Here is a 57,671-nt window from a genome sequence, read left to right as displayed (position 1 = left end):
CGATGTCAATGCTGACAACACGCAATATACCTTTCACCTACGCAAAGACGCTAAATGGTCTAACGGCGACCCCGTCACGGCCGAAGATTTTGTGTATGCTTTTACCCGTGCCGTTGATCCGGCATTCGCTTCTCCATACGCTTGGTTCATGGAGATTCCGTCCATTGTTAACGCTTCTAAAATCATCACTGGCGAAGCGGAACCTTCCACGCTTGGTGTCAAAGCCATTGATGACCACACCTTCCAAGTGACCCTTGAGCGCCCTGTCCCTTATTTTGTCAAAATGACCTCTCACCAAACCATGTTCCCAGTACCGAAAAAAGTGGTCGAAAAATGGGGCGACGATTGGACAAAAGCAGAACACATAGTGTCTAACGGTGCCTACAAAATGGACGAGTGGGTCGTTAACGAAAAAATGGTTTTTTCCCGTAACAGCCATTATTGGAATGACGCAAAAACCATCATCAACAAGGTGACTTATTTACCGATTGAATCCCCTAACGCTGAGCTAAAACGCTTCCAAGCAGGCCAAATGGATTTGAGCTATGAGCTACCCAATGACCACTACAAACAGCTTCTGCGCGACATTCCTGACGAAGTTGTGGTGACACCAAAACTGGGGACGTATTATTACCAATACAATACAACCAAGGCCCCATACAACGACGTACGAGTGCGCAAAGCTTTGTCTTACGCTATCGATCGTGACGTGATCACCAAATTTGTGACTGGCACAGGCGAACTTCCAGCTTATTCATTTACCCCAGAAGTGGTAAACGACTTCTCACCAGCCACGCCAGAATACGCTACTTGGACACAAAAAGAGCGTAACGAAAAAGCGAAGGCCCTGTTAGAAGAAGCGGGATACACGCAAAGTAACCCACTATCCTTTAGCTTGCTTTACAACACCAACGAGAACCACAAAAAAATCGCCATTGCGATTGCATCCATGTGGAACAAAACCTTGGGCGTGAATGTGACGTTGGAAAACCAAGAGTGGAAAACGTATCTAGAAACGAAAAAACACCAACAGTTTGATATCGCACGCGCAGGGTGGATCGGGGACTACAACGAAGCCTCCACCATGCTAGACCTTCTGACCACCACCCATGGCAATAACGATGGTAAATACAGCAACGCCGAATACGACAAGCTACTAACCGAAGCGCGTACCATGCAGCACCCTGCTGAGAACTACAATAAAGCGGAAGAAATCGCCATTGAACAAGACATGGCGGTAGCTCCTATTTATCAGTACACCGAAAAGCGTTTGGTCAAAAGCTACTTAGGGGGTTACATGCCTAACCCAGAAGATAACGTCTATGTGCGTGATATGTACATCATCAAGCACTAATTCGGCGTTGTTGTTCTATGTTGACAATTCTCCTCAGCACTTCGGTGCTGGGGATCTCTTGAACTCCTACAGGTTTTTTGTGTTGGCCGTCACCCAGCACAACGAATCCGGTAATTTTTATGCTGACATTTATCTCAAAACGCATTTTAGAAGCCATTCCAACCTTATTGATTTTGATTACGGTTTCATTTTTCTTAATGCATTCTGCTCCAGGCAGCCCATTCTCCAGTGAACGCACGCTACCGCCAGAGGTATTGGCAAACATCAATGCGAAGTATCACTTAGATGAGCCGGTGATTAATCAATACTTTTACTATCTTGGCGGTTTACTTCAAGGTGACTTAGGCCCGTCTTTCCGCTACAAAGACTTCACCATTAATGAGCTCATCGCACAGAGTTTTCCCGTTTCGGCAGAAATCGGCATTTGGTCTTTTCTTGTTGCCCTCTTGATCGGCGTAGGTTGCGGCATTATTGCCGCGCTGCGACAAAATTCGTGGTTGGATTACAGTGTGATGGGCTTTGCCAATCTGGGCATTGTGTTGCCAAATTTCGTTTTGGCTCCTTTGTGTATCCTATTTTTCTCTATTTATAATCAATGGCTACCGCCTGGTGGCTGGAACGGCGGCGCTTGGCCTTATCTGGTGATGCCCGTTATTGCCATGTCCACCAGCTACATCGCTCAAATTGCTCGTATTACTCGCGGCAGTATGATCGAAACCATGCACTCTAATTTTATTCGTACGGCACGCGCGAAAGGCTTACCGAAGTATCGCATTATTTTTCAACACGCATTGCGCCCTGCCATGTTGCCGGTGATTTCTTATCTTGGGCCAGCGTTCGTCGGCATAGTAACGGGGTCGGTGATTGTTGATGTGTATTTTGGTACCGGTGGTATTGGTCAACACTTTATCAATGGCGCTTTAAACCGCGACTATTCCATGGTCATGGGCGTCACCATTTTGGTCGGCACTCTCACCATTCTATTCAATGCCATCGTTGATATTTTATACGCGGTTATTGACCCGAAAATTCGCTACTAAGGCCTCACTATTATGATGACTACAAAAGACAAGATTCAGGCCGTCGAACAGTTCGCCGAAAGAGTGGTGGAAGTCGAAGGTCGTAGCTTATGGCAAGACGCTCGTCGTCGCTTTTTTTCAAACCATGCCGCTGTCACCAGCTTAATTATTTTGACCATGATTGCCGCGATTGCTTTATTGGGTCCATTTTTCAGCCAATGGAATTACGATGACATCGATTGGGAAGCACTGTCTGATATTTCCACCCTAGGACGCCCAAATATTGAAAACGGTCATTACTTTGGCACCGACACCTTAGGCCGCGATATTTTTGTGCGCACCATGCAAGGTGGGCAAATCTCATTATTAGTCGGCATCATGGGCAGTGCCGTGGCGATCATCATAGGTACCCTTTATGGGGCGGCATCAGGGTATCTTGGCGGACGCGTTGACAGTGTGATGATGCGCTTCTTGGAAATCCTTAACTCCTTCCCGTTTATGTTCTTTGTGATCATTTTAATGACCTTGTTTGGTCGCCATATCTTCTTGATCTTCGTCGCCATTGGCGCGATTTCTTGGCTCGACATGGCGCGGATTGTACGCGGTCAAACGTTAAGTCTGAAAAATAAAGAATACATCGAAGCGGCTTACGCCTGCGGTGTCTCAACACCGAAAATCATCTTGCGTCATATTGTGCCAAATGTGCTGGGTATCGTGGTGGTTTACGCGACGTTGCTGGTACCAAATATGATCTTACTAGAATCTTTTATCAGCTTCTTGGGACTGGGTGTGCAAGAGCCAATGACCAGCTGGGGCGCGCTGATTTCAGAAGGCGCTCAGAATATGGAGATTGCCATCTGGCAATTGGCGTGGCCACTGGGTTTCTTAGTGGTAACGCTGTTTTGTTTTAACTTCCTCGGCGATGGCTTACGCGATGCGCTTGATCCAAAAGACCGCTAAGGAGGCCTTATGAGTTTATCGAATACAGAAAATTTATTAGAAGTAACGAACTTACGTGTCAATTTCAGAACGCCAGATGGTTTTGTGACGGCCGTGAATGATCTCAACTTCACCTTAGAACAAGGGCAAACGCTTGGTATTGTCGGCGAATCAGGCTCAGGCAAAAGCCAAACGGCCTTTGCTCTTATGGGCTTATTGGCAGGCAATGGCGTCATTGAAGGGGAAGCCCGCTTTAAAGGGCAAAACATTCTGACGCTCAACGAAAAAGCCATGAATCGCATTCGTTCCAAAGACATTGCGATGATTTTCCAAGATCCAATGACTTCATTGAATCCTTATATGAAAGTCGGCAAGCAACTCATGGAAGTCTTGATGCTTCACAAAGGTATGAGTAAAGCCGAGGCGTTTGAAGCCTCGGTGAAAATGCTCGACGCGGTCAAGATGCCAGAAGCGCACAAGCGTATGAACATGTACCCGCACGAGTTTTCTGGCGGCATGAGACAGCGAGTAATGATCGCGATGGCCTTGTTGTGCCAACCTAAGCTGTTGATCGCCGATGAGCCAACCACAGCGTTAGACGTGACGGTGCAAGCACAGATTCTAACCTTGTTGAATGAACTGAAAGACGACTTCAACACCTCTATCATCATGATCACTCATGATTTGGGAGTGGTCGCCGGTTTATGTGACAAGGTATTAGTGATGTACGCTGGGCAAACCATGGAATACGGTACAGCAGAGGACGTGTTTTATCGCCCTACGCATCCGTATACGCAAGGTTTGTTAAACGCCATTCCTCGCCTAGATGCCGATGACGAAAAGCTATCAACGATTCCGGGGAATCCACCTAACTTGCTGCAAATGCCTTCAGGCTGCCCATTCCAAGCACGCTGTGAATTTGCCAAAGATCGCTGTGGAGAAAGTATGCCAGAACTAAAAGAGTTTGCTCCGGGTCAGCTACGCGCTTGTCATAAATCCGTTGATGGATGGGTCGCCTAATGAAGACTGCAAATACCGTATTAATGGAAGTGAACAACTTAAAAGTCCACTTCAACATCAAATCAGACAACGCTTGGCCATGGGAAAAAGGCCAAACTCTCAAGGCCGTAGATGGCGTTAATTTAACCATTTACGCTGGGGAAACACTGGGTGTCGTAGGTGAATCAGGTTGTGGTAAATCCACACTGGCGCGCGCTTTATTGCGCCTTGTACCGATTACCGAAGGCAATGTGGTGTGGCTTGGACAAGATCTGACGGATCTAGACAAAAAACAAATGCGCAGTAAACGCCAAGAACTGCAAATGATCTTCCAAGATCCTTTGGCGTCACTGGATCCTCGTATGACAGTGGGCGACATCATTGCCGAACCACTCAAAACTTTCCGCCCAGAGCTGTCAAAAGAAGCAATGAAAGCGGAAGTGCGTAACATCATGGACCGAGTGGGTTTATTACCCAACGTGATTAACCGCTATCCACATGAGTTCTCAGGTGGTCAATGTCAGCGCATTGGCATTGCACGAGCACTGATCCTCAAACCAAAATTGGTTGTGTGTGATGAGCCTGTATCCGCTTTGGACGTTTCTATCCAAGCACAGGTCGTCAATCTGTTAAAAGAATTGCAAGCAGAAATGGGCTTATCGTTGGTGTTTATCGCCCACGACTTAAGTGTGGTCAAACATATTTCAGATCGCGTTTTGGTCATGTATCTGGGCAACGCGGTGGAACTTGCCAGCAAACGAGCATTGTACGAAAATCCTCAGCACCCATACACCAAGGCTTTATTGTCTGCGGTGCCTGTGCCGGACCCTAAAGTAGAACGAGGGAAAAAAATTCAGCTGCTGACTGGCGACTTACCATCACCTATTAGCCCGCCATCTGGCTGTGTGTTTCGCACTCGTTGCCCTCATGCCAATGAGATCTGTACACAACAAAAGCCCACTTTACAGGTATTGTCCGAAGAGCATCAAGCCGCCTGTTTACGCCTAGAAGACATCGCCAACGCCTCGTAAAGGCGGTGCGAATACGTCAAAAAACAAAAAAGCCGTTTGGTCCACCCAAATGGCTTTTTTATTGATGAAATATCATGTTATTTTTAGCATTCGCCACACAAGACCGTTATTTTTGTCTATTATAAAACTCTTATATTATCGATAGACATCACTCTATCATTTAACGGCGTCAAGGCTTTCATCTATGCGTTTATTATTTCCCTCTGTTTTTTTGTGCTTAATATTTATGTCTATCGCAACTCACGCATCAGAGATGCCAAATAACAAAACCATACTCACTGTCTCTGGGGCGATAAGCGCGGAACGGCAAGTCAAATTCGATATGACCATGCTGCAAACCTTGCCACAATATTCCATTACGACTCATAACCCATGGGCAAAAGGCCTTCACACTTATCAAGGTTTCTCCGCCATAGATTTATTAAAGCGCTTAGGAAGCCAAAGCACGCTCTTACAAGTGACCGCACTCAATGATTATATGACGGAAATTCCGGTCAGCGACTTTGCTGAAAATGGGGCTATTTTTGCGACACACCAAGATGGAAAACCCATGAGCGTCAGAAACCTTGGCCCCATCATGGTGATTTACCCCTTTGATGAACGCAAAGAATTAAAATCAGAATTGTTTTATGGCCGCTCTATCTGGCAAATACGTCACATCAAAGCAATGGCCATCACGGAGTAGAGATGTCACGTTTCTTTCAGGGGAATACTTGGCTGTCCAAGTTCAAAATATGGGTGGTATATGGCTTTATTACTTTCATTATCGCCATCACCATCGCCGTGTTTGCCATTATTACCTATACCAGCGACAGTTCAAAAAATAATGGTCGTCGCGTTTTCGAAAGCTCTTTATGGAATGCCTTGCAATTACAGGTACAGTCATATCGATTTCTAAACTATTTGGTGGCATTAGAAGACAGTGATTACCCACTTAATGGTAACGCTTTTTTTGAATACGATTTGCTAATGAGTCGCGTAGATTTACTGAGAGAAGGGGAAGTCGGCTCTCTGATTCGTAATTTTGAGGGGGGGCGCACAACCAGATTACTGAATATTATTAACGGTGAATTAGAACTGCTCAGTTTCAATCTCTCTAGAATAGAAGACGGTGATCGCTCTTACCTACCAGACTTGATTACCCGTATTAAAAACATCGAGGATCAGATCAATGAATTTGTCACCCTAGTGAACAAAGGTAGTAACGAATACATCAGTCGACAACACACCACTTTACAAAAGAACCTGAACGACATTCAACTGCTTTCAATGGCATTACTTACCTGCCTCTTATGTCTGTGTTTTTTGACCATCAAAGGTTTAACTGAACTCAAAAATGTCTTTCGGCGCAACGATAACCTGCAATCTGGCATCCTCTCAGTTCATGAAGACAAATCAGACATGCTGTCTTTTATTCATCAAGAAATACGTTCTCCGATTAACGCGATTCTTGGGGCGGCTAAAACCCTCAAAAACACCACGTCTTATCACGATACAGAGGCACTGTCTCAACATATTGAAGAGTCTGGTCAGCAGCTGCTGCAAACCATCGAAATGTTTTCTGACCTCGCCTTGATTGATGCCAAGAAACTCTCGCTCACGATAACCACCGAAAACTTGAGTAAAAATATTCATGACTACCTTGCTATTTTTGAGCCGCAAATGTCACGAAAAAGCCTACAAGGTATTGCCTACATAGATCCCCTATTACCAACAAATATTCAAATGGACTTCTCTAGGGTCAAAGAAATCATCGTCGCATTGCTTCAAAATGCCATTGCTCATACACCTTCAGGCAGTATTAGTTTACAAGTACGCCCATCCGCACTGAACGCCCCAAAAGGACAGCTGCCTACGAATGCAAAAGAAGCGAAAATGCTACAAATTGCCATTAGAGATACGGGGCTTGGTATGCCCAACCAGCTGCAGCAAAACTTAAGGATTAACCCCGCATTGCCCATGCAACAAGAAGGTCCGCTGCCTAGCAAAGTTGGCTTAAGCCTCGCTTTGTGTCATAAATTGGTTTATCTGATGAAGGGCGAAATGCATTTTTCTTGCGCGCCAGAGAAAGGCTGTGAATTTTGGGTCGATCTTCCTTATTACGAACCAAATGATAATGATCAAAATACTTCGCCAACGTTCCAATGCCCCAACAAAACACAAGCCCTGATCATAGAAACAGACACGCATCTGGCCAAAATCATTGGCTTACAACTCTCTACCTTTAATATGGAAGTCACTTTTTCTAAGGACGGAAGCTTCCAAGAACATAAAGACTACGATCTCATCATGCTAGGCAACACACCGCGCTTTGAACGGGATGGAAAAGACGCCATTTTACAATGGAAAACAAAATCGTGCCCAATACTCGGCTATCATCCAAAAGCCCTAAGTACCCCAGAATATTCCGTCATTCCCCTTTATTTCCCATTGACACAAGAGCAGTTGGAGCCGCATATTTGTGCGCTATTCTCCAACACAAGAATACCAATAAAAGTTGATAATCATGATTGATCAAGCACACCTAGATACTCTTACCCAATTGCTGGGAAGAGACACTATTAATCAAATACGCTTAGAATACATTGAAGACAGCAGTGAAAAATTAGAGCAATTGTTACAAGCCTGGGACGAAAAAAACTACGCAGAACTTAGACAAGTTAGCCATTCGCTTAAATCCGCCAGCCTAAACATGGCCATGTCAACGTTCGCCAAGCAATGCCAACAAATAGAACAATCAACCACCTTGCAGCACAATGAGCAAGATATGCAAGCGATTATCGACGAATTACCCAGCTTGCACACTCGCTCGTTACAGGCGCTCGAACAGTATTTTTCAGACCTGGCTTAAAACGACCAAGAAATGTCTGTCGAATCGATAAATGTACCAACAAAAGACTCTAAGCCAGCTTGATCAACCTCGGAGAAACGTCCAACGTTTGGGCTATCAATGTCGAATACCGCTATCAGCTTGCCATCTACTACCACAGGAATCACTAATTCAGACGCCGATGCGGCATCGCAAGCAATATGTCCATCGAAAGCATGAACATCTTCGATCCGCTGCGTCTGTAATGTCATGGCCGCTTTACCACATACCCCACGACCGAATGGAATTCGCGTACAAGCCACCTTGCCAACATAAGGCCCAAGCACTAACTCATCACCACGCACAAAATAAAACCCCGACCAATTAAGATCCGTAAGGGTTTGCATGACGAAAGCAGAAAATTGAGACGCATTGCAAATAAGATCACGCTCGCCACTTAGCAACGCCGCTAACTGAGCATTAAGATCTTGATAACGTGCTTCAAGTGACGCGGTAGCGTCCATTTCTATAGTAAACATAACACCTTACACCAAATAAAACGAAAGTCTTATGATAGCAAAGCGCGCTTAAGAGCCCACCAATAATCCTATTTTTTTATCGACATTTTAGTGAGTAAGAGAAAGGGAAGAAAACAGAAAAAAGCCTTCTCTTGGCTGGCGTTAACGCCCACCAAGAGAAGGTTGTAGGACTTATTTGGCTTTATAATCTGGCGTCAAGTCATTCACATTGACGTGACGAACGTCCACGCCTTTGATCATAAAGATCAAGTGTTGGCAGGTATGACGAGCATGATCACCAATACGCTCAAGCGAACGAAGTACCCAGATCACGTTAATCACTCGAGAAATACTGCGAGGATCTTCCATCATATAGGTTACTAAGGAACGCATTGCCGTGTTGTATTCTTGATCGACGTTACGATCTTGCTTCGCCACTTTAATCGCCATGTCGATGTCTAAACGCGCATAAGCATCCAATGCGTCATGCACCATGCGAGACACCATTTCGCCAATACGGTTAATCTCAACATAACCACGAGGAGACTCGCCTTCGTTGACCAGATTCAGTGTCAAATTCGCAATTTTCTTCGCTTCGTCACCAATGCGCTCTAATTCACTAACGGCTTTACTGATGGATAAAATCATTCGCAAATCCGAAGCGGCTGGCTGACGCTTCGCCAAAATACGAGTACATTCTTCGTCAATTAGGCCATCTAATTGGTTCACCGTTGCGTCTTGGTTTTTGACTTCTTCAGCCAAAACACCATTGCTGTCTAATAAAGCTTGAACAGCGTCTTGCACCTGGTTTTCCACCACGCCGCCCATGGTTAAAAAGTGCTGACGCAACGCTTCCAGTTCATTGTTAAACTGCTGAGAAATATGATCCGTCGTTAATTCTTTCATAATGCGTCCTCCGCCTAGCCGTAGCGGCCCGTGATGTAGTCTTCTGTTTGTTGTTTTTCTGGGTTCGTAAACAAAGTATTGGTATCGCCAAACTCCACCAAATCCCCCAAATACATAAACGCTGTATAATCCGATACCCGCGCCGCTTGTTGCATGTTATGCGTAACAATGGCGATGGTGAACTCGTTCTTTAGTTCGTGAATCAGCTCTTCGATTTTTAACGTCGAAATAGGGTCCAATGCCGAAGCAGGCTCATCCAACAACAGCACTTCTGGTTTCACCGCTACGGTACGGGCAATCACCAAGCGCTGTTGCTGACCACCAGACATTCCCAATGCACTCTCATGCAAACGATCTTTCACCTCATCCCACAAAGCCGCGGAACGCAATGACCACTCTACGGTTTCATCCAATAGGCGTTTTTTGTTAATGCCTTGAATACGTAGGCCATAAGCCACGTTTTCGTAGATACTTTTTGGAAACGGGTTTGGTTTTTGAAACACCATGCCAACACGACGACGTAACTCAGCGACATCGGTGCCTTTGGCATAAATGTTTTCATTATGTAGATTAATCTCACCGGTGATGCGACAAGTGTCCACCAGATCGTTCATACGGTTGAAGCAACGTAACAAGGTGGATTTACCACAGCCTGATGGCCCGATAAACGCGGTTACTTTCTTTTCAGGGATGACCATGTTCACCCCTTTTAATGCTTCTTTCTCACCATAATAAAGGTGCAAATCGTTTACAGAAAGGCAAACGGTTTCATCTTCAATACGCAAAGCCTTTTGGCTACGCTGCATTGCCGAAATATCAATTGAGTGTGTTTTTGCTTCGCTCATAATAATCTCTTCTCCGCCGCTTACATTTCCAGCGATTTGTATTTTTCACGTAAATGGTTACGAATGGTTACTGCCGACAAATTCAATAAGGCAATAACAATCACGAGTAATAAGGCCGTTGCGTAGACCAATGGTCGTGCCGCTTCAACGTTAGGGCTTTGGAAACCCACATCATAAATATGGAAGCCTAGGTGCATGAATTTCTGATCTAAATGGATATAAGGATAATTACCATCTAAAGGCAGAGACGGTGCCAATTTTACCACACCCACCAGCATCAAAGGTGCTACTTCACCCGCGGCACGAGCCACGGCCAATATCACACCCGTCATAATCGCCGGACTCGCCATTGGCAACACCACACGCCATAATGTTTCCGCTTTTGTCGCACCTAGAGCCAAGCTGCCTTCACGCACATTGCGAGGGATACGTGCTAAACCTTCTTCGGTTGCCACAATCACCACAGGTAAGGTCAATAGAGCAAGCGTTACCGATGCCCACATAAGACCACCCGTACCAAAGGTTGGCGACGGCAAAGCCTCTGGAAAAAACGCCTGATCGATACCAGACCCCAAAAAGTAGATAAAGAAGCCCAAACCAAACACACCGTAAACGATAGATGGCACGCCCGCTAAGTTATTAACCGCGATACGGATAATACGCGTCACCCAACCTTGGGAAGCGTATTCACGCAAATACACCGCAGCAACGACACCAAAAGGCGTTACCAAAACCGTCATCAGCAACACCATCATGACGGTACCGAAGATAGCAGGGAATACACCACCCTCTGTATTGGCTTCACGTGGTTCAGCTGTGAGAAACTCCCACAATTTAACAAAGTAGAAGCCTATTTTTTCAGGAACCCCCATCGCGTTCGCACGATAAGCATGAACAATTTTTGCAACAGCGATTTCGTGTACGGAACCGTCCATTACCTGAACAATAAAGCTATCACGATTAATTTCTCCGTAAAGATCAATCAAGCTCTGTTGCAGTCCTTTGTATTCTTCATCGTACTGGCTGCGCTCTGCCGCAAGATCAGCCTCGGCTGCCGGCGTTAGCTTGCCTTCTAATTCAAGACTACGCTGTTTTAAACGAATGCGCTCAAGACCATAGTTGATTCGACCTATGTCTGTTTTCTCAATTTTCTTGATCTCTTCATGAATCCTTGCCGCTCGATCAATACTCTTCTCGAAAACTTGCCAAGTCGCTAATGCCGAATCGGTAGGCTCAAGGTCCGCCGTTTCAGAAACGATTTGTCCGTTTTCTTTCACCGCTTTGAGATAACCATATAAGTTACCCCACTCATGACGCTCTGCTGTGAACAACATCTCTGGACGTTTGCTGTCCGTTAAATACTCATCAAGCACCCAACGAAAGTCCGCACCGTAAACATCACGGTTACCGGTTTTCATCAATGTCCGCTGCATCAGCTCATGTTCATCTGGAATATTGATACCGGCTTCACGTAATTGCGCTGCGGGTACTTCAACGCTTTCTACGCGTTCAGCCACAATGTTGTAAGCAGGCTGACCTGGTAAAGCATAATTCGCCTCTACCACGTCTGCAGGCCAAAAATGCCCTAGACCACGCACGGCAATCAGTAGCAATAATCCAACCACCATGATAACAGATATCGCCACAGCGCCCGCATTCAGCCACACCCACGGATCACCAGACTTGACCCACTCGGATACGGACTTTTTCTTCATTTTCATTTCAATACTCATTATAGCGACCCGTATTTTTTGCGTAGGTGCTGACGCACGGTTTCAGCGATTGTGTTCACCACAAAAGTGAAGATAAAGAGCACAAACGCCGCTAAGAACAAGACACGATAGTGAGAACTTCCCACCGCAGACTCTGGCACTTCCACCGCTAAGTTAGCGGCTAGAGTTCGCATACCCTCAAAGATGTTAAAGTCCATAATCGGAGTGTTACCAGTTGCCATCAGTACGATCATGGTCTCGCCAACCGCACGACCCATACCGATCATAACGGCCGAGAAAATACCTGGGCTGGCCGTCGGCAAAACAACACGAGTCATGGTTTGCCAGTAAGTTGCACCCAACGCAAGAGAGCCCTGAGTTAATGACTTAGGCACACTAAAAATGGCGTCTTCAGTAATAGAGAAGATGGTTGGAATCACCGCAAAGCCCATGGCAAAACCGACCACTAACGCGTTACGTTGGTCAAAAGTAATACCAAGATCATTGGTAATCCAGCCACGAATATTGCCATCAAAGAAGCTAAGCTCTATCACTGGACTCAAGGCCAAGCAAAGCCAAGCAAGCAATACAATGACAGGGATTAACAGCAATGGCTGCCAACCTTCAGGCACCAACCAGCTAACTTTTTGTGGTAAACGAGACCATAGGTAAGCAAACAACAAGATACCGACTGGCAAGACAACCAATATACTAAAGGTTGCTGCAAGGTTTTCTTCCATAAAAGGCGCGAAGAACAAACCCGCTAAGAAACCTAAAATAACCGTTGGTAAGGCTTCCATTAATTCGATAACCGGTTTGATTTTGCGACGTAACGCTGGCGCCATAAAGTACGCCGTATAAATCGCACCACAAATGGCTAAGGGTACCGCCATTAACATGGCATAAAATGCGGCTTTGAGAGTACCAAACGCCAACGGTGTTAAGCTGTATTTAGGCTCAAAGTCGTTATTGGCCGCAGAGGACTGCCAAGTATAGGTAGGTTCTTGATACCCCTCGTACCATACCTTACCCCAAATGGCAGACCAAGATACTTCAGGGTGTTGATTGTCCACGTAGAAGAAATGCAAACCTTTGCTGTCTTCTAATAGCAGTCCGTTAGCGCGGGGCGCAAAACTGATCAGACGAGCCGTACCATCGGTTAATTTCTCGTCAATAACCTGACGCGTAGACGTGGCATTATAAATCGCCACAATGCCACGCTCATCAAGAGTAGCAAAGCCTTTACGACGTTGTTCCATGGCTAAACCCACCAAGGCAACAGGCTGCTTTACATCCCGAATAAAGGTTAAATGCTCTTCATTGGTCGCGTTATCACGGACGTTAAACCATTGGCTCACTCGACCAGAAGAATCCGCCACCATGATAGAAGACTGACCTAGCAGGTAAGACATGGAAACCAGCTTGGCATCTTCTTTTAATAGGGAAATATTGTCTTTGAGCGTGATGTTATCAAAGTCACGCAGATCAAATTCGCTCAGCTGACCAGAGCGAGTTGCGACGTACAAATAACGCTGATCACCACTAATCAGTACGCTGACGATATCGGCAACGAATGGCAAGGCTTTACTTTGCTCACTCAACTCCACTTCTTCAGTGATAAAGTTGACCTCTTTCGACACCTTAGTAATGGCACTCTTGCCGTCACCAATCGCCACCACGGTCAAGCTGTCACTGCCATCACGAAGACTCATTTTGTTAATTGGAAAATCGGCCACATCAATCGGCTCTTCCCCATAAGGGTATTCAACAACCGGGGTGATTTTACGTTTGCCATCTGGGTACGAAATTTTGTAATCGTGTTTTACGATGAGCGCCTTACCATCGTTGTAACCAAATGCGATCAATCGACTGGTATCAGACTCCACTGCAAACGCCGTCACTTCTTCCGTACGTAGGTTTTCCACCGTGTCTATGACACTACCATCTGCAATGGAAAAAAATACGACACTACCAAGACTGGTGACTCGCATACCAACTTCTGATTGCTCTTCCGCTGATAAATAGAGACTGTCGCCCTGCTCTTCGGCAGGCACCGCATAACTGGCCTGCTGTTCAATGGAGGCTCCAGAGAACAACGGCATCACTTCATACAGTAAATAGAAACAAATCAGCAACACAGCCAAAATAACACTGTTGCCGCCAACTGCAATACCCATACTAGCCATACGGTCTTTCAGGGCACGAATCTTACGATGACGCTTAAGAGCTGGCGTATTAAAATCCAGTTCCGGCATCTGATGGTCAGTTGATTTAGTCATCCGCATTCATCTTTTTATGTGACGTTTTTATGACAACCTACGAAGCAAGAAAAGTAGGAGAGCGTTTCAGCCCTCCCACTTTAAGTATCTCATTCGTAGCTCGCTACCGCGTTGCTTAGTTAATACCCAAATCGCTTAGGTATTTGTTAGCCACTTTTGCTGGTAGAGGAACATAACCGTCTTTTACGACAACCTCTTGACCAGTTTTAGAAAGCACCATCTTAACAAACTCACGTTGCATTGGTTCTAACGGCTTGTTTGGCGCTTTGTTAATGTAAACATAAAGGAAACGAGACAATGGGTATTTACCAGTTGCTGCGTTTTCTGGCGTTGCCGCTACATAGGCATCACCCTCTTTTTTCGACAATGGCAATGCACGTACAGAAGAGGTGGTATAACCGATACCAGAATAACCAATACTGTTTAGAGACGTTGAAACAGACTGTACAACAGATGCAGAACCAGGTTGCTCGTTTACGTTATTTTTAAAGTCGCCTTTATAAAGGGCGTTTTCTTTAAAGTAACCGTAAGTACCAGATACAGAGTTACGACCAAACAACTGGATATCACGATTTTCCCAAGCACCCGTTAGACCGGCTTTACCCCAAGTCGTGATGTCTTCGCTGTGTCCACCTTTACGTGTGGAAGAGAAGATCGCATCGATCTCAGGAAGAGACAAACCTTTCACTGGGTTATCTTTATGAACAAAAACCGCTAGCGCATCGATCGCTACTGGAATAGCTGTTGGCTTGTAGCCATATTTCTTCTCGAAATCAGCGATTTCTTTGTCTTTCATAGCACGAGACATAGGACCGAAGTTTGATGTACCTTCTGTCAATGCTGGTGGCGCAGTAGAAGAACCAGCCGCTTGAATTTGAATGTTAACATTTGGGTATAAGCGCTTAAATTCTTCCGCCCACAATGTCATCAAGTTTGCCAAAGTATCAGAACCGATACTTGAAATGTTGCCAGAAACGCCACTTGCTTTGCTGTAAGAAATTAAATCGGCATCAACATCTGCAAAAGCGTTAAAAGAAACGCCTACTGCTGCTGTCATTGCTAAACCCGCAACTAGTTTTTTCATCACATAAACCTCAGTGGTAACAATCAAAATTTTATGAGCAAGTGCCCATAGCTCGTTCGATGTTTTTAACTATAGAAAAGATATGTGACAAAAATGTTAAAGAATGAAATATTTCAAAAAAAATTAGCGGTGCATACAAAAACAGTAGAAAGAAACATGATTTCCTTAGCATCAAATAAGAGTTTGGGGACTCTACAATAGACAGGAAACACATTCAAACGGCGGTTTCAAGACGCCAACAATATTCCCAAGCGTGGCGTTATCCAATAGACTAGCCGTCCGGATTTTCTAATGAAAGACATCAGACGCTTTAGGCATAATTTTTAAGGATCTGACCTCTACTTTAACCATCCGATCATAATGATTAAAAAAACTGTGGGTACTTTCATGTTCAACAAATTAATCTGTGCGGCTGAGGCGATTTCCCATTACACGGGAAAATGCGTTGCTTGGTTTACATTAGCTATGATGCTGCTTACTTGCTTCATCGTGCTTCTACGCTATGGTTTTGGTATTGGCTCTACGGCCATGCAAGAATCGGTTCTTTATCTACACGCGATGGTGTTTATGCTAGGAGCCGCTTATACGCTCAAAGACGACGAACATGTTCGGGTCGATGTTTTTTACCGTGGTTTTTCGGTAACCAAAAAAGCGTGGGTCAATATTATTGGTGGTGTTTTCTTCCTTTTACCCTTCACGCTTTACACTGCATATCTAAGCTTGGATTACGTCAGCGCCTCTTGGCGAGTAATGGAAACATCCGCAGAACCTGGCGGTTTGCCTTTTGTGTATCTGCTTAAAACGCTGATTCCCATTATGATGGTGAGTCTGATTCTTCAAGGTACAGCAGATATTCTAAAAAATATTGGCGTAATAAACGCGGCCCGCTCCCCAATTAATAGACACGCGAAAGGACAAAACTAATGGCTGAATTTATTCCACTGTGGCTTTTTGCCGGCGTATGCGTGTGCTTATTATTTGGCTATCCTGTGGCGTTTTCTTTAGGTGGTACGGCACTGATTTTTGCGGCAGTCGGCGCCATGTTCGGTACCTTTGATGGTGTGTTCCTAGAAGCCTTACCCAATCGCTTGTTTGGTATTGTAGGTAACGAGACGCTCATCGCTGTGCCACTTTTTGTATTAATGGGAGTATTGTTAGAAAAATCCAAATTGGCGGAAAAATTATTGGATTCCATGGCCATGCTGTTTGGAAGCTTACGTGGGGGCTTGGGGATTTCTGTGATTCTGGTCGGTATGTTACTCGCTGCCAGTACTGGGATTGTCGGCGCGACCGTCGTCACCATGGGGATGATTTCCTTACCTACCATGTTACGCCGTGGCTACGATCCAGCTTTGGCAGCGGGCACCATTTGTGCTACCGGCACATTAGGTCAAATCATTCCCCCCTCCATCGCGTTGGTGTTATTGGGTGATGTGATGTCAAATGCGTTCCAAAAAGCGCAATTGGACATGGGAGTGTTCTCACCAAAAACCGTATCGGTTGGGGACCTTTTTGTCGGTGCGCTGATTCCAGGTTTGCTTTTGGTTGGACTGTACATTCTTTACGTCATTATGGTGGCTTGGTTACAGCCACATAAAGCCCCTGCCGTGCCCCGTGAAGAGCTTCGTAATGGTTCCACTGAGCCATTAGTCATTTTACTGTTTAAAGGGCTACTACCACCCTTATTGTTGATTTTTGCGGTACTTGGGTCGATTCTTAGTGGTATCGCAACGCCTACCGAAGCGGCTGGTGTTGGCGCACTGGGTGCGGCCCTATTGGCTTGGGGCAGCGGGAAACTCAGCATAACGACCCTAAAAGATGCCGTCTATTCCACCACCAAAGTCACTAGCATGGTGTTCATGATATTAATCGGGGCGTCATTGTTCTCTTTGGTATTCCGAGGCTTTGGTGGTGAAGAGTTAATTCAGGATTTCTTCTCCCAGCTTCCTGGTGGTGTGGTTGGCGCGATGATCGTGGTGATGCTGCTGATGTTCTTCCTTGGCTTCATCCTAGACTTTATCGAAATCACCTTTGTCGTGGTGCCCATCGTAGCGCCAGTATTGTTAGCGATGGGGTTAGATCCAATTTGGTTAGGCATTATGATGGCGATCAATTTGCAAACGTCTTTCCTAACCCCGCCCTTTGGTTTTGCACTGTTTTACCTACGTGGTGTCGCGCCACCTGAACTGAAAACTCAGTCAATATACAAAGGCGTTATTCCTTTTATCCTGATTCAAATTTTCGTGTTAATCATGTTATCGATTTGGCCAGAACTGGCGACTTGGCTACCAGAACAGGTCTATGCCGACTAGGAGTTCAATATGAAAGCTATGCAGATTAAGAACTACGGCCCAGCCAGCGATTTATCGCTGGTTGAGGCTCAAAAGCCAAGCATCACAGCAGACCAAATTTTGGTACAAGTTGGCGCAGCTGGGGTGAACCCAGTAGACACTTATATTCGCTCTGGCACCAACAACTACACAGCTAAGTTTCCGCACACGCCTGGCTCTGATGGCGCCGGTACGATTGTTGAGCTAGGCGCTAACGTAACCGGTTTTGCGATTGGTCAGCGTGTTTATTTCAGTCGTAATCTCAGCGGTTCTTCTGCTGAGTTTACCGCTTGTGCCGCAACACACACCTACCCTTTAGCAGATGCCCTCTCGTTTGAGGAAGGCGCTTGTGTAGGCATTCCTTATACCACCGCTCACCGTGCTTTGTTTGGGCGCGCAAATGGTAAAGCAGGCGACAAGGTGTTGGTACATGGCGCAACGGGTGCCGTTGGCATTGCAACCGTACAACTTGCCTTAGCCGCAGGCATGGACGTAGTCGCAAGTTCTGGTACAGCCGCTGGCGCAGCTTTATTGCGCGAGCAAGGCGTAACTAACGTCATTATGCACAATGAAGCAGACCATCTTGCACCTTATCAATCGTTAGACACTGGTTTTGATATTGTTATCGAGATGCTCGCCAATCACAACTTAGATCAAGACTTAAAAGCCTTGGCTTTTGGCGGTTGTGTCGCTGTCGTGGGCAATCGTGGCACAGTGGAGATTAATCCACGTGACTTGATGGCTCGTGATGCGTCCGTGGTGGGTGTGGCTTTAGCCAATACCAAACCTAATGAATTGGCCTTAATTGCAAAAGCCTTACGCCCTTTGTTTGAAAAAGGGGTTTTAAAGCCCGTGATTCGTCATTGTTATGCCCTGAAGGAGCTCGGGCAGGCCCATGAAGACGTTTTAAAACCGGGTGCATTGGGCAATCTTGTTGTTCGCATTACTGAGTAAAAAAACAAAACGCCGGTGAACGCGGTGCTGCCATTAAGGCAGAGCATCGCGTTGCACTTTTCCAGCCACGTCGTTCATCAGTCAGTACCAAAAAGCCTCATTAGAACAAGCATTAAGGCGATAAAAGAACGATAAAATCCGTTATCTCCAAAAAAATACGCTACTAAAGCCACTATAAGCTCGCTATACTTCTTCTCTTAATTTACTCAAAGGTGCATTTTGACTCAGTCTGATTCCGATGTTTTCAGCCTGCCAAACGAAGCGGATGCTCACGATCACGATTATCATCAATTAGTGGTCGTATTAGATGGCAATACCGATTTCGATATCGAAGGCAAAGGCAAACAACTGCACACTGGCGAAGGTTGTATTCTTCCGTCAGAGAACAGTCATGCATTTGCGGGTCTGGGGGAAAATCGCATCATGGTCGTCAATCTGCCGATCCCACCGCAGAAAGGTATTACCGACGAAGAATACGAAATCGTCTCTCGTTTGTTCGACCAAGCGGCCTATTTTCAGCTTAATCCACGTTTGCAGATATTAGCCTCGGCGTTGTCTGGCGAATTACAGCAATACCCAAATGATCTGATTTTGGCACGCGCCTGTGGCAACACTTTACTCAGCGCCATTCGCCATCAAGTCAACAATAAAGACATTCGCACCCGTGGCAATCATCTAGATATTGATAAACTTGACCAATTTATTGAACTGAATTTGTCTCGCCGAGTGCACATTGATCAGTTGGCGAATTTCTGCTTTTTAAGCGTCAGTCAATTTCATGAGCGCTTTAAAGATCGTACTGGTATGACGCCGCACCAATACCTCATGCGCAAGCGTTTAGAACGTGCACAAAGCTTGCTCGCGGAAGGTGTTCCCCCCATTCAAGTGGCTGAAATGTGTGGCTTTTCCAGCCAAAGCGCCATGACCAATGTGTTTTCCCAAACCCTTGGCATTACGCCATTAAAGTATCAAAAGCAGTTCGGTAATCGTTAATTCTTTTTCATCCTAAAATGCCATATTACGCCCTATTTGTAGGCACTTTTATGGTTTCCTAGACGCGCCTGAACCAGAATGAGTCTACGCTGTATTTATTCTTGTTCAGTCGGACTTTCTTATAAAAAAAAACGATTTTTTCGAAAGACAGTGACTCTCTTCTGTCACTAAAGTGTCAGCATTATCCAGACATGCATTTTTTTGACGGTACAGAGCAAAGAAATAGTCAAAAAAGCGCTTAATGCTCTATAACAATATGCGGCCTTAATAAAAAATCCGTCGATTTTTTATGTTAACGCGGGAGAATTCAACCATGTTTAAAGCGATTGAGGTGTTACAACCTAACTTCATTCAGCGTCCACTTAATGAATTGTGGCAGCTCATTTCCCCTCTTTACAATATGGACGAAGAGAAGTGGTTAAACGAACTACTGCCTTTGGCGAAGCCGTCTGAAGAAGAGCTGGCAATACAAACTGACGCCGCCGCCACGCTCATCGCGGAAGTCCGCAAAGACGACGACAGCATGTCGATGATTGACGCCTTGCTACTGGAATACAGTCTCGACACCAAAGAAGGCATTTTGCTGATGTGTTTGGCAGAAGCCTTGATGCGCGTACCAGATAAAGAAACCGCAGACGCTTTTATTAAAGACCGTTTGAGCGTCGCTGACTGGGCATCTCACGCAAAAAATTCCGACTCTTTTTTCGTGAACGCATCGACTTGGGGCTTATTATTGACGGGTAAAATCGTCACCATGAGCGAGAAAAAAGACGGCACACCAGCCAATTTGGTTAACCGCATGGTAAATCGTGTTTCTGAGCCAGTGATTCGTAAAGCGATGAACCAAGCGATGAAAATCATGGGGCATCAATTCGTTCTAGGCCGCAGCATCACTGAAGCCTTATCCCGTGGTAAAAGCTACCGCGACAAGGGTTACACTTATTCTTTCGACATGCTGGGTGAAGCCGCATTAACCGCGGAAGATGCCGACAAATACTTACGCTCTTATGAGCAAGCGGTTGAATCTGTCGGTAAAGACACTTATAGCCAAAAGTACCGCCCAACGATTTCTATTAAGCTTTCCGCTCTGCACCCACGTTATCAAGTCGGTTGTGAAGAACGTGTTATGACCGAACTTTTTGCCAGTGTAAAAGGTTTAATCACCAAGGCCCGTGCGCTCAACGTTGGCATCACAATCGATGCTGAAGAAGCCGATCGTCTTGAGCTATCGTTGCATTTGTTTGAGAAGCTTTTCCGTGACGAATGCACCAAAGGATGGGGCTTGTTCGGTCTTGTGGTTCAGGCCTACTCTAAACGCGCGCTACCGGTCTTAGTGTGGTTGGCGGCGTTATCTAAAGAGCAAGGTGATCGTATTCCTGTGCGTCTTGTAAAAGGCGCTTACTGGGATTCTGAAATCAAGATGTGCCAACAACGCGGCATCAATGGTTACCCCGTTTACACTCGCAAAGAATCCACCGACGTTTCTTACTTAGCGTGTGCGCACTTCTTATTGAGCGAACACACTCGTGCCAATATCTTCCCACAGTTTGCCAGCCATAATGCGCACACTATCGCGACGATTAGCTGCCTAGCCAAACAGTTAGGTGCGACGACAGAAGAATTCGAATTCCAACGTTTACATGGTATGGGCGATGCGCTTTATAACCGCTTAATCAAAGACAGCGACATTTGTGTACGCATCTACGCACCCGTTGGTAGCCATAAAGATTTGCTTCCCTACTTGGTTCGTCGTCTGCTCGAAAACGGCGCCAACAGCTCATTCGTTCACCGTTTGATCGATGCTAGTTACCCCATTGCTGAGCTAATCAACCACCCAGTCACTACGCTAGAAAGTCGTAAATCTCTAGCGAACTCGCACATTGCGCTGCCATCCGCCTTGTTTAACGACCGTAAAAACTCCTTTGGTCCAAACATTGAAATCGAATCAGAATGGACGCCTTTCAAGGCAAAAATTGCCCCATTTATGGGACAAGACACTCAATGGCGTGCCTTCCCTATCGTGGGTGGCGAGAAAGTAGCCACAGGTCAAACGCATTCTATTGCAAGCCCTTACGACCACAGCCAAACCGCAGGGCAAATTGACTGGGCAGACGCAGCGACTGTTACCAAGGCCATTGACCTGGCTGAAGCCGCTTTCCCTGCGTGGTCTGCGCGTCCAGCGACAGAACGAGCAGATTGCCTAGATAAAATGGCCGACTTGATGGAAGAGAACTACGCCGAATTGATGGCGCTTTGCCACCGTGAAGCGGGTAAAACCATCCAAGACAGCATCGACGAAGTACGTGAAGCGGTGGATTTCTGTCGCTATTATGCTCAACAAGCCCGTAGCCACTTCGCCAATCCAACTCGCTACACAGATTTCTTAGGCCAAGAAAAACAAGCCAAGCTAAACGGCCGCGGCGTGTTTACTTGTATCAGCCCATGGAACTTCCCATTGGCCATCTTTACCGGTCAAGTGGTTGCGGCGCTTGTCGTGGGTAACACAGTAGTGGCAAAACCTGCAGAACAAACCAGCTTGATTGCTTCTCGTGCGGTAGAAATGCTGCATCAAGCAGGTGTTCCGACTGACGTACTTCACTTGTTACCGGGTGACGGTGCCACCGTTGGCGCTCCACTAACGAGCGACAAGCGCATTGCTGGCCTTGCTTTCACCGGTTCCACCGGCACAGCACAATTAATCAACCGTACCCTAGCGGCGCGTGGCGTGGCACCTGTACCTATTATTGCGGAAACGGGCGGTCAAAACGCCATGTTGGTGGATTCAACATCATTGCCTGAACAAGTGGTTCGTGACGCCGTCCGTTCAGCCTTTGCCTCCGCGGGTCAGCGTTGTTCTGCATTGCGCGTCTTGTTTGTACAAGCAGACATCGCAGATCGCGTTATTCCGATGATCAAAGGCGCCATGGCAGAGCAAAGCGTTGGCTTACCTTACCTACATAGCACAGATGTGGGTCCGGTTATCGATAAAAAAGCACAAAAAATGCTGCTTGATCACATCGAATACATGAAAGCGAATGCTAAATTGATCGCCCAAACTGATTTGCCTGATTTTGCAGAAAAAGGCACTTTCGTTGCGCCAACTGCGTTTGAGATCAACAGCATTGATCAGCTAACCGATGAGAAATTTGGCCCTATCCTGCACGTTGTTCGTTACAAAGCACGTGACTTAGACAAGATCATCGACACCATCAATAACTCAGGCTTTGGCTTGACGATGGGGGTTCACAGCCGTAATGAAACCACGTGCGCACGCATTGCTAGTCGCGCTCGCGTGGGTAACCTGTACATCAACCGCGACCAAGTCGGTGCGGTGGTGGGTGTTCAGCCTTTCGGCGGACAAGGTTTATCCGGCACAGGACCGAAAGCTGGCGGCCCACATTACCTTCAACGCTTCGCTATTGAGCAAGACCTTTAAGGGGAGACATTACTATGACAATCGTACAACCTATCCAAATTCAGGTCGCTCAAAAAATATTCGAAGCATGGGACAAGCTTGGTGTAAAAGGCCGCGCTGACAAACTACAGCAAGCCCTTTATTCTTTTACCAATGAACAGAGAAAAATGGCCGCTTGGCAGATCGATAACGCCAAACAATCCATCGCTGACACACGCCTCATGCCTGGTCCGACAGGTGAACGTAACGAACTATCCAACCAAGGCCGTGGTGTGTTTCTTTGCATGTCTTTGATCGAAGGCGACAACGCCAGAGTCGGTTTAGTCGGCCAAGTGTTTGCGGCGCTTATTGCAGGCAACCCTGTGATTACCGTCGGCCCGACAGGTCAAGAAATCATGGACATGATTTCGCCCTTCGTAGCCGAAGGCGTCATTCAAAACATTGCCGAATCCGCTCAAGATTCTTTGATCGAAGCAGACCACTTAGCTGGCATTGCTGTACTGTGCGACCCAGCGCAAGCACAACAGCTTAGCCAACGCCTTGCGGCGAAGAGTGGTTTGATTTGCCAATTGATTGAAGAAACCGATACACAACACCTAAGCGTGATCGCCAAACCGCATTACATTCTTCGTTTTGTCACTGAACGCACCGTGTCTAACAACACCACCGCCATCGGCGGCAACGCAACACTGCTTGAATTGGGCAGCATGAACGACTAATTACCGCTCTAAATAAGATACACTTTAATAAAAACAGCCCTTTTTGATAACAAAAAGGGCTGTTTTTTTATCAACGTTAAGTTGTCTCTATGGGTTAGGCTTGATGGACAACAAAGCACTTTCCCACGCTTTAATAAAGCGTCGTCGTTTCGAATCATCAAGATAGACCATTAAAGCAGGCCCTAATGGAATGGGGTGAAAGTTAATAGTCTGATCCTGTAAATTTTGCCGTGACACAAGAGCATCGATATCTGGGGTCAAGGCCATCAATTCACTTTTTTTCGCAATCACTTCCTGCCCTTCTTTGGATATCAAGAAATTTACAAAGCGTTGCGCATTAGACACATGCTTGGCTTGTTTGGAGATAAACACCGCACGGCTTACCACTAAGGCATAATCTTGTGGAATCACCACACCAATGCGGCTGTCTCGTTTTTCACGTGCAAATGAATAGGAACCTAATAAGTTATAACCAAAAATCAGCTTCCCAGAAGTAATATCATCTAACAATACTGAGGTCTGTCCATAAACTTTGGTACGAGCCCGACCTAAACTTTCTTGTAAACGCCCGCTAATGCTTGAAGTTACTTCATCCTGTGTAGCCACCAAGTAACCAATACCAGAGCTGCGCGCATCATAAGAACCTACTTTATGGGCAAAGAAATCATCCTCAAGACGCATGGCGCTCGCCAATGACTCATGAGTCAGTGGAACGGTTTTCTCCTCAAAAGCCTCCTTGTTGTATACAAACACAATCGGCTCATAAGTAAAGCCAATCACTTCATTACGCCAATTGGCCCAACTAGGTAAGGCCTCAACCGCTTCGCCCAAAACAGGCTGAGCATAGCCATCATTCACCAATCGGACTTGAAGATCCATAGCGGAGCTAATGACCACATCCGGTTGATCTGCTAAAGGCTTAGCTCTGATGGCTCGATCAAGCTCTTGTGTATTAAATTCATGGTATTCGAGCTTGATATTAGGATTTTGTATTCTAAAAGCCTGCAGAACAGGAGCAATGGCATTTAAATCTGTCGCACTGTATACAGTTAATTTGTCGCTTTCCCACACGGTTTCCAATGCCGCCGACTCGGCAAAGGCTTTGCTGGCCAGCAGTATAATCAAGATGCTTAATAGCTTCATGATACAGCCTCATTGGGCAAGCGTAGCCGCGCCCGAAGCCCACCTAACGGACTGTCTTCTAAGAAAAAATTACCGCCATGCGCCTCTACAACACTGGTAACAATAGACAAACCAAGACCAGAACCACTTAATCCATTATCCAAGCGCTGAAAACGCTCCAACGCCTTTGCTCTCAATTCGATAGGAATACCAGGGCCAGCATCGTCAATCATAATATCGATGCCAGTGGCATCCGTTCGCAGACAGATCTCTATCTGATTTTGCTCAGAGCCATAAGACACAGCATTATCTAAGAGATTCCGAACCGCCTCTCGTAGACTGATCGAATCCCCCATCAACAAGGGTAATTTTCGCTCACATTGATAAGAAAACTCTATCAAACGATGAACATTGTCCCGTACACACTCCGTTAATAGCTGTTTCATAACGCTCTCAACGTCCACCTTTTCCGTCACCGCAGTATCGCCTCGATGCACTACCATAGCATGAGTGAGCAGTTGGTTCGTTAAACGCGTCAAACGCTCGTGTTCTTTGCGGATTTTATCTAAATGCTCAGGTAAATCCGCAAGGTTTTGACTTTGACTGGCAAGGTCCAATTGAGCTTGCGTAGCACTTTGTGCAGTACGAATTTGGTGGCTGGCATCGGCGATAAAACGCTTCATCACAGCTAGGTTGGATAACAGCTGTGCTTGGTAATCGTTAATTGCGCTGACCAAAGGAGAGACTTCTTGAATGGGCGTGGCTTTAATGGGTTCAGCCGATAAAAGTGAGTGTGAAGCAAGGCTTTTGGAAATAGAGCTGAGTGGCTCAAGAGCGCGATTAATCGCCACCCACAGCACAATCATCACGCAAACCATAATGCCAAACAGTACGACAAAACTACGATATAGGATATCGCTCATCATTTGATGTCGGGCCCTCAGTGTTTGAGCTAATACCACGGTCACCCAACCAGATACAGCAGGTTCAGACAATCTTTTGTGCCGGATAACCACACGAACCTCTTCAGATAAATAATGTGCATTGTAAAAAAAAATGGGAGATTCTTCGTTAAATTCATCAGATAAAGGCATATCAGCATAGCCAGTAATCAGCTCGCCTTGAGTGCCCAATACCTGATAAAACACCTTATCTTGATCGGCAAGCTGCATCATTTCAAACGCGGCATAAGGCAAATCTAGATCCACTTGTTTGCCATAAACATGTAATCCCTCCATGATAGACAAGCTGGCACTATTGAGCAGTCTATCATAGGAATAATTGGCTGACTGACGCGCATAATGCCAAACTCCAAGGCTCAAAATGATAAAAATAGACAACAGCAAAATGGCAGAGCGCCCTAACATCCGAGCTCGTATTGAATAGCTTTTTTCAGTCATCGACATGCGCTAAATACCCTAAACCACGAATGGTCTTAATGATCAAAGTAGAGCCGTCCAACTGTTTTCTTAAACGTGTTAGAGTTTGTTCTATAGCATTAGGCGTGTAAGCCTCATCGTAACTGTAAAGCCGATTAGCAATGTCATCTTTCGTCAGCACCCGATCCAGATTTTTTAGAAAAAGTTCCAACAGTTGTAATTCTCTTGGTCGTAAATCTAAGGTTACGTCATTCACTTTGGCAGAGTGCGCAGCCAAGTCATAGACCAAATTACCACACTGTATTTCGTTGCTCGCACCACCACGCTCACGACGATAAAGCGCACGACAACGAGCCGCTAACTCACGAAAATCAAAGGGTTTTGCTAGATAATCATCCGCCCCAAAATCTAATGAACTGACCCTATCATCGACTTCGGTTCGAGCCGTTAATACCAAAACAGGGATACGGTTGCCTTGATTACGTAAACTCTGCAATAGCTGAAAACCACTCTTTCCTGGCAAGTTGATATCTAAAATCAGCATATCAAAATCAGCAAAAGATAGGCTGGATTCGGCTTTTTCAACCGAACCAATCCAATCAATCGGATGACCTAAATTCCTGAAATACACACGAATCGAGTCGGCCAAACTCTCATTGTCTTCAATCAATAACATACGCATGACGGAACCCTATCTCTTCTTCTTGTCAGGTTAGTGTCAGTTTAAAGGAGTAACTTTGTCCACTCCTGTGCAACCTTGTACAGCAAAATAAAACAAAAAGAAATTTGGAGAATAAAAAGATGAAATCCAATATTGCCTCATTGTTATTAGTTGGTGGTCTTACCGCCGCACTAAATGTCAGTGCCTTTGAACCATCTAAACCCAGCTGCATTGCCCCTGCCAAACCGGGTGGTGGCTTCGATATAACTTGTCGTATTTTGTCCACGGGTTTTGCCAATGCAGGGATCACTGATATCCCAATGGCCGTGACCTTTATGCCGGGTGGCGTCGGAGCGGTTGCTTACAATTACATCAATTCCTCAGCGCCAGATGATCCAAACAAATTAGTCGCTTTTAGCTCGGGTTCGCTACTCAACCTTGCTCAAGGCAAATTCGGCAAAGATTTGGATGAAAATGATGCTCGCTGGGTTGGTACAGCTGGCGTTGACTATGGTGCCATCATGGTTCGCGCGGATGCACCATGGAACACGCTTAGTGAATTAGTTGACGATATCAAAAAAGACCCAAGTGCCTTTGTGTTAGGAGCAGGTGGTGGCGTGGGTAGTCAAGACTGGATGAAAGCCGCAATACTCATGAAGTCTACAGGCGTTGATCCGAAAAAAATGCGCTATGTCGCCTATGAAGGTGGTGGCGAAGCCTCAGCCGCTTTGCTCGGTGGCCACATAAAAGTCTATCCAGGGGATGTGGGTGAAATAAAGGGCTTAGTGGAATCTGGCAAGGTGAAAATCCTAGCCATCATGTCTCCTGAACGCTTAAAAGGTGACTTCGCGAATTACCCAACGGCAATTGAACAAGGTTATGACGCCGAATGGACCATCCTTCGTGGTTACTATTTAGGACCTAAAGTATCAGACGAAGCTTACAACTACTGGACGGCTCAATTCCAAAAAGCCTATAAGAGCCCTGCTTTTGAAAAAGTCATCGTCGATCAAAACCTAGTACCATTCAACATGTCTGGAGAAGCACTGGACGGCTACATTAAAGAACGTGTTGCCTTTATGCGCGGCTTAGCACAAGAAGCTGGGTTAACGAACTAATCAGTTGATACGTCTTAAATTGAGGCAACTACATGTTATATGACCGCATTTTTGCGGGTGCATTATTGGTGCTGTCCGGGCTTATTGCCTGGACAGCTTTCCATTTCGATGTCCCGTTTCAATATGAACCATTAGGGCCAAAAGCCTTCCCTATTATCTTGTCTATTATGTTAGCCGCATGCTGTATTTGGCTGATAGCCAAACCTGATAAAAATGCTTGGCATCCCAACAAGGAAGTACTAACAAAAATCATCATAGGTCTGGTGATAATGGTGGTGTATGCCGCCCTGTTTGAAGAAGCAGGCTTCATTATTGCGACTACTATCGTGGGGGCCATTTTTAGCTGGTTATTTGGAGAAAAACCACTGAAAGCCTTCTTGTACGCTCTCGCCCTAAGTGTAATCAGCTATTTTTTATTGGCCGATTTAATGGAGCTTAATGTCCCAACTGGCTTACTTCTCGGAGACTTATGATGGACATTTTACACTATTTATCGATAGGCTTTTCTGTCGCTCTTACGCCCCTTAACTTAGGCTTGGTTTTAGCGGGTTGTTTTATTGGTACATTAATTGGCTCATTGCCCGGTATTGGACCCATCAATGGCGTGGCTATTTTGTTGCCATTGGCCTATTCCGTTGGTTTACCGCCAGAATCCGCTTTGATCTTACTAGCCGGTGTTTATTATGGCGCAGAATACGGAGGCCGAATTTCCAGTATTTTGCTCAACGTTCCAGGGGATGCTGGCGCCATAATGACAACCTTGGATGGCTATCCTATGGCCAAGCGTGGAGAGGCCGGTAGAGCATTAGCTTTATCCGCTGTGTCCTCTTTCTTTGGTAGTATCGGTGCCTTACTGTTAATGGTGATATTTGCACCATTACTCAGCAAACTAGCCATTCAGTTTGGCCCTTCTGAATACGTTTGGCTGATGATTTTTGCCTTCACTTGTTTGGCAACCATGGTAGGCAAACGCCCTATTAAAACCGTCGTTGGCGTGGTCATAGGTCTACTTTTCGCGACCGTTGGCATTGATTCAGGTACGGGCATTTTACGCTTTACTATGGACATTCCAAACTTATTCGACGGTGTCGATTTTCTGGTTGTTGTCATCGGTATGTTTGCTATCAGTGAGGTTTTGGTACTGCTAGAAAGTTGGGCCCGTAATGATTTAAAACTGACACCTGTCGGCAAAAGCTTTGTTAGTTTTGCCGATTTAATGGCCGTAAAATGGGTTGTACTACGTTCGACACTGTCCGGCTTTTTAATTGGTGTATTACCGGGAACTGGCGCTTCTATTGCCAGTGCGGTTGCCTACGGTACAGAAAAACGTTTTGCTGAAGGTCATGATGATAAATTTGGGGAAGGTGATATTCGAGGCCTTGCTGCACCAGAAGCGGCCAACAACGCGGCGGCAGCGGGCTCTATGTTACCGATGCTAACCTTGGGTATTCCAGGCAGTGGTACAACGGCTATCCTGCTAGGCGCGTTACTCATGTTTAACGTCACACCGGGGCCTTTATTGTTTGAACAACAACCCAATATTGCATGGGGGTTAATTGCCTCTATGTTCGTAGGCAACATCGCTTTACTCGTCTTGAACTTGCCTATGATTGGTGTCTTTGTTCGACTATTGTCCATCAAACAGTCTTACCTTGTACCCGTTATCGTGATGCTGACCTTTGTCGGAATCTATTCTATCCATGGCGATTCGTTTGACCTGTTCTTTATGATTGTCTTGGGTATTTTTGCCTTCATTTTACGCAAATTAGGCTTCTCTCTCGCACCGGTTATTTTGGGCTTAGTATTAGGAGAAGTGTTAGAAGAGAATCTACGCCGAGCTCTTTCTATTAGCGGTGGTGATTGGTCTATCTTGCTGAATGGTACCATGACTTATGTCTTAGCTTTCGCAACAGCAGCGGCGTTATTTGCACCTAAATTATTAAAAATACTAAAAAAATAATACTTTCTGCGTGATTAAAGAACAGTAACAAAAAACCTTCTTGTTGAAGGTTTTTTTATTTTCCTCGCTTAAACCTATTCGCTAAATTTACCAATGCTGCTGTGTTTTGAATAATTCAAAATGATTTTGTACGGGTTATTCAACGTCCAATCTGTGTCTATCTTTTAGTCACTCAGCTGCTATCTTTTACTTACTAGCCATGGTGTTTAAGCCTGTTTGCAAAGGAGTATCTATCTTATGTCTGCTGTACAATATTTCGAGTTAAAAGCGCAGTATAACCACTGGATGAACGATCGGCTCTACGGTTTATGCCAATCTGTTTCAGATGAGGAACGAAACAGGAATCTTGGGGCTTTTTTCCAGTCTATTCACGGCACGCTTAATCATATTTTGTTGGCGGACTTGCTCTGGCTTTCGAGACTGGGTCTACCCGTTGAATGTAAGGTGAGTTCTTTGGCAGATATTCTCTATGAAGATTTCCACCAGCTTACTGTAGCGCGCCATGAAGTCGATACGTTGTTAACGAATTACATAGGCTCATTAACGGATACGGATATGGCACAGTTGATTCAATACAAACGCCTACAATCTGATGATGTGAATGAACTTCCTCTTGGCCTCATTCTGACGCATCTTTTTAATCACCAAACTCATCATAGAGGGCAACTCACCACGCTAATGACGCAAATAGGCATAGAAGTCGGCGTCACCGACATGATATCCATGCCCCTTGCCGCGACACTGTTGGCACCAAAGCATGGTTAGCAAAACGCAGATAATAATAAGCCTCACTATGGAGATAGCAAGGCTTTGCAGAGATATCACTTACAACCATGACAACAGAGCGTTGTGACGTTATTCCAGTGCTCGAGCATTAATATAAGCTCGCTCAGAAACGTCATGCCATTCGCTCACAGGACCTAAAAAGTTTTTAAACGAGTCATACACTTTTTGGCTTTGCGGGTCGTTCGCTGCAAGCGCTTCTAATGTCTCAGAAGAGGCTTTTTTCAACGCAATCAGCAAATCTTCTGGGAAGGGTTTAAGAATCACATTATGCTCATTCACCAAGGTTTGTAATGCTGCATTATTACGCGCGGTAAACTCGTTAAGCATCGCCAAGTTAGCTTGTTGAACGGCAGAACGCACAATGGCTTTTAAATCTTTTGGCAAGGCTTCAAAAGCGTCTTTATTAAAGATAGCTTCAACTGCAGAACCTGGCTCATGCCAACCTGGGTAGTAGTAGTATTTCGCAGCCTTGTACAAACCAAACGCTAAATCATTGTAAGGCCCAACCCATTCAGTCGCATCAATAGTGCCTGTTTGTAATGCCGTAAAAACTTCACTAGCAGGTAAGTTTATTGATGACGCCCCCACTTTTTCGAGTACTTCGCCACCTAATCCTGGCATGCGAATCTTCAGACCTTGAAAGTCGGCCAGAGAGTGAATCTCTTTATTAAACCAACCGCCCATCTGTACACCAGCATTACCAGCGACCATAGGGATTAAATTAAAGGGAGCATAAATCTCTTCCCATAACGCTAATCCACCACCTTCACCAATCCAAGCGTTAAATTCTTGTGCGTTAAACCCGAAAGGGACGGTAGAGAAAAACTGTGCAGCGGGTATTTTGCCTTTCCAGTAGTACGCCGTACCATGGCCCATCTGTGCAGTCCCACGAGAAACCGCATCGAAGACCTCTAAAGCAGGCACCAACTCGCCCGCCGCATAGACTTTAATGTCCAAGCGACCGTTAGACATTTCTTTGATGTTCTGCGCTAAGACTTCGGCACCCGTGCCCATACCTGGGGCATTTTTCGGCCAAGTGGTGACCATTTTCCAATGTATGGTGTCGACCTTCTGTTCGACTTTGGCGACTTCTTTCTCTTCCGATCCGCCACAGGCTACCAATAAGGCTGTCGTCATCCCGACAAGAACCCATTTTCCCCACGTTGCTCTCTTGTTCATTCACTGTATCCTTTAATAAACGAGCTATTCTTAACAAATAAGCCCCGCTATCCATGGATAACAGGGCCTATTAAGCGATTACGTTAAAATGAACAATCAGTCATTAGCACGAGCATTAATAAACGCTCGCTCCGAAATATCGTGCCATTGACTCACAGACGCTAAAAAGCTTTTGAAGGAATCGTATACTTTTTGGCTCATTGGGTCGTTAGCTGCCACTTCGTCTAATGTTTCATGAGAAGCCACTTTTAACGCTTCTAGAAGGTCTTTCGGAAACTCTTTCAAAACAACGTTATGTTCATTGACTAAGGTTGCTAATGCCGCGTCATTACGTGCTGTAAATTCGCTTAACATCGCCACATTTGCCTGTTGTGTCGCTGCACGAACAATGTCTTGTAAATCCGCTGGCAGTGCATTGAAGGCATCTTTATTGAACAAGGCTTCTACCGCTGAGCCTGGCTCTTGCCAACCTGGGTAATAATAGTATTTCGCGGCTTTGTACAAACCAAACGCTAAATCGTTATAAGGTCCCACCCACTCCGTCGCATCAATAGTGCCTGTTTGCAACGCGGTAAAAATTTCACTACCGGGTAAGTTAACAGTAACAGCACCCACTTTTTGCAGTACTTCACCACCCAGACCTGGCATGCGCATTTTTAGGCCTTGGAAATCGGCAAACGAATTGATTTCTTTATTAAACCAACCGCCCATTTGCGCGCCTGTATTGCCGGCAACCATAGGGATGATGTTGAAAGGAGCATACACTTCTTCCCACAGTTGTAGACCACCACCGTATTCAAGCCAAGCATTAAACTCTTGTGCTGTCATACCAAAAGGAATGGAGGAGAAGAACTGCACCGCTGGGGCCTTACCTTTCCAATAATAAGCCGTACTGTGTCCCATTTCTGCCGTACCACGAGACACAGCATCAAATACTTCTAGTGCAGGAACCAATTCACCGGCCGCATACACTTTCACATCCAAGCGACCATTCGACATTTGCGTAATGTTTTTCGCTAATGCTTCAGCACTCGTGCCCAAGCCGGGAAAGTTTTTAGGCCAAGTCGTGACCATTTTCCAATGAATTGTCTCGGCTTTTTTCTCAACCTTTGCCGTCTCTTCCGCTTTTTCTGATCCACCGCAGGCGGCTAAAGACAAAGCAAACAAACCCGCGAACGCCAGTTTGCCCAATACCATTAAATTACGCATTATTTTCCCTCAGGGAGCCAGTTACTTAATTGTTATGAATAAGCGGCAATACCGCCATAAAAATAGGGGTAATCACAATGGCCAATGATGCCAACTATCCCTTTTTATTATAATTAGATAAAAAATTGCCCTTTTCATGCACAAAACATCAAAAAGGGCAAAAGATGATAAGAATTGTCGGAATCTTGCTCAACTCTTTTTTGCAATTTATCGTCACTTATTTTGCTTTTTTATAAATTTAGCGCGTAACTCCACGACATACGCTGACCACTTTCTGCTGATTGCTCAGCTAAGCACAATAAATAAATCAGCTGGCACGCTTGCTCCATTGGAACTGGCGATGCACCTTTGCCAAGAATCGCATCGCGCAATTGTCCATAAAACGCAGCGTATTCGCCTTGGGTCGATGCTTCTTGAATGGCTTCAATAGTATCTTGAGAGTGAGCAACAAAACGGGTGTTACGCTGCTGAGCGGCTTTAGACGGAAAGCCATCCTGCCAAGGCATCTGCCCTGCACGCAATGCTTCTTCTTGGGGATCTAACCCCACACATTGCCAACTGCCTTGGGTAAACCTGGCATTAAAACGACGCATCTCACCCGCTTCAAACGGTGTTGATGCTAAACGTAGCCGCTTATCATCATAACCTAGCTCCACCTCAAACCAATCGTGAGCCTGACCGCCCTCTCGCAACGTATCAATGCTGGCATGCAACCATTTTGGAGGACCAAACAAGCACAGCGCCTGATCCACAATATGCGGCCCCAAATCCCAAAAAATCCCTGTACCAATACCTGGCTCTTCACGCCAGCGAGCTTGTGCCGTGGGACGAAAGCGATCAAAACGCGAATCCAAATGCTTCAACTCGCCCAACTCACCACTATCAATCAGTCCTTTAAGACGCAAAAAATCCCCATCAAAACGGCGATTTTGATACACGCAAAACACCAAATCTTTTTGTTTCGCTAGGGTACACAAAGCCTCTATCTGAGATAATTTGGTAACAGAAGGTTTTTCCAACAACACATGTTTACCATTTTCCAACGCCTGCTTTGCCTGATAAAAATGCAACGCATTCGGTGTGGTAATGACGACCAAATCCACATCCGACGCCGCAAACACGGCTTCCGCAGACGATACCACGGACGCCTCAGGAAACATCGCCCTCACCTCATCCACTTTTGAACTGCAAACATACGCCAGCGTCATCCCAGGATCATTCACCACAAACGGCGCATGAAACACCCGCCCCGACAGGCCAAAACCAATCAACCCCACACGAATAGACATGCTCTACTCCTCTTCAGACCAAATACTTACAACTCTAAATAGTTTACAACCAATTGAAAAAAAATGCTGCAATTAAAAAAATACAAACTAAACTATAATGTATTACAGTGTATTTTTTGTATTGTAGATTATAAACGAGAGTGTAAATGATATGAGTGTCACGACAGTAAGACTACAAGATGATACCGAGCAGCGCTTAGAGATAATTGCCAACAAACTACAACGCAGCAAAGGTTGGATAATCAATCAGGCTCTAGTTGAATACATTGAAAAACAGCAATTAGAACAAGAACGCTGGCAACAAACTCTAGAGGCGATGGAATCCGCAGCACAAGGAAAAGTGGTCGCGGGTGAAGAAGTTCACAAATGGCTAAACAGCTGGGGAACAGATAACGAACAGGACGCACCGAGGGTAAAATAATGAAACTGGTTTACACGGAAGAAGCCATTAACGATTTAAAACGGTTGCGTGATTTTATAGCCAAACACAACCCAAATGCAGCGTTACGAGTAGCACAAGAGCTCATTAGTAAAATAAACCTACTCGTGGATTTCCCTCATCTTGGGACTACCGTTAAATTAGCGCCATCGCCAGAAACAGTGAGGGACATGATTTTTGGCAATTACATTGTACGTTATTCCATTCACAGAGAAACAATCATGGTACTTCGTATCTGGCATGGACTTGAGGGTGAACGTAAGTGATCACAATTCCAAACCTATAAGTTGGGCATTGAGCAAATCGTGCCACTATGCAGGTTTCTCAAAAAGCAAAGGACGCTGACTCTTATTCCTGCTGACGCGCTGAGCTTGCGATGCATTCACAAAGAAGTACTCTATTAGGTTATCTCGTTGTTTGATTTGCGCTGACGCGCTGAGCTTGCGAAGCAGGCGCAAGCAAATCAAACAACGAGATATTCCATCTAAACTAAACCTAGAGTACTTCCAGTTTAGCAAACGACAATACCAGCCACTTAGTGCCCTCGTCATCAAAATTGACCTGTACGCGTGCTTGTGGGCCTTGGCCTTCGTAATTGATCACTAAGCCTTCACCAAACACAGGGTGATTCACTCGATCGCCCATATTCACCGTCACTTCTGGCGCTTTATAGTTGTTTAACAAACTGCTGTTTTGCAATTTATTCTTTTCAGACTGGTAGTCTGGGCGCTGCAATGACACAGGACGGCTCACTTGCGAACGCAGACGCACTTCCTCCAAACACTGCGGTGGGATTTCTTTGATAAAACGAGAGGGGCTATTAAACGACTCACTGCCAAACAAACGACGGGATTCCGCATAAGTGATGTAAAGCTTTTCCATAGCTCGGGTAATGCCTACATAACAAAGGCGTCTCTCTTCCTCTAAGCGTCCTGGTTCTTCAAACGACATCTTGCTCGGAAACAGATTTTCTTCCACCCCAGTTAAAAACACCAATGGAAACTCTAGACCTTTCGCCGAATGCAAGGTCATCAACTGCACCGCGTCTTGATATTCATCCGCTTGCGCATCGCCCGCGTCCAACACCGCTTTGTCCAAAAACGCCATCAGCGGTGAACTAAACTCTTCGTCCTCATCGTTCCAACTAAATCCTCCTGCAGCCCCCACCAATTCTTTTAAGTTTTCAATCCGCGCTTCGCCCTTCTCGCCTTTCTCTTTCTCATGGAAAGGAATCAAACCCGCTTCTTCAATGATCTGCTCAAAAATGTCGTTCAAGTTCAAATCGGGTTGCTGCACCGTGGTGCTTAAACCCTCAATAAGATGCAAAAAGGTTTTAATGGCGTTGGTCGCGCGGCCCGGCATCAAGGATTGACGCACCACTTCCTGCGCGGCTTGCCACATAGAACAGCCGTTATCACGGGCGATTTCACGCAAGGTTCCAATGCTACGTTCACCAATACCACGAGGCGGAACGTTAATAACCCGCTCCATCGCGCCATCGTCATTCGGATCCAACGCCAAACGTGCATAGGCCAAGGCATTTTTGATTTCAAGGCGGTCATAGAATCTGTGCCCACCATAAATCCGATAAGCAATCTGTTCCCTAACCAAGCATTCCTCGATAACACGAGACTGAGCATTGGAGCGATACAGAATCGCCATGTCAGACAACACCGTTCCCTTATCCCGCCATTGTTTGATAATGCCAATGATAAAACGCGCTTCGTCTTGTTCATTAAAGCCAGCATAAAGAGAAATAGGCTCGCCTTCACCACTGTCGGTCCAAAGCTCCTTACCAAGACGATCATCGTTGTGCTTAATCAAGCCATTGGCGGCGTTTAAAATGTGCCCAGTAGAACGGTAGTTTTGCTCTAAACGTATGGTTTGCACGTCTTTAAAATGCTTGCTGAAGTGGTGAATGTTTTCGATTTTGGCCCCACGCCAACCATAGATAGACTGATCGTCGTCGCCAACCGCGGTAATCGTGCCCTGATCACCCACCATAATACGCAACCAAGCATATTGAACGGTATTGGTATCTTGAAACTCGTCCACCAGCACGTGACGAAAACGCTCTTGATAGTGACGCAACAAAGCTGGCGTACTGAGCATCAGCTCATGAGCGCGCAATAGCAACTCGCCGAAGTCCAATAATCCACCACGTTCACAAGCTTCTTCGTAATGGTAATACAGCTCGCGCATGCCTTTGGAGAAAGGATCATGGCTGTCTGGTACATGAGCTGCACGACGGCCTTCGTCTTTTTGTGCATTGATAAACCAAGATACCTGCTTAGGCGGCCAGCGAGTATCGTCGATATTCAATTCACGCATGATACGTTTGATTAAGCGTAGCTGGTCATCGCTGTCCATAATCTGGAAGTTTTCTTTGAGTCCAGCATCACGCCAATGAGCACGCAATAAGCGATGCGCTAAACCGTGGAAAGTCCCTACCCACATACCTTGTGGAGGAACACCAACCAATTGTTCAATACGGCCTTGCATCTCGCGAGCGGCCTTATTGGTGAATGTAACGGCCATCAAACTATAGGGTGATAGCTCGTAAGCGTGCATCAGCCAAGCGATGCGATGGACCAAAACACGGGTCTTACCCGACCCAGCACCAGCCAAAACAAGGCTATTCTGCAAGGGCGCGGCAACCGCTTCCCGTTGCTTGTCATTCAGTGAGTCGAGGATAAAAGAAACGTCCATTACATTCCGCCATAATTAATTAATACTTTTGTCACAAAAATCCGCAAAAATAGATTGATTTTCGAACGATTTGCGTTTTTTATTAACGTGAAAATGAGTTGTCTGTCTATTTTGACTTTTTTCAACAGCCGATGACAGGGGTCTATACAGTTCAATGTCATCGAACGTCCAAAAAGGGTATAACGATGAGCAATTTTGCCGAAACACTAACTGAAGTAAAAACCGACATACTGCATGCCTCCATTAGTTTGGATAATGAAACAAAAGAACGGAATCAAAAGGAAGATGCAGCCCGTATGTTAAAAGCCCGACGTGCAATTGAACAGCACTTAGAACAAAAACGTTTGAACCATGATATCTCAAACGGCTGGGATGATTGATTTTATCTCGCTAAACTGAGTAGTTTTGTGTGACAAACTGGGCCTAACGTCTGCGTTAGGCCATAGTGTGTGCTTCTCTAAAAAAACGCTCGCGCCTACGATACATAGTAGGCCATTGTTTTTTCGATCGTACTTTTATGTGCGGGGCATTGTGCGCTTATTTTTAAAGGAGAAAGATCATCATTCCCTTAAAATATAACTTTTATCTCTTCTTATCGTCTTCGTTTTTCTGCAACTTATAGCGGTTACTCACGTCTTGGAGTACCATAGCGTCTGATTTTCATATCTTTTAATCCATAATAAAAAAGAAAATAACCCTCTTGGGGAGTTACCATGTTTGAACATATCCAAGCTGCTCCTGCAGACCCAATTCTTGGCCTGAATGACGCTTATAGAAATGATCTTAATCCACATAAAATCAACCTAGGTGTTGGTGTTTATAAGGATGAACAAGGCAATACACCGATTTTAAAAGCCGTTAAACAAGCAGAAGAACGTTTGTTAACCCAAGAAAAAACCAAAAACTACCTCAGCATCGAGGGCGCTCCCGCTTATCGATCTGCCGTGCAAACGCTTTTATTTGGTAAAGACCACAACATTATTACCAAACAGCTTGCTCAAACGGCACAAACTCCCGGTGGTACCGGTGCATTGCGCGTCGCCGCTGAATTCATTAAAAAGCATTTACCCGAAGCCACAATTTGGGTCAGTAACCCAACGTGGGCCAACCACCAGTCCGTTTTTCAGTCCGTCGGTTTAGAAGTGGGTAGCTACGCTTACTACAATGCCGATAACAAATCGCTGGATTTCGAAGCCATGCTGGCCAGTTTGTCGCAAGTGCCTGAAGGCGATGTGGTGTTATTTCACGGTTGCTGCCACAATCCAACCGGCATAGATCCCACACCAGAGCAGTGGTACCAATTAGCGAAACTCTGTAGCAAACAAGGCTTCTTACCCTTGTTTGATTTCGCTTACCAAGGGTTTGGTCAAGGTTTAACAGAAGACGCTCAAGGTTTGCGTAAGTTTTTAGAATATGTGCCTGAAATGCTCATCGCCAGTTCCTTCTCGAAAAACTTTGGTCTATATAACGAACGTGTTGGTGCGCTGACCATTCTCTGTGAAACCGCCGAACAAGCCGAAACCACGTTCACACAAATCAAACGCTGTATTCGCACCAACTACTCAAACCCGCCTTCCCATGGTTCTGCCGTCGTCGCCGAAATTCTCAATGACCCAGAGCTTTATACTTTGTGGGAAAGCGAGTTAAAAGCGATGCGGACACGCATTCACGAAATGCGCAGTTTGTTTGTGAATACCCTACGAATCAAAGGCGTGAGCCAAGATTTTTCGTTTATTTCGCATCAGCAGGGTATGTTCTCTTTTTCTGGGCTAACACCAGATCAAGTGGCGCAGTTGCGCAAAGAGTACGGCATTTATATTGTTGGCTCAGGACGCATCAGTGTCGCGGGCATGACCCATGACAACATGGGCCCACTTTGTGACGCTATTGCCGCGATTTTAAAGGGCTAAGATCACATTTACTCGCCTTGGTGTGAGGCAATAAAAACGGCTTCAACGTGAATGTTGAAGCCGTTTTTTTATATCTATGATTTTTGCTTGTTGTTTTATAACTCAGTAGGCTGTTACCTTATGGGTCCGCTTTTTTATACATACAGGAGCCATCTATGACCGCCACACTGATTTACTGCTACGATCCAATGTGTAGCTGGTGTTGGGGATTTCGTCCTACTTGGACCAAGCTGCAAAAAGCCTTGCAACATTTGATCGATGTCAATCAGCTCACCATTCAGCCCATGCTTGGCGGTCTTGCCATCGATTCCGATGTGGCCATGCCAGAGGAAATGAAAGCCAAACTGGAGGGCACATGGAAACATATTCAAAGCACTCTAGGAACGGAGTTTAATTTCGACTTCTGGAAAACCGCAGCGCCACGTCGATCAACTTATCCAGCCTGCCGTGCCTGTTACGTCGCCAGAGACATAGGACTCGAAGAAGAGATGTATCATGCCATCCAAGAGGCGTATTACTTAAACGCTAAAAATCCGTCGGATCTCGACACCTTAATTGCATGTGCTGAACAAATAGGCATGAATGCCGACGGTTTTCAGAAGACCATGCAGCACGTTAAAAATGAGCGTTTATTGGAAGAAGAAATAGAACAGGCGAGGCATCTTGGCTTGAATTCATTCCCTTCTTTAGCCTTGTTAATAGGCGATAAGCTCACGCCTATTCCACTAGATTACAAGGATCATTCAAGCATGTTAACTGCCATAAAAAAGGCGCTGTCATAGCGCCTTAAATCACTTTTCACTCTGCTTAACCAAAGTCGTGATTGATAAGATCCAACATTGGGTTATAAAGTGGTTCTGTTGTTGCGTTGCGTGATTTTTTCGCTTCTTTGTCAGACGCTCCAACATTGTTGGCTTCTAAAACATCAAACATTTGTAAATCACTTTCTATGGCTTCCGCGATCTCTTCAGCTTCTTCTGTTTGCTCACTCACTTCTGCTGACTCTGTTTTTAGTTCAATAACAGGATCATTTACCGTCTTGGTCGTCTTAATCTCTTCATCAACGACCAAATGCTCCGCCAAGGCTTTCGCTAAAGGCTCAACATCGTCTAAGGTCACATTCACTGCCAACCAATGATTAGCATCGGCTTCATGACTCACCAAAGCACCGGGCACGATCGCATGTCGAAAGCCGGCTAGTAGAGCCGTCATACTGGCAACATCCAACGGTTTAGACAAGCGCATCCAGAGTGACATCCCTCCTTTACTCGCTGCAAAACTGACATGCTCGCCCAGACGGGTTTCCAAATGCGCTTTAACACGCTCCGAATTTGCCCAAACTTCTCGAGCACGTTTCGTTAACGAACGTTTGCTATTAGGCTGCAAGGCGTCGTTCAGTGCCATCTGTTGAGCATCACTCAACGCCATATCGGCACCTAAAAAAGCCCCTTCTAACACGGCTTGATATCGACCTGGCAAGCACCAGCTTGCAGAGCGATCGACACCTTTTGATTCCACACCACCGATATAAACAATATGGTCAGACGAATCCATTGACTTGTAGGTCATCATCGAACCAGCGCGATACGCCAAATGCGAACACAGATCCCACTCGATCACGGGCAACTTGGTTTCTTCAATAATCGCCAACCAACGACGCAAACTTAAATTACTCACCAACTGACCCGCTGGAAACGAAAACTGCCCAGGCAAAACAATCAAACGAATGGCTTTATCCCGTAAACAGCGAATCGCTAAATCTAAATCGACACCGCGCTCACCCGCCGTAAGGGCAATCACCTGTCGCCCTAAACTTTGCAAGGTGGTGGTGATTCGAGGATCGCACGGCGTTAACACCAACACGCTGTCGCCACGTTGAGTTAAGGTTTGCACGGTTTGAGTGAAGATAGCTAAAGGTGAATGTCCTAACCAAAGGTGTGAGGCATGGACTTTAATACCAAGGCCTTTTAAATGCTCGCTAACGGCTTCGCGCACGGCTAAATGACCTTTACCCAAGACAGGCAGATGGACTTCTTCCTGACGCGCTGCGGGGCTTAAAAAAGCGTCGCTTTGATCGACCAAAGCCGCACGGTGAGCAAGACATGACCAAGCCGGCTTAGTGCCATCATTGGCCAGTTCACGTAGCTCATCCCCCGCCAGCAACAAAGCTGGCTTAGTGTCACTACGATGACAAACAAAGTAACCCGATTTGGGACGAGACTCGATCCAGCCATCTTCACTCAACAACTCATAACCGTGTATGACGGTGTTTAAGCTCAGGCCCAATTGTTTCGATAACGCTCGTAAGGAGGGCATCTTATCACCAGGCACAATGGCCTCTTGGGACATTTGATCCAAAAACCAATCCACCACACCTTTATATAAAAAATCCGCCACCGTTTTGTACCTTTTCTAGTTTGTCATCTAGTATCTGTTATCAATCATTATAGTTGTCTGAAAAAAACGCAAGTAAAAGCCCAATAATTCCCGCTTTTTGTAGGAGTTAAGGTACAATTTCTTTTATTTTAGGCTGATTTCAACGTAGAGTATTCATGGCTTTCGACCCGTTATTGCTTCGTCCCCTTTTTCCAATTTTGGCGCAATCGGCCTACGATCATCCATTAACCTACTTGGATAATGCCGCCACGACTCAAAAGCCCTTGCCAGTACTGGATGCTATCCAAGACTACTATCGACACTTCAATGCCAATGTTCACCGCGGCGCTCACTTTCTTAGCGATCGAGCCACTAACCGTTTTGAGCAAGCCAGAGATACCGTGGCGCGCTTTATCAACGCGCCAGAACAAAGCCACGTGATTTGGACAAAAGGCGCAACGGAAGCCATCAATGTGGTGGCCTACGGCCTTGAGCACATTCTTGAAAAAGGCGATGAGATCCTCATCACCAGTTTAGAACATCATGCTAACTTGGTCCCTTGGCAGCAACTGGCGTTTCGCACAGGCGCACGCTTACGTATTGTCCCCTTAACATCCAATGGGGAATGGGAACCCGAATTCAGCCACTATTTTACGGATCGCACTCGTATTTTTGCCGCAACGCAGGTATCCAATGCCATCGGGGCCAGCACGCCGCTGAAAACCATGATTGATCTTGCTAAACAGCAAGGGGCGTTTACCCTTGTTGATGGCGCCCAAGCCGTAGCGCACTATCCTGTGGATGTACAGGCCTTAGGCTGTGATTTCTACGTGTTTTCCGGTCACAAAATGTATGGGCCAACTGGCATTGGCGTTTTGTATGGCAAAAACCATGCATTGGAAATCTTAATGCCATACCAAACGGGCGGAGAAATGGTGCGCCATGTTTCCTACCAAGCCACAGAATTCAATGTTTTGCCTTATCGTTTGGAAGCGGGAACGCCACATATTGAAGGCGTTATTGGCTTAGCGGCGGCGTGTGACTTTCTTAACGCCCAAGATCGCCTAGCGTTATTGGCTTGGGAGCAATCGCTTGCGAATCATGTTTATACAAGACTGCATAAAGCGGGCGGTATCGAAATCTACTCCCCTGAGAAAAACACCACCCTAGTGTCTCTAAGTGTACCCAATATTCATATCTTGGATATAAACGCTTACCTAGACAGCCAAGGTGTCGCCGTTCGTGCAGGCAGCCACTGTGCCCATCCATTAATGGCACAACTTGGTGTTGCCGGAACCTTACGTGCCTCCTTCGCTTGTTACAACACCATGGAAGAAGCCAACCGCTTCTGTGATGTGTTGCTCGACGCCATAGACCTACTAAACGATGAGTAACCCGTGATGACAGACACCATACACCTCAAAGCCCAACTACAGGCGTGTCGAAGCAAAGAAGACACCTTCAAAACCTTGGTGACGTTGAGCAAAACCTTACCGCGCTTGTCTGCTGAAGAAAAAATCGAAGACAACAAGGTAAAAGGCTGCGAAAGCGCCGTTTGGCTCATCATTGAAGAAAACCATGGCCTACACCACTTCAAAGCCGACAGCGACGCCAAACTTATGCGCGGTGTATTAGTCGCCATATTGAGCTTGGTAGAAGGAAAAACACTCGCAGATATTCAACAAATGGACCTCAAAGCAGAGCTGGCCGAACTCAACTTATCAAGTTACCTAACCAGCTCTAGAACCAATGGCGTATTAGCGATTTTGGAAAAAATACAGGTACCTAAACAATAAAACCTGCTATGCCCAAACCGATAAACAACAACCCTGTAATACAATTAATCAGTACTATATGGTGCTTTAAAAAGTGAGAAACTTTATCTATCGCTGATGAGATAAGTATATGGATAATCAAAGTGATCACGACCAACTCTAGCGTTAATAATACCGAATAGACCACAAAATATTCGTTTGACGGGACGAACAAGGGAAATAAAGCGCCAAAAACGACCAATGTTTTTGGATTTAATAGCGAGATCAATACACCGTTTTTAAAACTGTATCCTTGCGCGGCGATAGTCACTTCGCTGTTGGCATAATACAACACCTTGCAACCCAAATAAGCGATATAGCCGCTACACAACCACGTCATAATTTGAAACGCTTGCTCACTTGAATGAATCACGGCTAACAGCCATGTATTAGCCAGTAAAGATGCCAACATAAGCCCCGTGGCAATACCAAAAATCACGGGCAAGGTACGGCGAAGATTGTGGTTAATGCTGTTACTGACCACAGCCAATCCACCAGGTCCTGGTGATAATGCCGATGCTAGGCAAATGGCCAAAAACGCTAGTTGATTTTCCATGACTTTGCTCCTCACTATTGAGGTCATCACTTTAATCAGCCTGTTAGCTTTTATCTTGTAAAAAATTGCTTTTGATAGGCCGTTGGCGTGATCCCCATCGCGCTAACAAATGCTTTGGTGAAATGGCTTTGATCATGAAAACCACAATTGAGCGCAATATCAACAGCACTAAAACCGCGCTTTAGTTGAGCTCGAGCATGATTCAAGCGTTGTTGGATTTGATATTGATGAGGGGTTAACTGATAACAACGCTTAAATTCTTTAATGAGGTGAAACTTGTTGATACCAGCCTGTTGCGCAATGACTTCAAGGGAAAGTTTCTGCTGATAGCAGTCTGACAGTAAATCACGTACTGACTCAATATTGGATTGTGCTTTATTAAAATGGCGTATCGACGTTTGTTGGCTTTCCTGTAATAGTAAGTTCACCAACAGCATTTCCCAATGCACCTCAATATCCAAGGCTTCCGCGCCATGAGAGAGCTTCTTAAGTAGCATCCGCATCTGCTGGCTTAAGCGCGCGTCGCTGATCACACTTTGTCGAAAATGGGGGATATGCTCAACCCCAAACAAAGACTGGTTTAAAGCCATCATGCGCTCCTTGGATGGATACATAGCACGATAACGCCAACCTTCCCCTCTTCCCTTAGATCCAGTGTGCAATTCATCAGGAGCAACAATCGATAATTGTCCCGGCAAGGCATTATGACTCTCGCCACGATGACTAAAATGCATTACTCCCGCATCGACCACCGAGATAACAAAGCCATCGTGAGCATGTTTACCAAACACAGTATCAGTAAACTGCGCGTCAATCATTTCCACACCACCCAAGATTTGGCTAGTTGAAACGTGGCAATATTCGTTTGCGTGCATCCGGCCTCCAAGTAAACGTCAACTCTGCCTAACGCTAACTATTCGGGTAAAAAAAATCTTGTAAAAAATTGCGGATGTATTTCAAGATAACCTTTAATAATCCTCTATTTAAATATAACGACATGCTCGTTAGAACCTATCGTTACCATCTTGCTTTAAGTTATTAATTTTAGTTTTGCCCAATATTTTTAACAACAGATTACGGCAATACCTTAATATGGGATACAAAATAGCAGCGATTTTTTTAGAACGAAACAGCCAATAATTCAAGCGGTTAAACACGCCAGATCGGCTACTCAGCAAAGCTAAAAGATGAATGGCATCAGCGCCATAGTAAAGCTGTCCATCCATTTTCAACACCATACCTTGATCGATGTCCAAACCCTTGGCGCTGATTTCTTGCAACACGGCTGGATTCTCTCTCGCGTCAATGAGTACTAATTCACCAACACTTTGACGTATGCGAACAATCTGACAGTAAACATCACAAGCAGGACATTCCTTGTCATAGATGAGCATAATCTGTTTGTCTGTCATGCATCAACCCGCTGATAAGAGATCAAATACAGCTGCTGAATCCCTGGGTAAATGTCTTGAATCACGGCACTCAATTCATCCAAGGTCATGTTTTCTTGTGCGGCATGATAATCCGTTAGAGCGTCAAACAAGACCGGCTCGACAGACACTATTTTTATGCGACAAAATTCACGACCGTCTTCGAAGGTAGATACGGTGACAACAGAATCCGGCACATAATGCTTTTCCGCTTCATCACGCAAAGTAATGGTCTTTTTGCCCGATAGAATATCAGCCTCAAAGCGCTCAAAGAACGTCATGGTAGTTGGTGTCATGGATTCGCCTTCTGCGCCAGTTTTTCCAACACTCTCGACACCGCCACAAACGCGAAGGAAGCGGTTACGGCGGTGCTCGCACCAAAGCCAGTATCGCAGTTCATTTTGGTTTCTGTATCGCCTTTTAAACGCTGGTGAGAAACCGTGCCGTCACCTTGCGGGTAGCGCAATTGCTCGGTGGAATACACACATTCGATGTCAAAGCGGCGTTTGGGATTGCGAGTGAAGTTGTAATGGCGTCTTAAAAAGTTGCGTAGTTTTGCCGCGAGCGGGTCTTTTTCCGTTTTTGAAAGATCACCGATTAAGATTTTCGTCGGGTCTATTTGACCACCCGCGCCACCGACAGTAATCACTTTGCGCTTGTTGCTCTTACTCCATGCCATAAGAGCCGCTTTGGGCTTGATACTGTCTATGCAGTCGATAATGTAATCAAAGGGCGTAGAGAGCAGCTCAGCGATGTTCTCAGGGGTAATAAAGTCTTCAATGCGGGTTACTTGGCAATCGGGGTTAATCAACTTAATACGCTCGGCCATTACATCGACTTTCGATTCGCCAATGTTGCCATCTAGGGCATGAATTTGACGGTTGGTATTGGTGATACAAACATCGTCCATATCGATCAAGGTAATGTGACCAATACCAGAACGAGCTAAGGCTTCAGCCGCCCAAGAGCCAACGCCACCAATACCAATGACACACACGTGAGCTTGAGTAAAAAACTCATACGCTGCATCCCCATATAAACGGCGAATGCCACCAAATCGTTGATCATTTGTCACTTTTTTCTCCTCGCAGAAAAATCGCCCTGCGCTTTTTCTATCAATAAGTGTATTCTTTTAAATCATTAAAAACGCTACAAATTATAATCAGGTACTAGAGCCCTATGATTCAGCAAGCTTTTGAAATGCTTGGTTTAACACCAAAAGAAACGCAACTTTATCAAACCTTGTTAAAACTCGGTCCGTCTTCCATACGAGACATTGCCGAACACAGTGGCATCAATCGCGGTACGGCCTATGAGTCTCTCAAACAATTACAAACAAAAGGTATTGTCAGCTATTTCCCAAAGGGAAAGCGTCGTCTTTTTACGGCTGAAAACCCAGATATCTTATTAAACCTAGCGGAAGAAAAACGCAACCGACTCAATAAAACCATAGAGAACCTAAAAAACACGATTATTCCAAACCTGCATCAACAGCAACCAGACTATCATCAAACCCATGTGCGTTATTACGAAGGCGACGATGGCATCGAATGGGTATTGCGCGATATTTTAAACGTGGTATCACAACAAGACCACAAAGAATATTGTGTGTTTTCATCTAAACCAATCCGTCCCTTTTTGTACCGCCCTTTTCCTAACTACACCAAACAACGGGTAAAACTGGGAATCAACGTAAAAGTGATCGCACTGGGTGATGGTGGTGAGGAAGCACAGTTGTCGGAACGTAAGTGGATTAAAACGGAAGGTTCGGTCGACGCCAGTTACATTGCTATCTATCCGCCAAAATGTGCGATTATTTCTTTGGCGAGTAACAACTTCCCTTCTGCCGTGGTGTTGGAATCGAAAGACATCGCCAAGGCGCAGCAGATCATTTTTGACACGCTGTGGAAGATGCTTTAATAAGACACTTTTCTATTAAATAACAGGCCCTTAAATAACAGGCCCTTAAATAACATCCCCAAATAGCAGACAATAAAAAAGCAGCTCTGAGGCTGCTTTTTTTTGACTTTCGTCTTCAACAAAACCGCTTAACTTTGATGGCGGAACTGTTGAATAGTACGTAAACGGGCGACGGCTTCTGCCAATTCCGCTGTTGCACGAGAATAGTCGACGTCAGCTTGTTGATTGGCTAAAAGCTCTTTTGCATGTTCTTGCGCTTTTATGGCCGCTTCTTCGTCTAAATCTCTTGCACGAGTGGCTGTGTTAGCCAAGACGGTGACACGGTGCGGTTGAACTTCTAGGAAGCCACCAGACACGAAGATAAACTCTTCATCACCATTTTCTTTAACCACACGGACAGGACCAGCTTCCAGCGTTGTCAGTAACGCAGCGTGACCTGGCATAATACCAAGATCACCGTAACAACCTGAAGCCACAAGAAATTGAACCGAACCGGAAAAAATCTCTTGTTCAGCGCTTACGATATCGCAGTGTACTGTGATAGCCATAAGTTGCCTCTCTTAGTCATACTTAGCAAAAGCGTCTAATGACGCTTTTGCTGCGTGTGATGGTTAAAGTTTCTTAGCTTTCTCGACGGCTTCGTCGATGCTGCCAATCATGTAAAACGCTTGCTCTGGAAGGTCATCAAACTCACCATCCAAAATGCCTTTAAAGCCACGGATAGTATCTTTCAAAGAAACATACTTACCAGGTGAACCTGTAAAGACTTCGGCTACGAAGAAAGGCTGAGACAAGAAACGCTGGATTTTACGAGAACGGTTAACCGTTTGCTTATCTTCTTCAGATAACTCGTCCATACCCAAAATTGCGATGATGTCTTTCAATTCTTTGTAACGCTGCAATACCATCTGAACGCCACGTGCTACGTCGTAATGCTCTTGACCGATAACCAATGGGTCAAGCTGACGAGACGTACTGTCTAGAGGGTCAATCGCTGGGTAAATACCCAAAGAAGCGATATCACGAGACAATACAACGGTCGCATCCAAGTGAGAGAAAGTCGTTGCTGGAGACGGGTCAGTCAAGTCATCCGCAGGTACGTATACCGCTTGAACGGACGTGATAGAGCCTGTCTTAGTAGAGGTGATACGTTCTTGAAGAACACCCATCTCTTCAGCAAGCGTAGGCTGGTAACCTACCGCAGATGGCATACGACCTAGCAATGCAGATACTTCGGTACCGGCAAGCGTGTAACGGTAGATGTTATCTACGAAGAAAAGTACGTCACGACCTTCGTCACGGAACTTCTCAGCCATAGTCAAACCAGTCAAAGCAACACGTAAACGGTTACCTGGTGGCTCGTTCATCTGACCGTATACTAGAGATACTTTATCGATTACGTTCGAATCCGTCATCTCGTGGTAGAAGTCGTTACCTTCACGAGTACGCTCACCAACACCTGCGAATACAGAGTAACCGCTGTGCTCGATAGCGATGTTACGGATAAGTTCCATCATGTTTACGGTTTTACCAACACCGGCACCACCAAACAGACCAACTTTACCACCTTTCGCGAAAGGACAAACAAGGTCGATAACCTTGATGCCAGTTTCTAGCAATTCGTTACTAGAAGACTGCTCAGCATAAGAAGGTGCGGAACGGTGAATAGACCAACGCTCTTCTTCGCCGATTGGGCCTTTTTCGTCAATTGGGTTACCTAGCACGTCCATAATACGTCCTAGTGTCTTCGTACCAACAGGAACAGAAACAGGCTTATTAGTGTTTTCAACCACTAAACCACGTCTCATACCATCAGTAGAACCCATGGCGATGGTACGAACAATACCGTCACCTAGTTGCTGTTGTACTTCCAACACCAACTCTTTGCCCTCGATAGTCAGGGCATCATATACTTTTGGCACGCTATCACGTGGGAATTCCACGTCGATAACCGCACCGATAATCTGTACGATTTGTCCGCTACTCATGTTCGGATCCTCTTAAATACCTAAATACCTTAAACCGCTGCCGCGCCGCTGACTATCTCAGAAATTTCCTGAGTAATCGCCGCTTGACGAGCCTTGTTGTACACCAACTGCAATTCATCAATGATATCGCCTGCGTTGTCGGTCGCATTTTTCATCGCAAGCATACGCGCTGCTTGTTCACATGCAATGTTTTCAACCACAGACTGATATACTTGAGATTCAATATAGCGAACCAATAATTCGTCGAGAATTTCAACGGCATCCGGTTCGTAAATGTAATCCCAGTGGTGCTGTAACTCTGTATTCTCTTCCGCTTGTAACGGCAAAAGCTGCTCAACCATCGGTTTCTGAGTCATCGTATTGATAAACTCGTTAGAAACAACGTAAAGACGATCAATACGACCTTCATCGAAAGCATCCAGCATGACTTTCACACTGCCGACTAAGTCGTCGACTTTAGGTGCATCACCTAAACCTGTGATCGCTGCTGTCACGTTTCCGCCGTAGTTACGAAAGAAAGAAACCGCTTTGCTACCAACAGCACAGATGTCAATTTCAACACCAGACTGCGCAAATTGCTTCATGTCTTTAATAGCAGCTTTAAACAAGTTAACGTTCAAACCACCACATAAACCACGGTCAGAAGAGACTACGATATAACCAACACGCTTCGCCTCACGATCGGTAAGGTAACGGTGTTTATACTCAGGATTCGCGTTAGCCAAATGACCAACTACTTGGCGAATTCGTTCCGCATACGGACGAGAAGCGGCCATACGATCCTGAGCTTTACGCGTTTTACTTGCCGCAACTTTTTCCATTGCACGAGTAATTTTACGCGTATTATTAATGCTCGAAATCTGAGTACGTATCTCTTTTCCGACTGCCATAATGAACTACCCTTGTGAGAATGTTATTTCACAAACTGTCCGAAACTGGTGGCAAGCTAAACATCCGCCTGCCACCAAAGTCATTACCAAGTTTGTGTCGCTTTAAACTTCTCGATTGCCGCTTTCAAAGTCGCTTCAATCTCGCCGTTAAAGTTGCCAGTTTTGTTAATGTCAGCCATTAGATCAACGTGTTCGCTGTTCATGTAGCTCAACAAAGCTTTTTCAAAACTGCCAATTTTGCTTGTTTCAACATCTGCAAGGTAACCATCGTTAGCAGCGTAAAGAACCACGCCCATATCAGCCACAGGCATAGGAGAGAACTGCTTTTGCTTCATCAGTTCAGTAACCTGTTTACCATGTTCTAGCTGTTTACGAGTCGCTTCGTCTAGGTCAGAGGCGAACTGAGCGAATGCCGCCAATTCACGATACTGAGCCAAAGCAAGACGAATACCACCGCCAAGTTTTTTAACAATCTTAGTTTGCGCTGCACCACCAACACGAGAAACCGAAATACCGGCGTTCATCGCTGGACGGATACCCGCATTAAACAAGCTCGTTTCTAAGAAGATCTGACCATCGGTGATAGAGATAACGTTTGTCGGTACGAAAGCCGATACGTCACCACCTTGTGTCTCGATGATTGGCAATGCTGTCAAAGAGCCTGTTTTACCTTTCACTTCACCATTGGTGAATTTCTCTACGTAGTCAACGTTTACACGAGACGCACGCTCAAGAAGACGAGAGTGAAGATAGAAAACATCACCAGGGTACGCTTCACGACCCGGCGGACGACGAAGTAGCAAAGAGATCTGACGGTATGCCCAAGCTTGCTTGGTTAAATCATCGTATACGATCAATGCGTCTTCACCGCGGTCGCGGAAGTATTCACCCATTGTACAACCAGTGTATGGTGCTAGGTATAGCATAGCAGCAGGATCAGAAGCGCCTGCAGCAACCACAGTGGTGTAAGCCATCGCGCCCGCTTCTTCAAGCTTACGCACGACGTTAGCAATGGTAGATTGTTTCTGACCAATGGCAACGTAAACACACTTAATACCGCTGTTTTTCTGAGCGATGATAGTGTCGATAGCAAGTGCTGTTTTACCAACCTGACGGTCACCGATGATTAACTCACGTTGACCACGGCCTACTGGTACCATGGCATCAATTGCCTTGTAACCCGTTTGAATTGGCTGATCAACTGACTGACGAGCGATTACACCCGGCGCCACTTTTTCAACTTTGTCGGTTAGTTTTGCATCGATTGCGCCTTTGCCGTCAATGGGGTTACCCAATGCGTCAACAACACGACCAAGCAATTCAGGTCCTACTGGCACTTCTAAGATACGACCAGTACATTTAACCTTTTGGCCTTCTACAAGGCTTTGGTATTGACCTAGTACTACCGCGCCCACAGAGTCACGCTCTAGGTTCAAGGCAATACCGTAAATACCACCAGGGAATTCAATCATTTCCCCGTACATAACATCTGCCAGACCGTGAATCAGAACGATACCGTCTGCCACACTGACAATTGTGCCCTCATTTTGGGCATCAGAAGTAACATCGAGGTTCTCGATGCGCTTCTTGATAATCTCGCTGATCTCAGATGGATTCAGTTGCTGCATGCTAAATTCCTCAACCCTGGTTTCGATTCAACGAAACACTAGGAGTTTATCGCCTCGGCCAGTTTTGCTAATTTACCGCGTACTGAACCGTCGATGATTAAGTCACCGGTACGGATAACCACGCCACCAATTAGGCTCGCGTCTGTTTCATTGGTTAAGTTGACAGTACGGTCCAACTTTTTACTCAATGAAGCGGCCAATGCTTGTGTCTGTTCAGCTGATAATTCAAAAGCTGAAGTAAACTTAACGTTTACGGCTTTTTCAAAGTTCAGCTTGAACTGTAAAAATAACTCAGAAATAGCAGGAAGAAGCGATAAACGCTTATTCATGGCAAGAGTCAGCAAAAATGCTTTACCTTGCTCTGTTGTTACTTCTGCACAAACATCCGCCAGAGCGTTTGCCTTCTCTTCCGCACTAAAAGCGGGATTTCCAAGTGCTTTTTTAAGCTTTGGTTCTACTGTTACAGCGGCTAATGTATTTAACATTTCTGCCCACTCAGCAATATGACCCTGCTCTCTAGCCACTTCGAAAGCCGCTTTAGCGTACGGTCGCGCGACTGTTTTTAATTCAGCCATTAGACCCTCGCTTAAAGCTCTTTGGCGAGCTGTTCAACGATCTCGCTATGTGCTTTTTCGTCAATGGTGGCGCCCAAAATTTTCTCGGCTCCAGCAAAAGCCAAAACAGAAACTTGTGCACGCAGTGCTTCTTTAGCACGCATAACATCTTGCTCTATTTCCGCTTGAGCTGCTTCGCGCAGACGTTTGCCATCAGCAATCACCTGCTCTTTTGCCTCGTCGATCATTTGGTTCGCACGTTTGTTGGCTTGTTCAATAATCTCGGCCGCGTTGTCTTTGCTTTCACGTAGTATTTGAGCGGCTTGTTCTTGTGCCAACTCTAGATCACGTGAAGCGCGGTTCGCTGCTTCTAAACCGTCTGCTATTTTTTTGCTACGCTCTTCGAGCGCAGCAATCACTGGTGGCCACACAAATTTCATGCAGAACCAGACAAAAATAGCAAACGAAATAGCTTGGCCTATAAGTGTGAGATTCAAATTCACGCTAATACCCTCGCTTTAGTCGTTCAAAAAAATAAGTCACTTTCATTAAAGTGAAATATTAGCCTGCAACCAAAGCAACGAATGGGTTTGCGAAAGTGAAGAACAATGCAATACCAACACCGATCATAGATACAGCGTCCAAAAGACCTGCAACGATGAACATTTTGGTTTGTAGCATTGGTGCAAGTTCTGGTTGACGCGCACTCGCTTCAAGAAATTTGCCACCCAAGATAGCAAAGCCAATTGCTGTACCCAATGCAGCCAAGCCGATAAGGATTGCTACAGAGATAACAGTTAAACCAACTACAGTTTCCATTTTAACTCCTAGATTTTACAGTTTTAGATTCAAGTTTAAAAAAATTATTACTATATATAACAATATCTTAGTGTTCTTCGTGAGCCATGCTCAGGTATACAATAGTCAACATCATAAAGATAAAAGCTTGCAATGTGATGACTAGAATATGGAAGATTGCCCATGGCACAGACAAGGCCCATTGAACACCCCATGGCAAAATAGCGATCAAAATAAAGATCAATTCACCAGCATACAAGTTACCGAACAATCGCAAGGCTAATGATACTGGTTTTGCCAACAAACCAACCATTTCCAATACAAAGTTAAATGGAATCATGATTGGCGTGTTAAAAGGTTGCAATGTCAGCTCTTTTGCAAAGCCGCCAATACCTTTCATTTTTATGCTGTAGAAAATAATTAGGAAGAAAACAGATAAGGACAAACCCAATGTGGCATTGATATCCGTTGTCGGTACTATTTTAAAATACTCCAAACCAAAAATATCATGTGCAATTCTTGGAATGAAATCGACTGGTACCAAATCCATTAAGTTCATCAAAAATATCCACACAAAAATAGTCAATGCCAATGGAGCGATGACTTTGCTTTTACCATGGAAACTTTCTTTAACCGAATTATCAACGAACTCAACCATCAACTCTACAAAGTTTTGCAGACCTGTTGGTGTTGCTACTGATGCTTTTTTCGCCGCAATACGGAACAGCCATAGGAATAAAATACCCAAACCAATAGAGAATCCCATTGTATCTAGGTGTATCGCCCAAAAGCCCATATCCGAAGCTTGCTTAGATGTCTCCGCAATACCCCAGCTACCATCAGGGTGCTGACCAAAAGTCAAGTTCTGAAGGTGATGCTTTATGTACTCCGCAGCCATTGGATTTTCACTTGCCATATATATATCCACGCTCTTTTAATGTTAAAAACTACGCGCCCACAATATACGCTATTAGCGAATAAACGCAGGGCTGAGCCAGTGACTCAAAATTGCTAAACCAAAGCCTATAAAAAAGCTTCCTGCAGCCAAGGGTTGCACGAAAATAAACACCAGTGATAGCAGCATCGCTGTTATAACCAGCTTGCCCGCTTCCCCTCTGTAAAAAGATTTAACAACCTCTTTCGCAGACAAAACTCCTTTATGGCCAAACACACGCCAAGCCATGTACATGTTAGGTAATATGCTGGCCAGAGCACCCAGTAAAAAAGAGTACCCATACAGACCACCAAAAATGTAAAAAATTCCCAACGATGCGAAAATAGTAAGAAATATTTGTAATAGCAGAAAACGGAATACAGCCTTCTTTTTAGCACTCACGATAGCGCTTGCACTTAGCGGCTTTTTTGACTCCATTATCACTCTCTCTATCTCGCACCACAAAAGTGCAATCAATGTGATGTATTATAAAATTCGAGGCATTATAGGGGTAATGACGGCGGTGTTCAACTTAAACTGGTTATAAGGATCACTTTCTAGACATCTTGTCTAGATAGGAATAAGCATTTGTCATAAATTGCTTCATTTGCCAGAAAGTAGCTCATTGATTAAGAGTTCTAAGTGCTCTGGGTTACGATATTCAATCACCAGCTTGCCTTTTCCTTTTGCGGACGGCTGTATCTTGACTGATGCGTTAATTTTTTGACTGATGCGTTCCGCCTCTGCACTTAAATCTGGCAGAACAGGAGGTTTTCCTTCTTCACTCTTTTCAATGACATGGAAGTTTTTTACCAATCGCTCAGTTTCTCGAACAGACAAAGACTTAGTGACTACTTGCGATGCGGCCTGAACTTGTTTGTCACTTTCTAATGGTAATAAGGCTCTAGCATGGCCCATTTCAATATCGCCATGCTCTAATAGACGACGCACTTCCGGCGTCAGGCTTAAAAGGCGCAACAAATTCGCTACGGTTGAGCGTGATTTACCAACTGTATCAGCCACTTCTTGTTGGGTAAGGTGAAAATCTTCCACTAAACGCTGTAGAGCCAACGCTTCCTCTACAGGGTTTAAATCTTCTCGTTGGATATTTTCAATCAACGCCAGTACCACCGCATCGGCGTCTTCTACATGACGAACGATAACAGGAACTTGTGTTAAATCTGCTAATTTAGCGGCACGCCAACGACGCTCACCGGCAATAATTTCATATTGATTATGGCCACTTGGTCGTACAACAATAGGCTGCATTATGCCTTGGTTTCGAATAGACGCCGCTAAGTCTTCTAAGTGCGTAGGGTTCATGTCACGACGAGGTTGGAACTTACCTTTCGAAAGCCAATCGATCGGTAGGTATGTTAGGCCTTTTATTTGTTCACTATTTACATCACTGTCAGACTCTTTGATTGCCGTCGTTTGCGGTGCTAATAATGCATCTAAGCCACGACCTAGACCTCTTTTTTTCATCGTCATTTCATTAACCCTAATTGCTATTAAAGCACACTTATAAAATCGTAATTACGCTACCGACTTTCGAATAAACTCACCCGCTAAAGCAAGGTAAGCAATGGCACCACGAGATTGTTTTTCATAATGCAAAACAGGCAAACCATAACTCGGAGATTCCGCTAAACGAATATTTCTAGGAATGACCGTATCGTATACCTTATCGCCAAAATGCTTATGAAGTTGGCTAGACACATCATGTGTCAGACTAGGACGAGGATCATACATGGTTCGAAGAATTCCTTCGACCTCTAGTGATGGGTTTAATGCTTGAGTGATGCGATTAATGGTTTGCAATAACGCCGTTAACCCTTCTAGAGCATAATATTCACACTGCACTGGAATCAATACGCCTTGGGAAGCCGCCAAGGCATTTACCGTCAGCATATTTAAGGCAGGAGGACAATCCAACAAGATATAATCAAAATCGTTGTCGACTTCGTATAAACCAGCACGCAAACGTGTTTCTTTGCTAGGTAAATCAAGCAACACAACCTCCGCGCCAGTTAAATCCGCATTAGCAGGCAATACCCAATACTCGCCCGGCATACTTTTTTTCATGACTTCTTTCACACCATGAGAACCAATCAGTACGTCGTAGACACTGGTGTCCAATTCTTCTTTGATCAAGCCACTACCGGTTGTCGCGTTCCCTTGCGGATCTAAGTCTATTAACAGCACTCGACGTTTCATCGCCGCAAGAGATGCCGCCAAATTAACACACGTCGTGGTTTTGCCGACACCACCTTTTTGATTGGTAACTGCGATGATTCTTGCCATGTTTTATCCTTTACGCGTCATCACTACCATGTGACGCTCCGCCTGAACATGTGGCACGTTAAGAGGTTCAACAGAGACTAAATCAACCTCTTTTGGTAGTGCCGCGATTTCTTCACTAGGGTAAACCCCTTTCATGGCTAAAAAGTTACCAGTCTCCTTGGGAAGAGGTAACGTCCACTTAATCATATCCTGTAAAGAGGCAAACGCTCGAGAAATCACGTGATCGTATTCACCCTGATGCGGATGTTTTTCGACGCGTTCATTTGCCACGATGACATTATGAACCCCTAGCTCCATTTTCACCTGCGTTAAAAAGCGTGTTTTCTTACCGTTGCTGTCTAATAAGGTAAATTGTTTTTCAGGGTAACAAATTGCAAGCACCATACCAGGTAAGCCAGGTCCCGTGCCAACATCGATAATATTGGTTCCGGTTATAAAGGGTAACGTGGTTAAACTGTCGAGCAGATGCAAAGAGATCATCTGTTCGACATCACGGATAGCAGTCAAGTTATAAGCCTTGTTCCACTTTTCTAACATGGCTAGGTATTTTACAAGCGTCTGAATCGTTTCATCAGATAGAACAGCGCCCATTTGTTGGGCGCCTTTTTGAATGGTGTCAAAATGTGTCACAGTCGATCCATTTCTATAAAGATAGCAATTAGGGATTATCGGCTGATGATTCTAGGCACTTTTGCGTGCAATGGCACGTTTTTTCAAGTGAATTAACAGTAAGGAGACTGCCGCGGGCGTTACACCTTGAATCCGAGAAGCGGCTGCAAGCGTCGCAGGACGAAGCTGTGTTAGCTTTTGCT

The 57,671-nt window shown here is 45.3% G+C and carries 58 protein-coding genes (1 of these 58 running past the window's edge); 26 read left to right on the top strand and 32 right to left on the bottom strand.

Annotation, left to right across the window (positions count from 1 at the left end; genetic code table 11):
- The 8 genes from DK187_RS03015 to DK187_RS02980 form a co-directional block, all read left to right on the top strand.
- A protein-coding gene (locus DK187_RS03015; RefSeq protein WP_188322939.1) for an ABC transporter substrate-binding protein crosses the window boundary here: on the top strand, nucleotides 1-1,354 show its 3' portion. 257 nt of this gene lie to the left of the window's left edge; only the last 1,354 of its 1,611 coding nucleotides appear in the window; its start codon lies beyond the left edge, outside the window; the stop codon is at nucleotides 1,352-1,354.
- A gap of 119 nt (nucleotides 1,355-1,473) precedes the next feature.
- Nucleotides 1,474-2,394 (top strand): oligopeptide ABC transporter permease OppB, encoded by a 921-nt coding sequence (gene oppB / locus DK187_RS03010; RefSeq protein ID WP_111605864.1) that lies wholly within the window; start codon nucleotides 1,474-1,476, stop codon nucleotides 2,392-2,394.
- A gap of 12 nt (nucleotides 2,395-2,406) precedes the next feature.
- Nucleotides 2,407-3,333: an oligopeptide ABC transporter permease OppC gene (gene oppC / locus DK187_RS03005; protein WP_111605863.1), complete on the top strand. Its 927-nt coding sequence runs from the start codon at nucleotides 2,407-2,409 to the stop codon at nucleotides 3,331-3,333.
- A 9-nt stretch (nucleotides 3,334-3,342) separates the two neighbouring features.
- The gene (oppD, locus tag DK187_RS03000) at nucleotides 3,343-4,332 is read left to right on the top strand and encodes an ABC transporter ATP-binding protein (RefSeq protein WP_111605862.1); all 990 of its coding nucleotides are present in this window, start codon (nucleotides 3,343-3,345) and stop codon (nucleotides 4,330-4,332) included.
- Nucleotides 4,332-5,342: a murein tripeptide/oligopeptide ABC transporter ATP binding protein OppF gene (oppF, locus tag DK187_RS02995; RefSeq protein WP_188322940.1), complete on the top strand. Its 1,011-nt coding sequence runs from the start codon at nucleotides 4,332-4,334 to the stop codon at nucleotides 5,340-5,342. The genes oppD and oppF overlap by 1 nt, the downstream gene beginning before the upstream one ends.
- Before the next feature lie 226 nt (nucleotides 5,343-5,568).
- A complete protein-coding gene (locus DK187_RS02990; protein ID WP_223232267.1) occupies nucleotides 5,569-6,027 on the top strand; it encodes a putative pterin-binding protein in 459 nt (152 codons plus the stop codon).
- A 2-nt stretch (nucleotides 6,028-6,029) separates the two neighbouring features.
- A complete protein-coding gene (locus DK187_RS02985; RefSeq protein ID WP_111605859.1) occupies nucleotides 6,030-7,856 on the top strand; it encodes a sensor histidine kinase in 1,827 nt (608 codons plus the stop codon).
- Nucleotides 7,849-8,193 (top strand): Hpt domain-containing protein, encoded by a 345-nt coding sequence (locus DK187_RS02980; RefSeq protein WP_111605858.1) that lies wholly within the window; start codon nucleotides 7,849-7,851, stop codon nucleotides 8,191-8,193. The genes DK187_RS02985 and DK187_RS02980 overlap by 8 nt, the downstream gene beginning before the upstream one ends.
- Here the strand turns inward: DK187_RS02980 and DK187_RS02975 are convergent.
- From DK187_RS02975 to DK187_RS02950, 6 genes are all read right to left on the bottom strand, one after another.
- Nucleotides 8,190-8,690, bottom strand: a complete 501-nt coding sequence (locus DK187_RS02975) for a GAF domain-containing protein (protein WP_111605857.1) — start codon at nucleotides 8,688-8,690, stop codon at nucleotides 8,190-8,192. The genes DK187_RS02980 and DK187_RS02975 overlap by 4 nt on opposite strands.
- Before the next feature lie 171 nt (nucleotides 8,691-8,861).
- Nucleotides 8,862-9,575 (bottom strand): phosphate signaling complex protein PhoU, encoded by a 714-nt coding sequence (gene phoU / locus DK187_RS02970; RefSeq protein ID WP_111605856.1) that lies wholly within the window; start codon nucleotides 9,573-9,575, stop codon nucleotides 8,862-8,864.
- 14 nt (nucleotides 9,576-9,589) lie between these two features.
- Nucleotides 9,590-10,420: a phosphate ABC transporter ATP-binding protein PstB gene (pstB, locus tag DK187_RS02965; RefSeq protein WP_111605855.1), complete on the bottom strand. Its 831-nt coding sequence runs from the start codon at nucleotides 10,418-10,420 to the stop codon at nucleotides 9,590-9,592.
- A 20-nt stretch (nucleotides 10,421-10,440) separates the two neighbouring features.
- The gene (pstA, locus tag DK187_RS02960) at nucleotides 10,441-12,141 is read right to left on the bottom strand and encodes a phosphate ABC transporter permease PstA (RefSeq protein ID WP_111605965.1); all 1,701 of its coding nucleotides are present in this window, start codon (nucleotides 12,139-12,141) and stop codon (nucleotides 10,441-10,443) included.
- Between the two features lie 11 nt (nucleotides 12,142-12,152).
- Nucleotides 12,153-14,411 carry an ABC transporter permease subunit gene (locus DK187_RS02955; protein WP_111605854.1) on the bottom strand — a complete coding sequence of 753 codons (2,259 nt, stop codon included), beginning with the start codon at nucleotides 14,409-14,411 and terminating at the stop codon, nucleotides 12,153-12,155.
- 115 nt (nucleotides 14,412-14,526) lie between these two features.
- Nucleotides 14,527-15,495: a PstS family phosphate ABC transporter substrate-binding protein gene (locus DK187_RS02950; RefSeq protein WP_111605853.1), complete on the bottom strand. Its 969-nt coding sequence runs from the start codon at nucleotides 15,493-15,495 to the stop codon at nucleotides 14,527-14,529.
- A gap of 387 nt (nucleotides 15,496-15,882) precedes the next feature.
- Between DK187_RS02950 and DK187_RS02945 the strand changes: the two genes are divergently transcribed.
- From DK187_RS02945 to DK187_RS02920, 6 genes are all read left to right on the top strand, one after another.
- Nucleotides 15,883-16,419, top strand: coding sequence for a TRAP transporter small permease subunit (locus DK187_RS02945; protein WP_111605964.1), 537 nt, complete (start codon nucleotides 15,883-15,885; stop codon nucleotides 16,417-16,419).
- Complete coding sequence (locus DK187_RS02940; protein ID WP_111605852.1) at nucleotides 16,419-17,807, top strand: TRAP transporter large permease; 1,389 nt, start codon at nucleotides 16,419-16,421, stop codon at nucleotides 17,805-17,807. Before DK187_RS02945 ends, DK187_RS02940 begins: the two co-directional genes overlap by 1 nt.
- Nucleotides 17,808-17,816: 9 nt before the next feature.
- A complete protein-coding gene (locus tag DK187_RS02935; RefSeq protein ID WP_111605851.1) occupies nucleotides 17,817-18,779 on the top strand; it encodes an NADPH:quinone reductase in 963 nt (320 codons plus the stop codon).
- Nucleotides 18,780-18,998: 219 nt separating this feature from the next.
- On the top strand, nucleotides 18,999-19,772 hold the full coding sequence (locus DK187_RS02930) for a helix-turn-helix domain-containing protein (protein WP_111605850.1): 774 nt from the start codon (nucleotides 18,999-19,001) through the stop codon (nucleotides 19,770-19,772).
- Nucleotides 19,773-20,085: 313 nt separating this feature from the next.
- A complete protein-coding gene (gene putA / locus DK187_RS02925) occupies nucleotides 20,086-23,208 on the top strand; it encodes a bifunctional proline dehydrogenase/L-glutamate gamma-semialdehyde dehydrogenase PutA (RefSeq protein WP_111605849.1) in 3,123 nt (1,040 codons plus the stop codon).
- A gap of 14 nt (nucleotides 23,209-23,222) precedes the next feature.
- Complete coding sequence (locus tag DK187_RS02920) at nucleotides 23,223-23,906, top strand: 1-pyrroline-5-carboxylate dehydrogenase (protein ID WP_111605848.1); 684 nt, start codon at nucleotides 23,223-23,225, stop codon at nucleotides 23,904-23,906.
- Between the two features lie 87 nt (nucleotides 23,907-23,993).
- On the opposite strand, the gene DK187_RS02915 is transcribed toward DK187_RS02920, so the two are convergent.
- From DK187_RS02915 to DK187_RS02905, 3 genes are read right to left on the bottom strand one after another with little or no spacing between them, the layout of a single operon-like run.
- The gene (locus tag DK187_RS02915; RefSeq protein WP_111605847.1) at nucleotides 23,994-25,049 is read right to left on the bottom strand and encodes an ABC transporter substrate-binding protein; all 1,056 of its coding nucleotides are present in this window, start codon (nucleotides 25,047-25,049) and stop codon (nucleotides 23,994-23,996) included.
- The gene (locus tag DK187_RS02910) at nucleotides 25,046-26,434 is read right to left on the bottom strand and encodes a sensor histidine kinase (RefSeq protein WP_111605846.1); all 1,389 of its coding nucleotides are present in this window, start codon (nucleotides 26,432-26,434) and stop codon (nucleotides 25,046-25,048) included. The genes DK187_RS02915 and DK187_RS02910 overlap by 4 nt, the downstream gene beginning before the upstream one ends.
- Nucleotides 26,421-27,089 (bottom strand): response regulator transcription factor, encoded by a 669-nt coding sequence (locus DK187_RS02905; protein ID WP_111605845.1) that lies wholly within the window; start codon nucleotides 27,087-27,089, stop codon nucleotides 26,421-26,423. Before DK187_RS02905 ends, DK187_RS02910 begins: the two co-directional genes overlap by 14 nt.
- A 119-nt stretch (nucleotides 27,090-27,208) precedes the next feature.
- Between DK187_RS02905 and DK187_RS02900 the strand changes: the two genes are divergently transcribed.
- The 4 genes from DK187_RS02900 (at nucleotide 27,209) to DK187_RS02885 (ending at nucleotide 30,911) form a co-directional block, all read left to right on the top strand.
- Nucleotides 27,209-28,186 carry a Bug family tripartite tricarboxylate transporter substrate binding protein gene (locus tag DK187_RS02900; RefSeq protein WP_111605844.1) on the top strand — a complete coding sequence of 326 codons (978 nt, stop codon included), beginning with the start codon at nucleotides 27,209-27,211 and terminating at the stop codon, nucleotides 28,184-28,186.
- Nucleotides 28,187-28,218: 32 nt separating this feature from the next.
- Nucleotides 28,219-28,659: a tripartite tricarboxylate transporter TctB family protein gene (locus DK187_RS02895; protein WP_111605843.1), complete on the top strand. Its 441-nt coding sequence runs from the start codon at nucleotides 28,219-28,221 to the stop codon at nucleotides 28,657-28,659.
- Nucleotides 28,659-30,146 (top strand): tripartite tricarboxylate transporter permease, encoded by a 1,488-nt coding sequence (locus tag DK187_RS02890; protein WP_111605842.1) that lies wholly within the window; start codon nucleotides 28,659-28,661, stop codon nucleotides 30,144-30,146. The genes DK187_RS02895 and DK187_RS02890 overlap by 1 nt, the downstream gene beginning before the upstream one ends.
- 237 nt (nucleotides 30,147-30,383) lie before the next feature.
- Complete coding sequence (locus DK187_RS02885) at nucleotides 30,384-30,911, top strand: DinB family protein (protein ID WP_111605841.1); 528 nt, start codon at nucleotides 30,384-30,386, stop codon at nucleotides 30,909-30,911.
- Between the two features lie 90 nt (nucleotides 30,912-31,001).
- On the opposite strand, the gene DK187_RS02880 is transcribed toward DK187_RS02885, so the two are convergent.
- From DK187_RS02880 to DK187_RS02870, 3 genes are all read right to left on the bottom strand, one after another.
- On the bottom strand, nucleotides 31,002-32,111 hold the full coding sequence (locus DK187_RS02880) for a TRAP transporter substrate-binding protein (RefSeq protein ID WP_111605840.1): 1,110 nt from the start codon (nucleotides 32,109-32,111) through the stop codon (nucleotides 31,002-31,004).
- 96 nt (nucleotides 32,112-32,207) lie between these two features.
- Nucleotides 32,208-33,320 (bottom strand): TRAP transporter substrate-binding protein, encoded by a 1,113-nt coding sequence (locus tag DK187_RS02875; RefSeq protein WP_111605839.1) that lies wholly within the window; start codon nucleotides 33,318-33,320, stop codon nucleotides 32,208-32,210.
- Between the two features lie 230 nt (nucleotides 33,321-33,550).
- Nucleotides 33,551-34,609, bottom strand: coding sequence for a Gfo/Idh/MocA family oxidoreductase (locus DK187_RS02870; RefSeq protein WP_111605838.1), 1,059 nt, complete (start codon nucleotides 34,607-34,609; stop codon nucleotides 33,551-33,553).
- Nucleotides 34,610-34,760: 151 nt separating this feature from the next.
- Here DK187_RS02870 and DK187_RS02865 point away from each other — a divergent pair, with 151 nt between their 5' ends.
- Both DK187_RS02865 and DK187_RS02860 read left to right on the top strand, forming a co-directional pair.
- The gene (locus tag DK187_RS02865; protein ID WP_111605837.1) at nucleotides 34,761-35,030 is read left to right on the top strand and encodes a CopG family ribbon-helix-helix protein; all 270 of its coding nucleotides are present in this window, start codon (nucleotides 34,761-34,763) and stop codon (nucleotides 35,028-35,030) included.
- Entirely contained in the window at nucleotides 35,030-35,314 is a 285-nt protein-coding gene (locus DK187_RS02860) for a type II toxin-antitoxin system RelE/ParE family toxin (protein ID WP_111605836.1), read from the top strand. Before DK187_RS02865 ends, DK187_RS02860 begins: the two co-directional genes overlap by 1 nt.
- 229 nt (nucleotides 35,315-35,543) lie before the next feature.
- Here the strand turns inward: DK187_RS02860 and uvrD are convergent, their stop codons facing one another.
- On the bottom strand, nucleotides 35,544-37,757 hold the full coding sequence (gene uvrD, locus DK187_RS02855) for a DNA helicase II (RefSeq protein ID WP_111605835.1): 2,214 nt from the start codon (nucleotides 37,755-37,757) through the stop codon (nucleotides 35,544-35,546).
- Between the two features lie 185 nt (nucleotides 37,758-37,942).
- Here uvrD and DK187_RS02850 point away from each other — a divergent pair, with 185 nt between their 5' ends.
- From DK187_RS02850 to DK187_RS02840, 3 genes are all read left to right on the top strand, one after another.
- On the top strand, nucleotides 37,943-38,137 hold the full coding sequence (locus DK187_RS02850; RefSeq protein WP_111605834.1) for a PA3496 family putative envelope integrity protein: 195 nt from the start codon (nucleotides 37,943-37,945) through the stop codon (nucleotides 38,135-38,137).
- 333 nt (nucleotides 38,138-38,470) lie between these two features.
- Nucleotides 38,471-39,667, top strand: coding sequence for an amino acid aminotransferase (locus DK187_RS02845; RefSeq protein WP_111605833.1), 1,197 nt, complete (start codon nucleotides 38,471-38,473; stop codon nucleotides 39,665-39,667).
- Between the two features lie 155 nt (nucleotides 39,668-39,822).
- Nucleotides 39,823-40,449, top strand: coding sequence for a DsbA family protein (locus tag DK187_RS02840; RefSeq protein WP_111605832.1), 627 nt, complete (start codon nucleotides 39,823-39,825; stop codon nucleotides 40,447-40,449).
- 25 nt (nucleotides 40,450-40,474) lie between these two features.
- Here DK187_RS02840 and DK187_RS02835 read toward each other — a convergent pair whose 3' ends face one another.
- Nucleotides 40,475-42,064 (bottom strand): GntR family transcriptional regulator, encoded by a 1,590-nt coding sequence (locus DK187_RS02835; protein ID WP_111605831.1) that lies wholly within the window; start codon nucleotides 42,062-42,064, stop codon nucleotides 40,475-40,477.
- 155 nt (nucleotides 42,065-42,219) lie between these two features.
- Between DK187_RS02835 and DK187_RS02830 the strand changes: the two genes are divergently transcribed.
- The gene (locus DK187_RS02830; protein WP_111605830.1) at nucleotides 42,220-43,437 is read left to right on the top strand and encodes an aminotransferase class V-fold PLP-dependent enzyme; all 1,218 of its coding nucleotides are present in this window, start codon (nucleotides 42,220-42,222) and stop codon (nucleotides 43,435-43,437) included.
- A gap of 6 nt (nucleotides 43,438-43,443) precedes the next feature.
- Nucleotides 43,444-43,839 (top strand): SufE family protein, encoded by a 396-nt coding sequence (locus tag DK187_RS02825; RefSeq protein WP_111605829.1) that lies wholly within the window; start codon nucleotides 43,444-43,446, stop codon nucleotides 43,837-43,839.
- Here DK187_RS02825 and DK187_RS02820 read toward each other — a convergent pair.
- From DK187_RS02820 to tcdA, 5 genes are all read right to left on the bottom strand, one after another.
- Entirely contained in the window at nucleotides 43,829-44,413 is a 585-nt protein-coding gene (locus DK187_RS02820) for a LysE family translocator (RefSeq protein ID WP_162623474.1), read from the bottom strand. The genes DK187_RS02825 and DK187_RS02820 overlap by 11 nt on opposite strands.
- Before the next feature lie 50 nt (nucleotides 44,414-44,463).
- Nucleotides 44,464-45,288 carry a helix-turn-helix transcriptional regulator gene (locus DK187_RS02815; protein WP_111605827.1) on the bottom strand — a complete coding sequence of 275 codons (825 nt, stop codon included), beginning with the start codon at nucleotides 45,286-45,288 and terminating at the stop codon, nucleotides 44,464-44,466.
- Between the two features lie 129 nt (nucleotides 45,289-45,417).
- A complete protein-coding gene (locus DK187_RS02810) occupies nucleotides 45,418-45,825 on the bottom strand; it encodes a DCC1-like thiol-disulfide oxidoreductase family protein (RefSeq protein ID WP_111605826.1) in 408 nt (135 codons plus the stop codon).
- Nucleotides 45,822-46,139, bottom strand: coding sequence for a N(4)-acetylcytidine aminohydrolase (gene yqfB / locus DK187_RS02805; protein ID WP_111605825.1), 318 nt, complete (start codon nucleotides 46,137-46,139; stop codon nucleotides 45,822-45,824). Before yqfB ends, DK187_RS02810 begins: the two co-directional genes overlap by 4 nt.
- Nucleotides 46,136-46,918, bottom strand: coding sequence for a tRNA cyclic N6-threonylcarbamoyladenosine(37) synthase TcdA (gene tcdA, locus DK187_RS02800; protein ID WP_111605824.1), 783 nt, complete (start codon nucleotides 46,916-46,918; stop codon nucleotides 46,136-46,138). Before tcdA ends, yqfB begins: the two co-directional genes overlap by 4 nt.
- Nucleotides 46,919-47,022: 104 nt before the next feature.
- Here tcdA and DK187_RS02795 point away from each other — a divergent pair, with 104 nt between their 5' ends.
- A complete protein-coding gene (locus tag DK187_RS02795; RefSeq protein WP_111605823.1) occupies nucleotides 47,023-47,763 on the top strand; it encodes a TrmB family transcriptional regulator in 741 nt (246 codons plus the stop codon).
- 128 nt (nucleotides 47,764-47,891) lie between these two features.
- Here DK187_RS02795 and DK187_RS02790 read toward each other — a convergent pair whose 3' ends face one another.
- The 13 genes from DK187_RS02790 to DK187_RS02730 all read right to left on the bottom strand — a co-directional run.
- Entirely contained in the window at nucleotides 47,892-48,311 is a 420-nt protein-coding gene (locus DK187_RS02790) for a F0F1 ATP synthase subunit epsilon (RefSeq protein ID WP_111605822.1), read from the bottom strand.
- A gap of 63 nt (nucleotides 48,312-48,374) precedes the next feature.
- Entirely contained in the window at nucleotides 48,375-49,751 is a 1,377-nt protein-coding gene (gene atpD, locus DK187_RS02785; protein ID WP_111605821.1) for a F0F1 ATP synthase subunit beta, read from the bottom strand.
- 29 nt (nucleotides 49,752-49,780) lie between these two features.
- Nucleotides 49,781-50,641: a F0F1 ATP synthase subunit gamma gene (gene atpG / locus DK187_RS02780; RefSeq protein WP_111605820.1), complete on the bottom strand. Its 861-nt coding sequence runs from the start codon at nucleotides 50,639-50,641 to the stop codon at nucleotides 49,781-49,783.
- 83 nt (nucleotides 50,642-50,724) lie between these two features.
- On the bottom strand, nucleotides 50,725-52,269 hold the full coding sequence (atpA, locus tag DK187_RS02775; protein ID WP_111605819.1) for a F0F1 ATP synthase subunit alpha: 1,545 nt from the start codon (nucleotides 52,267-52,269) through the stop codon (nucleotides 50,725-50,727).
- Between the two features lie 38 nt (nucleotides 52,270-52,307).
- Nucleotides 52,308-52,844, bottom strand: a complete 537-nt coding sequence (locus tag DK187_RS02770) for a F0F1 ATP synthase subunit delta (RefSeq protein WP_111605818.1) — start codon at nucleotides 52,842-52,844, stop codon at nucleotides 52,308-52,310.
- An 11-nt stretch (nucleotides 52,845-52,855) separates the two neighbouring features.
- Nucleotides 52,856-53,326 carry a F0F1 ATP synthase subunit B gene (locus DK187_RS02765; protein ID WP_111605817.1) on the bottom strand — a complete coding sequence of 157 codons (471 nt, stop codon included), beginning with the start codon at nucleotides 53,324-53,326 and terminating at the stop codon, nucleotides 52,856-52,858.
- 58 nt (nucleotides 53,327-53,384) lie between these two features.
- Complete coding sequence (atpE, locus tag DK187_RS02760; RefSeq protein WP_111605816.1) at nucleotides 53,385-53,642, bottom strand: F0F1 ATP synthase subunit C; 258 nt, start codon at nucleotides 53,640-53,642, stop codon at nucleotides 53,385-53,387.
- A 67-nt stretch (nucleotides 53,643-53,709) separates the two neighbouring features.
- The gene (gene atpB, locus DK187_RS02755) at nucleotides 53,710-54,537 is read right to left on the bottom strand and encodes a F0F1 ATP synthase subunit A (RefSeq protein WP_111605815.1); all 828 of its coding nucleotides are present in this window, start codon (nucleotides 54,535-54,537) and stop codon (nucleotides 53,710-53,712) included.
- A gap of 54 nt (nucleotides 54,538-54,591) precedes the next feature.
- Nucleotides 54,592-54,993: an ATP synthase subunit I gene (locus DK187_RS02750; RefSeq protein WP_111605814.1), complete on the bottom strand. Its 402-nt coding sequence runs from the start codon at nucleotides 54,991-54,993 to the stop codon at nucleotides 54,592-54,594.
- A 165-nt stretch (nucleotides 54,994-55,158) separates the two neighbouring features.
- Nucleotides 55,159-56,046 carry a ParB/RepB/Spo0J family partition protein gene (locus tag DK187_RS02745; protein ID WP_111605813.1) on the bottom strand — a complete coding sequence of 296 codons (888 nt, stop codon included), beginning with the start codon at nucleotides 56,044-56,046 and terminating at the stop codon, nucleotides 55,159-55,161.
- 45 nt (nucleotides 56,047-56,091) lie between these two features.
- Nucleotides 56,092-56,859, bottom strand: coding sequence for a ParA family protein (locus tag DK187_RS02740; RefSeq protein ID WP_111605812.1), 768 nt, complete (start codon nucleotides 56,857-56,859; stop codon nucleotides 56,092-56,094).
- 3 nt (nucleotides 56,860-56,862) lie between these two features.
- Nucleotides 56,863-57,489, bottom strand: coding sequence for a 16S rRNA (guanine(527)-N(7))-methyltransferase RsmG (gene rsmG / locus DK187_RS02735; RefSeq protein ID WP_111605811.1), 627 nt, complete (start codon nucleotides 57,487-57,489; stop codon nucleotides 56,863-56,865).
- 51 nt (nucleotides 57,490-57,540) lie between these two features.
- On the bottom strand, nucleotides 57,541-57,671 hold a 131-nt coding region (locus DK187_RS02730), incomplete at its 5' end, for a hypothetical protein (RefSeq protein ID WP_162623473.1).

It is taken from the genome of Marinomonas arctica, assembly GCF_003259225.1.
Lineage (GTDB): Bacteria > Pseudomonadota > Gammaproteobacteria > Pseudomonadales > Marinomonadaceae > Marinomonas > Marinomonas arctica.
This window is presented reverse-complemented; position numbering and strand designations above follow the sequence as displayed.

Bases quoted from the DNA above. Each gene is read 5' to 3' on its own strand.
- oppB (WP_111605864.1), top strand. From the start codon at position 1,474: ATGCTGACATTTATCTCAAAACGCATTTTAGAAGCCATTCCAACCTTA.
- oppC (WP_111605863.1), top strand. From the start codon at position 2,407: ATGATGACTACAAAAGACAAGATTCAGGCCGTCGAACAGTTCGCCGAA.
- oppD (WP_111605862.1), top strand. From the start codon at position 3,343: ATGAGTTTATCGAATACAGAAAATTTATTAGAAGTAACGAACTTACGT.
- oppF (WP_188322940.1), top strand. From the start codon at position 4,332: ATGAAGACTGCAAATACCGTATTAATGGAAGTGAACAACTTAAAAGTC.
- DK187_RS02990 (WP_223232267.1), top strand. From the start codon at position 5,569: ATGTCTATCGCAACTCACGCATCAGAGATGCCAAATAACAAAACCATA.
- DK187_RS02985 (WP_111605859.1), top strand. From the start codon at position 6,030: ATGTCACGTTTCTTTCAGGGGAATACTTGGCTGTCCAAGTTCAAAATA.
- DK187_RS02980 (WP_111605858.1), top strand. From the start codon at position 7,849: ATGATTGATCAAGCACACCTAGATACTCTTACCCAATTGCTGGGAAGA.
- DK187_RS02975 (WP_111605857.1), bottom strand. From the start codon at position 8,690: ATGTTTACTATAGAAATGGACGCTACCGCGTCACTTGAAGCACGTTAT.
- phoU (WP_111605856.1), bottom strand. From the start codon at position 9,575: ATGAAAGAATTAACGACGGATCATATTTCTCAGCAGTTTAACAATGAA.
- pstB (WP_111605855.1), bottom strand. From the start codon at position 10,420: ATGAGCGAAGCAAAAACACACTCAATTGATATTTCGGCAATGCAGCGT.
- pstA (WP_111605965.1), bottom strand. From the start codon at position 12,141: ATGAAAATGAAGAAAAAGTCCGTATCCGAGTGGGTCAAGTCTGGTGAT.
- DK187_RS02955 (WP_111605854.1), bottom strand. From the start codon at position 14,411: ATGACTAAATCAACTGACCATCAGATGCCGGAACTGGATTTTAATACG.
- DK187_RS02950 (WP_111605853.1), bottom strand. From the start codon at position 15,495: ATGAAAAAACTAGTTGCGGGTTTAGCAATGACAGCAGCAGTAGGCGTT.
- DK187_RS02945 (WP_111605964.1), top strand. From the start codon at position 15,883: ATGTTCAACAAATTAATCTGTGCGGCTGAGGCGATTTCCCATTACACG.
- DK187_RS02940 (WP_111605852.1), top strand. From the start codon at position 16,419: ATGGCTGAATTTATTCCACTGTGGCTTTTTGCCGGCGTATGCGTGTGC.
- DK187_RS02935 (WP_111605851.1), top strand. From the start codon at position 17,817: ATGAAAGCTATGCAGATTAAGAACTACGGCCCAGCCAGCGATTTATCG.
- putA (WP_111605849.1), top strand. From the start codon at position 20,086: ATGTTTAAAGCGATTGAGGTGTTACAACCTAACTTCATTCAGCGTCCA.
- DK187_RS02920 (WP_111605848.1), top strand. From the start codon at position 23,223: ATGACAATCGTACAACCTATCCAAATTCAGGTCGCTCAAAAAATATTC.
- DK187_RS02915 (WP_111605847.1), bottom strand. From the start codon at position 25,049: ATGAAGCTATTAAGCATCTTGATTATACTGCTGGCCAGCAAAGCCTTT.
- DK187_RS02910 (WP_111605846.1), bottom strand. From the start codon at position 26,434: ATGTCGATGACTGAAAAAAGCTATTCAATACGAGCTCGGATGTTAGGG.
- DK187_RS02905 (WP_111605845.1), bottom strand. From the start codon at position 27,089: ATGCGTATGTTATTGATTGAAGACAATGAGAGTTTGGCCGACTCGATT.
- DK187_RS02900 (WP_111605844.1), top strand. From the start codon at position 27,209: ATGAAATCCAATATTGCCTCATTGTTATTAGTTGGTGGTCTTACCGCC.
- DK187_RS02895 (WP_111605843.1), top strand. From the start codon at position 28,219: ATGTTATATGACCGCATTTTTGCGGGTGCATTATTGGTGCTGTCCGGG.
- DK187_RS02890 (WP_111605842.1), top strand. From the start codon at position 28,659: ATGGACATTTTACACTATTTATCGATAGGCTTTTCTGTCGCTCTTACG.
- DK187_RS02885 (WP_111605841.1), top strand. From the start codon at position 30,384: ATGTCTGCTGTACAATATTTCGAGTTAAAAGCGCAGTATAACCACTGG.
- DK187_RS02880 (WP_111605840.1), bottom strand. From the start codon at position 32,111: ATGAACAAGAGAGCAACGTGGGGAAAATGGGTTCTTGTCGGGATGACG.
- DK187_RS02875 (WP_111605839.1), bottom strand. From the start codon at position 33,320: ATGCGTAATTTAATGGTATTGGGCAAACTGGCGTTCGCGGGTTTGTTT.
- DK187_RS02870 (WP_111605838.1), bottom strand. From the start codon at position 34,609: ATGTCTATTCGTGTGGGGTTGATTGGTTTTGGCCTGTCGGGGCGGGTG.
- DK187_RS02865 (WP_111605837.1), top strand. From the start codon at position 34,761: ATGAGTGTCACGACAGTAAGACTACAAGATGATACCGAGCAGCGCTTA.
- DK187_RS02860 (WP_111605836.1), top strand. From the start codon at position 35,030: ATGAAACTGGTTTACACGGAAGAAGCCATTAACGATTTAAAACGGTTG.
- uvrD (WP_111605835.1), bottom strand. From the start codon at position 37,757: ATGGACGTTTCTTTTATCCTCGACTCACTGAATGACAAGCAACGGGAA.
- DK187_RS02850 (WP_111605834.1), top strand. From the start codon at position 37,943: ATGAGCAATTTTGCCGAAACACTAACTGAAGTAAAAACCGACATACTG.
- DK187_RS02845 (WP_111605833.1), top strand. From the start codon at position 38,471: ATGTTTGAACATATCCAAGCTGCTCCTGCAGACCCAATTCTTGGCCTG.
- DK187_RS02840 (WP_111605832.1), top strand. From the start codon at position 39,823: ATGACCGCCACACTGATTTACTGCTACGATCCAATGTGTAGCTGGTGT.
- DK187_RS02830 (WP_111605830.1), top strand. From the start codon at position 42,220: ATGGCTTTCGACCCGTTATTGCTTCGTCCCCTTTTTCCAATTTTGGCG.
- DK187_RS02825 (WP_111605829.1), top strand. From the start codon at position 43,444: ATGACAGACACCATACACCTCAAAGCCCAACTACAGGCGTGTCGAAGC.
- DK187_RS02820 (WP_162623474.1), bottom strand. From the start codon at position 44,413: ATGGAAAATCAACTAGCGTTTTTGGCCATTTGCCTAGCATCGGCATTA.
- DK187_RS02815 (WP_111605827.1), bottom strand. From the start codon at position 45,288: ATGCACGCAAACGAATATTGCCACGTTTCAACTAGCCAAATCTTGGGT.
- DK187_RS02810 (WP_111605826.1), bottom strand. From the start codon at position 45,825: ATGACAGACAAACAGATTATGCTCATCTATGACAAGGAATGTCCTGCT.
- yqfB (WP_111605825.1), bottom strand. From the start codon at position 46,139: ATGACACCAACTACCATGACGTTCTTTGAGCGCTTTGAGGCTGATATT.
- DK187_RS02795 (WP_111605823.1), top strand. From the start codon at position 47,023: ATGATTCAGCAAGCTTTTGAAATGCTTGGTTTAACACCAAAAGAAACG.
- DK187_RS02790 (WP_111605822.1), bottom strand. From the start codon at position 48,311: ATGGCTATCACAGTACACTGCGATATCGTAAGCGCTGAACAAGAGATT.
- atpD (WP_111605821.1), bottom strand. From the start codon at position 49,751: ATGAGTAGCGGACAAATCGTACAGATTATCGGTGCGGTTATCGACGTG.
- atpG (WP_111605820.1), bottom strand. From the start codon at position 50,641: ATGGCAGTCGGAAAAGAGATACGTACTCAGATTTCGAGCATTAATAAT.
- atpA (WP_111605819.1), bottom strand. From the start codon at position 52,269: ATGCAGCAACTGAATCCATCTGAGATCAGCGAGATTATCAAGAAGCGC.
- DK187_RS02770 (WP_111605818.1), bottom strand. From the start codon at position 52,844: ATGGCTGAATTAAAAACAGTCGCGCGACCGTACGCTAAAGCGGCTTTC.
- atpE (WP_111605816.1), bottom strand. From the start codon at position 53,642: ATGGAAACTGTAGTTGGTTTAACTGTTATCTCTGTAGCAATCCTTATC.
- atpB (WP_111605815.1), bottom strand. From the start codon at position 54,537: ATGGCAAGTGAAAATCCAATGGCTGCGGAGTACATAAAGCATCACCTT.
- DK187_RS02750 (WP_111605814.1), bottom strand. From the start codon at position 54,993: ATGGAGTCAAAAAAGCCGCTAAGTGCAAGCGCTATCGTGAGTGCTAAA.
- DK187_RS02745 (WP_111605813.1), bottom strand. From the start codon at position 56,046: ATGACGATGAAAAAAAGAGGTCTAGGTCGTGGCTTAGATGCATTATTA.
- DK187_RS02740 (WP_111605812.1), bottom strand. From the start codon at position 56,859: ATGGCAAGAATCATCGCAGTTACCAATCAAAAAGGTGGTGTCGGCAAA.